Genomic DNA, 44,000 nt, shown 5'->3' with positions numbered 1-44,000 from the left:
TTGCGGCTAGTGACACTTCAGGGGATGACATGCCAACGCTTCACGCTCGAACCACGCTTTCCGGCCTCTGGCGCGCCGGTGGCGCCGGCATCGCCGGCCTGCTGCTGGCCATGACCGCGTTCCAGGCGGCCGCGCAGAACGTGCTGTGGGAGGATTACCGTGGCACCACCAGCATCGCATCCGATGCCAATTACATCGGTCCGCAAGGCGCCCCGCGGTTCGTCAACAACCCCGCCACCATCGCCAACCTCTCCGCGTTGGCCAACAACCCGGCCAATGCGGTCCGCACCGGCACCTCGGCGCTGGTGGACTACGGCAGCAATCCGTTCGCGTTGTGCGACAGCCGCACCGCCGCCAACCTGCAGACCGATCCCTGCCGCTACCAGGCCATGGGCCGGGTGATGTACACGCTGGTGCGGTTCCCGGTTGCCGGCACCTACACGCTTTCCGTGGCGCATGACGACTCGGTGCAGGTCAGCATGTCCTCCAGTTACACCAGCACCGCCTACCGCACCGCCAACTACGACATCCCGGTCGGCGCACTGAGCAGTTACACCAACGGCGAAACCGACTTCCGGGCCATCGGCAGCTTCAACGCCGACGTCGCCAACAGTTGTGCCCTGATGCGCATCTACTGGGTGAACGCCGGCGGCCTGAACTTCAACCGGCTGCGCTGGCAGCATCCCTCGATCAACGGCGGCGCGGCGCAGATCATTCCCGCCACCCAGTTCAGCGACCCCTCGCAGGCGAGCGGTTCCAGCGGCTGCGCCGGCAGCATCGTCTACCCGGTGCCGGCGATCATGGTCAACAAGGTGGTGAACCTGGGCCGCATCGCGCCCAACGACCAGTTCACCGTCTCCATCCGCCAGGGCAACAACACGTTGCGCGCGGCCTCCACCAGCGGCGCCGGGACGGGGCAGCAGGCCAGCACCGGAGCGCTGCAGGTCAGCACCGGCAACCACGTCGTGCGCGATGACATGGCGGCCAACAGCGTCCAGGCCATCGGTGACTACGACAAGAGCATCAGCTGCACGTCCTACCAGCTCAACGGCCAGCAGCAGGCCTACACGCCCAGCGGGACCGGCCCCGACTGGACCATCGCGGTGGCGGCCAACACGCAGTACACCTGCACCATCACCAACACGCCCCGGCCGGTGGTGACCGCGCGCAAGATCAGCGAAGGCGCGGTGGGCGCCTTCACCTTCACCGGCACCAATGGCCTGCCCTCGCAGACGCTGACCACGACCAGCGCCGGCCAGGCCGTGGCCGGCAGCGCGCGTGCGCTGACGGCGGTGAACACGGCCACCACGCTGACCGAGGCACAGACGCCGGGCTTCGCCCTGAGCGCGATCCAGTGCACCGGCCTGCCCGCCGGCGTGAGCGGTACCGTGGACCTGCCCAACCGCAGCGTCACGCTGCCGGCCGCGGCCATCGTCCAGGGCGCGAACATCGTCTGCACCTTCACCAATGCGGCCGGCGTCGACCTCTCCGTGACCAAGACCAATGCCGTGGCCAGCGTGCCGTCCGGGAGCAGCACGACCTATTCGCTGCAGTTCCGCAACGGCGGCCCGGGCGATGCCAGTGGCGCGGTCCTGAAGGACACGCCGACGAGCGGGCTGTCCAACTGCCAGGTGCTCTCCTGCACACCCAGCAACAATGCGACCTGCCCGCAGGCGCCGGCGGACCTGCTGACCGCCAACGGGGCGACGGTGACGGCGTTCCCGGCCAACAGCCAGATCAACGTGCAGGTCCAGTGCAGCGTCAACTGAGCCCGCGCCCGGCGACCATGCCACCGGGCGCGGTCGCTCACTTCACCTGTTGCAGCAGCGAGTGGAGGATGCGGGCATCTTCGGCATCCAGTTCGGCGGGCAACGTGTCGCTGCCACGGAAGCGCCGGTGGAAGGCGCGCGCGGCCGCGGCACGGTCGTCCATCGGGTAACCCAGCGCCTGCAGCGCCAGCCAGCGGTCGAAGCCTTCCGGGGCCGCGCCGTCGCTGGCCTTGGGCCAGATACCGAAGCCGGCCTCGGCCAGCTGCTGCCAGGGGAAGAACCGGCTGGGGTCGGCCTTGCGCGACGGGGCCAGGTCGGCATGGCCGATGATCTGGCTGCGCGGGATGTTGTAGCGGGTGCACAGGTCATCGAGCAGGCGCAGCAGCGTGGCGATCTGCGGTGCGCTGAACGGGCTCTCGCCGTCGTTGTCGATCTCGATGCCGATCGAGGTGGAATTGAGGTCGGTGATCGATCCCCAGCGCCCGCCACCGGCATGCCAGGCACGTTCGCTGTCGGCGACCAGCTGGTACAGGTCACCCTTGCGCCCCACCAGGTAGTGCGAGCTCACCTTGCCGCCGCTGTTGGCGCTGCGCAGCGTGTCCAGGCTCTGCTGCACCGAATCCTGGTCGGTGTGATGCAACACGATGATCACCGGCTGGCGTGCGTTGTGGTTCGCCGAGGGAACCCATTGCGCCAGGGGATTGCGCTGCGGCGTGGTGGTGCAGGCGGCGAGTGCGGCGACCAGCGCCAGCGGCAACAGGAGTTTGTGGTTCATGCCGGGCATTGCACGTTGCCACGGATGGGAAAGCAAGTGACCTACGGCAGGATGCTGGCGCGGCCCTCACTCCAACCCCTCTCCCGCGTGCGGGAGAGGGGCTTTTGAAGCGGCGCTCAGGCCTCGTAGGCGGATTCGCCGTGGGTGGTGACGTCCAGGCCGGTGCGTTCGGCTTCCTCGCTCACGCGCAGGCCGACCAGCGCGCGCACCACCAGCAGGATCACCGCGGTGACCACCGCACTCCACAGCACCGTGAAGCCGACGCTGACCACCTGCACCCAGAGCTGGTGGCCGATGTCCAGGTCGGCCTTGGTGCCGCCGAGCGATTGTGCGCTGAACACGCCGGTGAGGATCGCACCGACGATGCCCCCCACACCGTGCACGCCGAACACGTCGGCGGTGTCATCGGCCTTCAACAGGCGCTTGAGCCCGGTCACGCCCCACACGCAGATCATGCCGGTGACGAAACCAATCACGATCGCACCCAGCGGGCCCACCGTGCCACAGGCCGGGGTCACGCCGACCAGGCCGGCGACCGCACCGGAGGCCGCGCCCAGCGCCGAGGGATGGCCCTTGGTCACCGCCTCCACCAGCGTCCAACCCAGCACCGCGGCGGCGGTGGCCAGCACGGTGTTGATGAAGGCCAGCGAGGCGACCGTGTCGGCGGCCGCGGCCGAGCCGGCATTGAAGCCGAACCAGCCCACCCACAACAGCATCGCGCCGATCCAGGTCAGCGGCAGGTTGTGTGGCTTCAATGCGGTCTGGCCATAGCCCAGGCGCTTGCCGACGAACCACGCCGCCACCAGGCCGGCGACACCGGCGTTGATGTGCACCACCGTGCCGCCGGCAAAGTCGATCGCGCCCATCTCACCGAGATAGCCGCCGCCCCAGACGATGTGCGCCATCGGGATGTAGCTCAGGGTGAACCACAACGCCGAGAACAACAGCACCGCGCGGAACTTGATGCGCTCGGCGAACGCGCCGACGATCAGCGCGGTGGTGATGCCGGCGAAGGTGGACTGGAAGGCCACGAACAGGAAGTCCGGCAACCCGGTGATCGGCGTGTTGCCCACCGATTCGGGGGTGAAGCCCTTGAGGAAGGCGAATTGGGTGAAGGAACCGAAGAACTGGTTGCCCGCACTGAACACCGCGCTGTAGCCATAGGCCACCCACAGCATCAGCACCAGCGAGAACACCACCAGCACCTGGCTCAGCACCGAGAGCACGTTCTTGGCACGCACCAGGCCGCCATAGAACAGCGCCAGGCCCGGCACCACCATCATCAGCACCAGCAAGGTGGCGGTGAGCATCCACGCCACGTCCCCGCGATCGAAGCTGGGCGCCGCCTCGGCGGCGGCTTCGGCCGGGGCCTCGGCGGCAACTGCCGGTGCCGCGCCTTGCGTTGCCTCCGGCGGCAACGTGGCCTGCTGGGCCAACGCGTGTGAGGGAAGCATGCCCACCGCCATGACGGCGAGCATGAACGACAGGCACAGGCCACCGAACCGGGCCTTGAGCCCGGTGAAAAATTCCGTTCGCATTGTCGACTCCGGCTGTGGGGGTTAGAGCGCGTCAGCGCCTGTTTCACCGGTGCGGATACGCACCACCTGCTCGAGCGGGGTGACGAAAATCTTGCCGTCACCGATCTTGCCGGTGCCGGCCGCGCCCTGCAGGGTTTCGATCACCGCATCCACGCGGTCGTCGGTGACGGCGGTCTCGATGCGGATCTTGGGAAGGAAGTCGACGACGTACTCGGCACCGCGATACAGCTCGGTGTGCCCCTTCTGGCGGCCAAAGCCCTTGACCTCGGTGACGGTGATGCCGGCCACGCCGCGTTCGGCCAACGCCTCGCGCACGTCGTCCAGTTTGAACGGCTTGACGATGGCCATGATCATCTTCATTGGTCAGCTCCTTGGGCAATGGCGGAAGCATACCCCGAGACGGCAGCGTGCCACCCACCTGCATCCGGACTATCCTTACCCCCAGTCAAAACGGATACCGATGCCTGCCATGGGCGGCCAGCTTCCACGCTAGGCCCACCCCTGCGGAGAACCCCCCATGATCGACCTCAACCACATCGATGCGCTGGCCCGCCGTCTGAGCGACCTGGTGCCGCCGGGCCTGCGCGAATCGCGCGAAGAACTGCAGGCCACCTTCAAGAGCGCACTACAGGCCGGGCTGGGCAAGCTGGACCTGGTCACCCGCGAGGAATTTGAAGTGCAGCGCGCCGTGCTGCTGCGCACCCGCGAAAAACTCGACGCGCTGGAACAAGCCGTCGTCGCCCTGGAAAACCGGCTCACCGACAAGAACGCCTGAGCGCCGGGCCATGAGCCTGGCACTGGTACACAGCCGCGCCCGCGCCGGCGTGCGCGCACCGCCGGTGCAGGTGGAAGTCCACCTGTCCGGCGGCCTGCCCTCCACCCAGATCGTCGGCCTGCCCGAGGCCGCCGTGCGCGAATCCCGCGACCGGGTGCGCGCCGCCATCCTCTGCGCGCAGTTCGATTACCCGGCCCGCCGCATCACCATCAATCTGGCCCCGGCCGACCTGCCCAAGGAAGGTGGCCGCTTCGACCTGCCGATCGCACTCGGCATCCTTGCCGCCAGCGGTCAGATCGACCGCAAGACCCTGGCCGACCACGAGTTCATCGGCGAACTGGCACTGACCGGTGAGCTGCGCGCAGTCGATGGTGCCCTGCCTGCCGCGATTGCCGCAGCCAACGCCCAACGCAGACTCATCCTCGCCCCCGGCAACGCCGAGGAGGCGGCGCTGGCGCAACATGCCGATGTGCGGGTTGCGCGCACCCTGCTGGAAGTCTGCGCCGCGCTGGCCGGAACCAAACAGCTGCCTGCCGCGCAGATGCCGGAGGCACTGCCCCTGCAACCTGCCGACCTGTCCGATGTACGCGGCCAACTACAGGCCCGACGCGCTCTGGAGATCGCCGCCGCAGGTGCCCACCACCTCCTGCTGCTGGGTTCACCGGGCTGCGGCAAGACCCTGCTGGCCTCCCGCCTGCCCGGCATCCTGCCCGACGCCAGCGAAGCCGAAGCCCTGGAAACCGCCGCCATCACCTCCCTCAGCGGCAGCGGCGTTGACCCACGTCGCTGGCGCCAGCGCCCCTACCGGTCACCGCATCACACCGCAAGTGCGGTTGCGCTGGTTGGCGGTGGCTCGCATCCGCGGCCCGGTGAGATTTCGCTGGCCCACAACGGTGTGCTGTTCCTAGACGAACTGCCGGAATGGAACCGGCATGCGCTGGAAGTTCTGCGCGAGCCGCTGGAGTCCGGCACGGTCACGGTATCGCGCGCCGCCCGCAGTATCGAATTCCCCGCACGTTTCCAACTGGTGGCGGCAATGAACCCCTGCCCGTGCGGCTGGGCCGGTGACAGCAGTGGCCGCTGCCGCTGTTCAGCCGATGCCATCAGCCGCTACCGCGCACGCATCTCTGGGCCGCTGCTGGACCGCATCGACCTGCACCTGCACGTCCCTCGGCTGGCGCCCAGCGAGCTGCGCGGCGATGCCGCCGAGGGCGAAAGCAGCGTGACAGTCCGTGACCGGGTGATGGCGGCACGTACGCGCCAACTGCAACGTGCCGGCCACGCCAATGCGCACCTGGGACAGAAGGAGACACTGCGCGATTGCAGCCTGTCGGCAAGCGATAGCGACCTGCTGGAACAGGCCATGGAACGGCTGCAGCTATCGGCACGGTCGATGCACCGGATCCTGCGGGTGGCCCGGACGATTGCCGATCTTGCCGGGGAGGTGACGATCCAGCGGGCGCATCTGACCGAGGCGATTGGTTACCGGCAGTTGGATCGGGGCGGTGTTGGCGGTGAGGGCTAGGTTGTTGCCGGCTTGCTTGTGGGCTGGAGCAGAAGCAAAGGCTTACCCCTCCCCAGCCCTCCCCTTGGCTACGCCAAAGGGAGGGGGCCGAACACTGCCCCTCGCTGTTGCCGGGGAGGTAGCGATTCAGCGGGCGCATCTGACCGAGGCGATTGGTTACCGGCAGTTGGATCGGGGCGATGTTGTCGGTGAAGGCCAGGGTGTTGCCAGCTTGCTTGTGGGCTGGCGCGGAAGCAAAGGCTTACCCCTCCCCAGCCCTCCCCTTGGCTACGCCAAAGGGAGGGGGCGGTGTTCTGCCCCCTCCCTTGTGCAAAGCGCAGGGGAGGGTTGGGGAGGGGTGAGCTCGTGAAGCACCAGATTCAGGACAAATCCCAAAAATCCCTTCACCATCGTTCGCGAAGCCCCCGCAGAGAACGGCCATGGAACGCATCCAACGCCCCTACTTCCCGATCATCTATGTGCGCGGCTACGCGATGACCCGCGACGAGATCGTCGAAACCACCTCCACGCCGTTCATGGGCTTCGAGGCCGGTTCCACCAAGATGCGCCAGGCGCAGGACGGCAGCATCGTCAAGTTCGTGTTCGAGTCGCCGCTGGTGCGGCTGATGAAGGATTACGACTACCGCGACGTCTACGAATTCGGCGCCGAACGCCGCGACCGCATCTCGCCGCGCTGCATCGTCATCCACCGCTATTACGACCCGGCTGACCCGGCCTTCGGTGATGGCAAGACGCCTTCCATCGTCGATGCCGCCGCTGCGCTGGGCAAGCGCATCGAGCAGCTGCGCGACAGCATCTGCGGCAACAACGCGGCCATGCGCAAGGAGTTCCGCGTCTATCTGGTCGCCCACTCGATGGGCGGACTGATCTGCCGCTGCCTGCTGCAGAACCCGGAGGTGGCCAGTGCCGAGGTGAGGGCGATGGTCGACAAGGCCTTCACTTATGCCACGCCACACAACGGCATCGAGGTCGGCGGCATCAACCTGCCGAACCTGCTGTCGATCAACGACATCAACAATTTCAACCGCAGCAACATGGGCAAATACCTGAAGGTGCCCAAGGACAAGGTCAATACACTGGGCAACTCCGGCTTTCCGCCGGAACGGCTGTTCTGCCTGATCGGCACCAACAGCCGTGATTACGCCGCGGCGCACGGGCTTTCATCGTTTGCGGTGGGTGCGCTCAGTGATGGCCTGGTGCGCATCGCCAATGCCTATGTCGAGGGTTCGCCGCGGGCCTTTGTCAACCGCAGCCACAGCGGCTACTTCGGCATCGTCAATTCCGAGGAGGGTTACCAAAACCTGGTGCGCTTCCTGTTCGGCGATACCTGCGCCACCGCCCAACTGGATATCAGTGCCCTGCCCTTTCCGCCGGAAATAGAGGCAGCGCGCAAGCGCGGCAAGAAGATCGCCTCGTCGTATTACATCGAGGCCACCGTCGCGCCGCGCGGTGCCTATACCTACGAACTCACCTCACGCACCCAGGCCAACCAGTGCGCCATCCGTCGCGAGTACGGTGATATCTTCGACGCGCAGGGCAACCTGCTCAAGGACAAGCGCTCGACCGTGCTGTTCTCGGTATTCCTGGACAGCAGCAAGATCATGGCCGGCAGCGAGATCGCCTTCTCCATCGATCTTGCCGTCAGCAATGCCGGTTACGAAGTGGATGGCGCACTGTTCCTGAAGAACCATATCCCCGGCGAATTCCTGTTCCGCAACACCCTGGTGGTGTTCGCCAAGCCCGATGAAGCTGGCAGCTGGCGGCTGCGCTACGTCTGGAGCGACGACCAATGGGCGGGCGGTCCCAAGAACGAGGCCGAACTGGACGGCGCACGCAACAAGGCCATCGGCATCGCGCAGCAGGCCCCCAATGTGTTCGCCATACCGCTGCAGTCGGCCAAGGGTTTTGCCGCGGAGCTGAAGCTGTCGCTCTCGCAGTGGCGCTGAGGCCTCCCCGGGCCAAGGCGATGCCTTTGCCTACCAATGGCCCGAACGGCCGTTGTTCGCTGTTCGAAAACGCGTTCAGTTGATCGTGCAGGTCATTTTCATTATCCAGGCTTCGCCGTTCGGGAAACTGGGAATGTTCAAGCCATTCTTGAGCCCGCTGGCCGTGACCGTAATCGGGCAATTGCCCCCGCCACTGCGCGTGCAGGTCACCACTTCGCTGCAGGTCAATGTCGAAGGCACCGCATCCTGCAGCACCGCACCATCCGCTGCATCCGGGCCATCGTTGCGCGCAACAATCGTGTACTCGATGCTGCTGCCCTTCACCACCGTAGTGCGGTTGTTGGTCTTGTTGACGACCAGGTTCGCCGTCAGCGGCGTATTGGTGAAGTCACACTCGAACACCTCGCCGGCCGTCACCGATGCCGCCGGCAATGTCAGCACCGTACCGCTGCGGGTACCGACCACGTTGCCGGCCCGATTGCGGCACTCCGCCTTTTCCAGCTTCCAACCCGGCGGCAGCGCGGATTCGGTGATGACGACATTCTGCGAAAGGTTGGAAACCGTGAACGACTGCACGCCCGCCAGGTCCGCATCACCATCCACCTGCACGGCCTGACCGCCCTGCGTGGTAGTGACAGGTGCGTTGGCACGTGACACGTTGCCCAGAGCAAAGCTGAACGGTCCACCCGCCGCGCCGGTGGTGGTCTTGCGCAGCAGCACCGCGGGCGGCAGCTGCGTGAGCGCCGCTGGGCAGCGTGCACCGTCAAGGTTGGTTGAAGTACTGGCATTGTCCGACAGCAGGTCATATGACCAAACACCCGACGCCGTCTTGAAGATGCGATAGACCAACCCGACCGTTGCAGGCTGGCCACCGGCAGGCGCACCTGAGCGGTAGGCGTAGATATTGCCGTTGCCATCCATGAAGATCGCGCCCCAGCCACCGCTACCCGGGCTGGCAGGCAACGTGGTCAGCACCTCAGGCGCCCCCAGAGAGCTGCCGCTCCAGGCTGCACGAAATACTTCCCGGGTTGCATTGTTGACCGAGTAAAGATAGGTGGCAGTGCTGTCGAAGGCGTAGTCGGTGCTGTCACCCATCATGGAAACAGGAATGCCCGATCCAATGACCTTGTTGGTCGCAGGATCCACCCTGTACATCGTGCTTCCGGAAGAGAGCACGAGATAGCCTGTGACCGGGTCGACGTCGGCAGCGTAGAAGCCGGTGCGACCCAGCGTCCCCGGTGCGACGGCGTACGGCAGGTCGGCAACACCATTCTGGCCGATTCGCACCAGTCGGCGGGGCTGGCTGCCATCACCGTTGTACCAGCCCCAGATGTAGCCGTCCTTGCCAAACCCCACCGCGTTGACACTGCTGCTGCGCAACGGCGAACTGGCAGGCAGGCTGGTGCCCAGGTCGGTAATCGCACCGCTCAGCAGGTCCAGCGAGAACAGACTGTTGCCGCGGGTGATGAACGCCTGGCTGGGACAGCCGATAAACGCGGTGGGACAGGTCACAACCGCGTTTGCGGTGGCTTGGTCGTTGCCGGGGTTGATGTCCGAAAAAGCCGATGACGCGGGAAATGCCACCTTTGCGGTATTGAGCAGCGACATGCCGCATTTTGCACCGGCCACGTCGCTTACCATCGCGCTGATGGTGAACGTCAACTCGCCACCGCTTGCCAACGTGTAGCCGCCGCTGACGTTGAGATTGCCGGTGCCCGATAGCGCCGGGCAGGTCGAACCCGTGCTCGCGGTACATGTCCAGCTCGCACTGGCCAACCCCGCAGGCAGGGTATCGGTGATGGTGGCAGCATTTGCCGCACTGATCAGCGGGGACTGATCACCGGGGTCGACGGTATTGATGTCCTGGTTCTTGACCTTGACCAGGTAGACCAGTTGTTCGCCCAGCACAGGCGTCTGATTTGATACGGTCTTGGTCACAGCAAGATCTGCGGGGGCAGCCACTACCAGGTTGCGGATCTCGTGGAAGTTGGTAAGGCCGCCGGTTGAGCCGCCTACGCCGACGCGTAGCCGGCTGGGCGCCGGGTAGGCGAAGTCCTCGTCCTTGAACAACATCTTGCGGGAACCATCGCCCGAGGCAGTGTCGGAAAGATAGTAAGCGGATACACGGTAGCCGGCATTTCCAGTGGCATTCTTCGGAATCATGTCCACATAGATGCGGCGGATCCTGGTAGGGCGCGCTGTCGCTGTGTTGTTGCTGATCGACTCGCCCACCGCCAACCCCTTCACGTAGGGATTGGCACCACCTGCGGCATTGGTAGGGCCGCGGATGGCGACGAAGTTCTGTCCTTCGGCATTGCTTTCATATGGACCGGGAGCGACGCAACGGCCATAGGGGTCGCGTTGCGAGTAGCTGCCGTATTCGTCCACGCCGACGCCGAGATAACCACCGGCACCACTGCAGTAACCCAACCCTGCGCCAACCAGCGCACCGGACATGTTGCTGTTGGCGTCATACAGATACACGCTGATGCCGTCGGCGCCGGTGCCTCCCCAGGCAACGTAGTCAAAGCGCATCTGCACCCCGTAACTTGACGAAAAGGCGCCGGAGGTCGCCGTATACAGCGCGTTGCCGACCTTGTAGTTGCCGCGCGAGGTGACCCGCAACCAGCCATTGCCAGCCGTGTCCTTGGTGCCGCCAGAGCCTACGCCGTCCCCCGACAGATCCCGGCCAGCCGTCAGCACACCGCTGGGATTGTTCGAGCTGGAGTCGGTGCCGGTGAACGTCCAGTTGCTGTCAGTCGCGTTGGTGAAAGGTGCTGTCACCTTCACCTGTGCCTGCGCCACGGCGCAGGGCAGCACCAACGCAGCCATCGCCGCTGCAAACCGAACCTTCCCTGCGAACATGGCCTTTCCCCTGTACCAAAGGACGTTGCCGAGCTGCATCCCGCCCCGGCAACGCCATTCCCATCGCCCCACCACGTGTCATCAAAAATCTGGCTTCTGCACACCGACCGCATGTGCAGAAGCCAGTCCCCAAGTGATGATCCGCGTGCCTGACGCCCCTGGATTCAACCGAACTCAGCCGCCGATAATGTGATGAGGCGCGTGTTTTTCCTGTGAAGTTGATCGCACTTGCACAGCAAGTGTTGCCTGCGTGCGTCAGTAGCTGCCCACCACATTCAAGAACCAACCACGGTGGTCGTAATCGAAGTCGGTGAGCTTGTCGCTGAAGTCGGTGAAGTTGTAGCCGACACCGACGCGGAAATTCCGGCCGATATCACGATCAACACCCACCAGTGCACCCTGCCTGCGACCGCCTTCCTTGACGCTCAAACTGCGGTACTCGGCCAGCGCATGCCAATCGGTGGTGATGCCGTAACGCACCTGCGCGGCCAGCAGGGTAGCCGCCGAATCCGCCCAGGCACCGGTCATGCGGCCCATGCGCACCTCGCCTTCGCGACGCGCCGCCTTCAGTGCGAATTCCCAGTGGTTGAGCGGACGGTAGACACCTTCGAACGACAGCACCTGGCTGCGCTGGTCGTAGTAGGTGCTACTGGTGTCCTGGGCCAGGGTGGAGACGTCGTACAGATAGGTGTAACGGCCCAGCAGGCCCCAACGGGTGCTGTTGAACGGACGGTAGGCAAAGCCGACATTGCCTTCGATGAACCTGGCACCGGCCAGCGGGTCCAGCGCATCGTCGGTGTCGGAGTAGTTGAAACGTGCGGCAATCCGCAAGCTGTCGTTGAACTTGTGGGTCAGGTTGTTGGTAGTCACCCACTGCTCGCGGCGCTCGGCACCGGAGTCACGGCGCCACTCGACCTTGCTGCTCCACTGGGTATCGGCCGAGGTGCGGCCACCGTTGACGCTGACCGCCTTGCGGTTGATGTTGCCGGTACCACGGTCCAGCTCGGCATCCTGCAGCTGGAAGCCCAGGGTCCAACCCACGCCCGGATAGAAATCCATGCCGAAGGTATGGGCCAGGCCGCTTTCATTGCGCGCCTTCAGGTACTGGCTCTCGTTGAACACATTCACCTGGTTGGACAGGCGCCAGCGTTGGCCCAGCGTCCAACCGTCACGCTGCACCGGATTGAACAGCGCGTCGTAATCGCTGCTGGTGGCGTTGGTGAAAGTGTAGTTGCCGTAGATGGAGTGGTCAGAGGTCAGCCGGTACTCAGCGTTGACCTGCGCCGCATCACCGCGATCACCGTGGGTGACCTCGGCGCCAACGCTGGACAGGTTGCCGAACTGGTAATTGCCGCCCACCGTCACCGCGTCGTTGTCGCGGTACTTGCCCCCGTCATCATCCAGGGTGAACTGGGCGGTGCCGTACATGTCGAAGGCCGTACCGAAGCGATGCTTGTACTGCAGCGCACCCAGGGTACCTATCCCCTGGCTGCTGATGTCGCTTTCATCAACGCGGCGCAGTTCCGCGCTCAAGGTGTTGTCATCGTTGATACGCCACTCACCGGTGAGCTGGTTCTGCTCCAGGTACTGCGCGCCACGTTCGGCACGGCTGTAGCGGCCGTAGATATCGAACGCCGGCGAGAGCTGGCCACGGAATTCAAAGCCGCGCTCGCGCACTTCCTCGCCGGTGTCGTAACGGGCAATGGAGTAGCCCGCATCCACACGCCGCATCCAGGCACCGGCAGACCAATCCAGCTGCGTCCAGCCCAGCTCCTTGAAGTTGGCGCGGGCTTCGACCGAACTGGCATCGCCCTTGCGCTGGGCGCCCAGGCCGGAGTTCAGCTGGTCAAAGCTGAGGCCGCCATTTTCCGAATAGAACACCGGGGCGCTGGTGCTTTCAGTACGCGCCTGCTCCACCTTGAGGTAGGTGCCGCGACCGGCCTGCAGGGTGAGGTCGGCCGCCGCCAGGGTGTAATCGTCGCCAGCACGGTTCTCATCGATGTACGTGACGCCAACCCCGACGTGATCGCCAAACCATTGCTTGCCGCGCACACCGGCGGTTATTTCATCCGGATTGAAGCCGGTGGGCAGATATTCGTAGTCGACCAGCAGCACCTGGGTGTAGCCGTCCAGCGGAGTATCGCGCGACAGACGCGGCAGGCCATCGCGGGTGACGATGGACAGCGCATCGGACAGGATCAGCCTGCCCTGGAAATCATCGATCTGGTAGTCGGCACCGGCCTGCAGGTCAATGCGCTTCTCGACACGGCCGGTGGTGGCATCGCGGATCTCGATGGCCACCTTCTCCGAGCCCGGCAGGATGTCGTTGTGGCGCAGGTAGTACAGGCTGCCGCCGGTGCCGAGGAACTCGCTGTGGCCCGGTGCGGTCTGCGCTTCGGAGCCGAATACGCGCACTTCCGAGCGTGCCTCGCCCCACGGATTGGTGCCACGGCTGCGCCAGCTCAGCGCGCCGCCGTACAGGGAGCGCGAGTACTGGCCGTACTCGGTACCGGTGATGCCGGTATTGAAATTGCCCCACAGCGCCTGGCTCTTGTCCCAATCCACCCGCACGTACAGGCGGCCCTGGGTGTCCACGTCACGGTAGGTGGTGGAATCATCGCCATACACCGGGTAGTACTGGTCCGGATCCAGGCGACGGAACACGTCCTGCGGATCGGCGTCCCAGAAGCCCTTGAACATCTCGCTGACTTCGCGCTCCTGGGTATCGGCCTGTGCCGTCACCAGGTACTTGCCCTTGACCTTACCCTTCAGATAGAAGGCCAGGCGGCCGTCGACCACCAGGTCCTTCTCGTAGCGGTCATCGTTGCCCAGCGGCTCCAGCGAGCCGGAGACACTGCCGCCGGACAGGGTGAAGTCGGCCAATGCCACGGCAAACATGTAGCGGCCGGTGACGTCGATATCCAGCTGATCGCGCACCGCCGGTGCATCTGCGCCGGCCGCGATTTCTATGTCGAACTTGTGCTCGCCCACCGGCACCAGGTATTCGGCAACCAGCTTGCTCTCCATGTCCACCGGCTGCATCTGGCCGTTGATCTTGACGCTGGCACGCTCGGGCAGGTTGCGGCCCTGGATGCGGATGCGCGAGCCGTAGATGGCGATGTTCTGCTGGCGCAGGCTGTCGCGACCAAAGCTCTGGTCGACCAGGCTCTGCAGCTGGGCATCGTCGGTGTTGAACGCCGTGCCCTTGCTCTTTTCCACAGCATTGCGCAGCTGCTGCGCGCCGCGCTCGGCTTCCTCGGGCCGCACCAGCTGCAGGCGGCTGGGATAGGTTTCATCGAATGCACCGTCCGCACCATAGGCACGCACGATGTAGACCAGCTCATCACCCACCTTGGGCTTGTAGCCGGACGGCAGGCTGCCGTCCCACTCCAGGGTGGTGGATGCGGCAACCGGCAGGTCAATCGTGGCTACCGGATCGACCAGGTCGGTATCGGTGGCGCGGTATACCAGTACCTCGGCGCGCTGCATGAACGCCGAATAGTTGTTGTAGGCGTAGAACTGCACCGGCTTGGTGACACGGCTGCCGTCGAACGGCACCAGCGACGGCGCCGAGATGCTGAAAGAAGGCTGCCCCAGATTGGGGTCTTCCGTCGCCCAGATCACACCGCCATTGGCCAACTGCAGCGACCACTTGCCGATGGCGATGGCCTGCCCTGGCTGCAGATCCTGCTTCCAGTCACTGTCGGTCTTCTCTGCTTCCACCGACACGCGACGGTCCGGTGCCAGCTGCACCGACGAGGTCGGGTCGGCCTGGGGTACCAGGGTTTCCTTCTTGCCCCGGCTGATCAGCTTGAACAGCATGCCGTCATCGCTGTTGCAGCCCTGGGCATCACAGTCCGCCTGGGCGGCACCGGCATCACTGGTCGGTGCCGTCGCAACCGCTTCCTGCGCCTGCGCAGCAGAGGCCATGCCCGCCAGTGCACACAGCAGCGCGTAATCCAACAATTTCATTTTCATGGCGACACCTCCTTGGCTGCCTGCCCAGATGAGGCGTCGGGCCCGCCAGGGATGAGTTCGACATTGACCTTGCTGCGCTGGTCGGCCGGCAGCTGTGCGCTGATGGCGTCATACACCGCCTTGGCACGACGCATCCCCAGTGCATCGTTGTAGGCGTCGGAAGCACGGCGGTCGGCATGGCCGGTGATCTTGACGATGCGCGTATCCATCTCCACCAGGTAATTGGCAATTCGAGCCAGCAAGGCGGTGTATTCCGGCTTGATGGTGGATTTGTCGGTGTCGAACAACACATTGCCCAACACCGGCCAGGACAGCAGGCCCACCACCATGGATCCGTCGTCGGCGGTGTTGGTGCGCAGGCTCACCTGGGTGCGCGCGGCGATGTCGGCCGGCAATGCCGCCACCAGCGCCTTGCGCACTGCCACCGCGCGGTCGAATGCCAACAGCTCGTCTTCGCCGTGGGCAGCAATCACCACCTCACCGCCGCCGTGGCTACGCACCTGCTCGGCCATCTTCTCCACGGCCGGCAGGTACTGGCTGCGTACTTCGGCGCTGGCCGGGGCAAACATCACCTCGCCCAGTTCCATTTCCACCTTCTCGCGGGGCTCACCCTGCACCAGGCCCGGCGGCAACTTGACGCCGAAGTCGAAGCGCACCGGCAGCCCCGGAGTGATGCGGCGCACCAGCGGGTTCCTGGTGGTGAACACGCTGCCCGGCGGCAAGGTGGCCGGATCCACCTTCAGGATGAAATTGCGGCCGCGGTCATCACGTCCTCCGTCCACCCCAATCAGGTTGTAGCGGCCGAACTGGTCGGTTTCCACCAGCAGGCCTTCCACCGAGGCAATACGCACACCCGGAATGCCACGCTCGTCCACACCGTCGTTGCGGATGATGTAGTCGACGCGGTAGCCGCCCTCGGCCGGGGTGACCTTGCGCTGCACGCTGGGCAGGGCCGCGCTCAGGCCGTTGGCAGCATCGCCACCTTCGGCACTGACCGTAGTCTTGCCCGCGGCATCCATGCGCAGGGTGGCGCCCTGCTTGCTGGTCAGCACGAAGTCACCGTTGAAGTCGAGCGAGCGCAGCAGCTGGCTCACCACGACCTGACGGGCCTGGGCCGGATCGGCATCGGACTGGCGACCACCGATCTTGCCGATGGCAATGCCATGCAGCATCGGCGAGCTGGCATCCGGCTCGGCCTGCGGACCATTGCCACGATCCACCGTGGTGGAGTTGGCAATGTAGGCGCCCGCGGCAAAGCCGCCCTGCACGCGGATGTCGGACAGGTCGGCAGAATCCTGCCAGCCGTCACCATCGCGGTCGTCGAACACCGTACCCAGCAAGGTGGATTCGTCCATCATCGGGTCGGCAACCATCTGCACGGTGGCGGTGCCCACATTGGAGATGCGGCGGCCGTTGTCATGCAGCTCGGCGGCGTTGGTGTGCAGACCACCGCGCACACCGGCACCCACACGCAGCAGATAGGTGACGACGGCACGGTCACCTTTGGCGATGTCGATCTGGTCCACGCGGATCGGGAAGCTGCCTGCCAGGCGGCCAGCGCCATCGCGGTCGGCCACTTCCAGCGAGCCCACCACCAGGGTGAAGCCGACCGGCGGGGTATCGACCAGCGTGCCGTCGACCACATCGGACTCGCCAACGTTTTCCAGAGTGACGGTGTAGCGCACCAGGTCACCCACCTTCACATCACGCGGGCTGGCCTGCTTGGTCACACGCACCTGGGTTTCACCTTCAATCCGGATGGTGGCGGTAGCGGTATCGCAGACCGGCGTGGGCACGGAAACGTCGCACACGCGGTACACGAAGCTGTCGTTGCCCACATAGCCCGGGTTCGGCGTGTACACGCAGCTGCCTGCACTGCACACGACCGTACCGTTGACCGGCGGCGTCAGTACCGTCAGCGAGGCGGGATCCAGCGGCACCTTGGCCGAGGTGTCATTGCCCAGCACCGTCAGCGTCACCGGCGTATCAACCTGCGTGGTCGCCTCATCGTCAATCGCATCGATGCGATTCGGGGTGACGATGATGGTCACCGTTGCCCTGTCACAGACAGGCGCCGGTGCGGATACATCGCAGACCTCATAGACGTAGGTATCCGTGCCCGAGAAGTTCGGGTTCGGCGTGTACGTCACGCTGCCGTCCGCATTGACCATGGTGGTGCCGTGCGACGACGGGGTCACGATGGTCACCGCGCCCGGATTCAGACGCGGACCCGAGGTGGTGTCATTGGCGATCACCTGCGTGATCACCGGCGTGTTCTGCTCGGTGGTGCCACTGTCGTCGATGGCTTCGATGCTGTTCGGCAGAACAATGACGGTCACCGTTGCCGTGGCGCAGTTGGCCGGGTTCAGGTTCTCGCAGATCTGGTAGGTGAACGTATCGGTACCTGCATAGCCAGGATTCGGCGTGTAGGTCACGGTGCCATCCGGGTTCACCACCACCGAGCCATTGGCCGGCGGATTGACCTGGGTGACGGTGACCTTGGCCGGATCGGCCGGCATACCATCAAGCATGTCATTGCCCAGCACCGACACCGTTACCGGCGTGTTCTGCGCCGTGGTGGCCGAGTCGTCGTTGGCAGTGATCGGCGAGACACCCACCACCACCATTGCCACGGCGGTATCGCAGTTGCCGGTGTTGAGCTTGTCGCAGATCTCGTACGTATAGGTGTACGTGCCTGCGGTGGTGCCCGGGGCGATGGTCAGGCTGCCGTCCGGGTTCATGGTGATGCTGCCCGCGGCTGGCGGCGTGGTCAGGCCCAGCGTGGTGCCGGTGCTGCCGGTACCGGTGCTGTGCAGAGTCACGCTGCCGATGGTGACCTGCACGCCATCCAGGGTGTCATTGACCAGCACGGTCGGCGTGTTGCCGCCTGTGCTGCCGCTGACCGGAGCCATGGTGTCGTCGTTGGCCACGATCTGCGTCGGTTGCGCGGTGACCGTTACGGTGTCCGTCGGCGGCGTCAGCGTGCCACCGGTCGGGGTACCGTTGGCGGTAGCCACGTTGGTCACCTTGCCGGCCACCAGATCCGCCTGAGTCACGGTATAGGTTGCGCTGCAGGTGGTGGCTGCCCCGGCGACCAGTGAGGTCACCGGGCAGCTGACACTGGCGATCCTGTCATCACTGACCGACAGGCCATTGATGGTCACGTTACCGGTGTTGGTCACCAGATAGGTGTACGTAATCACCTCACCAACAGATGCATAGGTGGTCTTGTCCGCGCTCTTTTCGATGCTCAACGAGGGCGTCTGGGTGATCGGCGTGGTCACCGTCGGCGCACAGTCGGCGGCCATGGTGCAGGCACCCGGCGTGGTCGTGGTCACCGCGGCGGTGTTGATGACGTTGCCGGCATCCACATCGGCCTGCACGACGGTGTAGTTGCCGGTCAGGGTGCAGACGGCATTCGGGGCCAGGCTCGCACAGGTCGTGCTCGACGGGCTCAGCTTGCTGTCGCTCACCACCACGTCGGCCAGGGTCACGGTGCCGGCGTTGGTCGCGCTCACGCTGTAGGCAATCACGCTGCCCACGGTGTACGGACCGGTCGAGGTCACCACCTTGGTCGAGGTCAGCTTCGGGGTAGCAGTGGAGCTCACCGTCTCCGTATCGGTCGGCGGCGTCAGCGTGCCACCGGCCGGGGTGCCGTTGGCGGTGGCCACGTTGGTCACGCTGCCGGCATCCAGGTCGGCCTGGGTGATGGTGTAACTGGCCGTACAGGTGGTCGAGGCCGTCGGCGCCAGGGTGCTCACCGGGCAGCTGACGCTGGCGATCTTGTCGTCGCTCACCGACAGGCTGTTGATGGTCACATTGCCGGTATTGGTCACCAGGTAGCTGTAGCTCACCACCTCGCCCACGGCGGCATAGGTGGCCTTGTCAGCGGTCTTGGCGATGCTCAGCGACGGGCTCGGCGTCGAGGTCACCGTCTCCGTATCGGTCGGCGGCGTCAGCGTGCCACCGGTCGGGGTGCCGTTGGCGGTGGCCACGTTGGTCACGCTGCCGGCATCCAGGTCGGCCTGGGTGATGGTGTAGCTGGCCGTACAGGTGGTCGAGGCCGTCGGCGCCAGGGTGCTCACCGGGCAGCTGACGCTGGCGATCTTGTCATCGCTCACCGACAGGCTGTTGATGGTCACATTGCCGGTATTGGTCACCAGGTAGCTGTAGCTCACCACGTCGCCCACGGCGGCATAGGTGGCCTTGTCAGCGGTCTTGGCGATGCTCAGCGACGGGCTCGGCGTCGAGCTCACCGTCTCCGTGTCGGTCGGCGGCGTCAGCGTGCCATCGGTCGGGGTGCCGTTGGCGGCGGCCACGTTGGTCACGCTGCCGGCATCCAGGTCGGCCTGGGTGATGGTGTAGCTGGCCGTACAGGTGGTCGAGGCCGTCGGCGCCAGGGTGCTCACCGGGCAGCTGACGGCGGCGATCTTGTCATCGCTCACCGACAGGCTGTTGATGGTCACATTGCCGGTATTGGTCACCAGGTAGCTGTAACTCACCACGTCGCCCACGGCGGCATAGGTGGCCTTGTCAGCGGTCTTGGCGATGCTCAGCAACGGGCTCGGTACCAACGGTGTGGTAACCGTACTGTCATCGGAAACCGATGTCGTGCCGCCTGCAGGCGTTCCCGTGGCGGTCGCCACATTCACTACGGAGCCAGCGTCAAAGTCGGCCGCCACTGTGCTGTAGACGTTGCCAGTACACGCGAACGTCTGCGTGGCATTGATACCAAGAACAGTGATCGAAGTGCAGCTGAGCCCAGGCAGTTTCGGATCGGAGATCGTGACGTTGTTGAGGACCGCCCCCCCGGTATTGCGGACGCTGAATCCGTAGGTGATGGTCGACTGATCAGCTGCCAGAACGGCATTCTTGGTGAGTTCCAATGCCGGCGTTGAAACCGGCGTGGTCACCGTGCTGGTGCAGTCGCTGCCCGAGGGGCATGCCGCATCACCACCGCCACTGACGGTCGCCGTATTGGTCACATTCGCCGCGGCCGCAGCCGTCGGCGTCACCGGGATGGTGAAGCTGGTATTGCCGCCCACCGCCAGGCCCGCAGCAATGGTGCAGGTCACCGTCTGGCCCGAAGCGCTGCAACCGGCCGGCAACGTGCCGATGGTCAGGCCGGCCGGGATCGGGTCGCTTACCGCCGTGGCGGCAGTGGTCGCTGCGGTACCGCCGTTGTTGACGGTCAGCGTGTAGCTGGCCGGCACACCCACGATGAAGCTCGCCGCACTGGCGGTCTTCACCACTTTCAGCTTCGGCGCATTGACCGGCGTGGTCACCGTACTGCTGCAGTCGCTGCCCGACGGGCATGCCGCATCACCACCGCCACTGACGGTCGCCGTATTGGTCACATTCGCCGCGGCCGCAGCCGTTGGCGTCACCGGGATGGTGAAGCTGGTATTGCCGCCCACCGCCAGGCCCGCAGCAATGGTGCAGGTCACCGTCTGGCCCGAGGCGCTGCAACCGGCCGGCAACGTGCCGATGGTCAGGCCGGCCGGGATCGGGTCGCTTACCGCCGTGGCGGCAGTGGTCGCTGCGGTACCGCCGTTGTTGACGGTCAGCATGTAGCTGGCCGGCACACCCACGATGAAGCTCGCCGCACTGGCGGTCTTCACCACTTTCAGCTTCGGCGCATTGACCGGCGTGGTCACCGTACTGCTACAGCCCTCCTCTGCAGGACAGGTGGCGTCGCCGCCACCGGTCACGGACGCCGTATTGGTCACGCTCGCCGCTGCCGCTGCCGTCGGGGTCACCGGAATGACAAAGCTTCTGGTCCCATTGGTGGCGGGCAGGCCCGCAGCAATGGTGCAGGTCACCGTCTGGCCCGAAGCGCTGCAACCGGCCGGCAACGTGCCGATGGTCAGGCCGGTCGGAATGGTGTCGGTAACGGTCGCAACTGCAGTAGTTGCTGCCGTACCAGTGTTATCCACTTTCAAGGTGTAGCTGGCGGCTACGCCAACCACCATCGGCGAAGTGCTTGCAGTCTTGGTGATGTGAAGCTTCGGTGCGGTAACCGGATCCGAATCGCGTGCGGTGCAGACGTTGCCGGCAAAGCTTATGGTCGTGGTTGCGTCACTGTCCGTGTCGGTGCAGCTGGTGCCCGGATTGGTAACACCCGTGGGCGGGGTGAGCGTGACGGTGTTGGTCGCGTTCTGCGCGTGTGCAACCGAGCCAGCGAACAGGCCCGCCATAGCCAACACGCCAACGCACGCGACTCGGTTGAAACCGACGACGAACTTCTCAGCAAACACACGCAGCTCCGATGGGCTTTCCCAGCCCAATGCAAGCGCTCCCCCCTACGCTGGAGCGGCTAATCCCGAACGCAAACAAACCCCCAAGGCGATAGCCTTGGCCTGGTCGGAGTCACAGGTGCTTGCTGGTGCCGAAAACGGGAATTCCCCTTCGCACTGCCGTCCCCCCAGTCCGCGCAGGCCTTCACGCCACAACCACACTTGAATGTACAAAACAAGAGCAGAAGTGACGAGGCATCACACTTTGGGCGGGATCCTAGCCAAGAAGATTTTTTTCACGATGAAGAAAGCTTCACGAATGTACAGGCCACCCCGAACTCTCCAGCACGCCGTATGGACGGCCTGAGAAGGCATGCCAGCACGGCAAAAGCCGCCACACCTTGCGGTTTCAAGAGCGTGCGAATGATTTCGAACCCGGCCGGCGACTGTCCACACGCGTGAACAACGTGAAAATTCCCTTCACGAAAGGGAATGCCATATTAATTTTGTGAATCAACGCACATTTTTCACCCGAGGCAGCTGACCGGGGAATACCCACGCCCAACGCACTCGAAGCGCCGCATTGCACGGCGCTTGCTCCCACAGTCGGCTGCGAGAGCCCGGCGGCGCAGTCGCCACCGGAATGGTTTCAGACCATCACACGCAACGGTGATGCCAATAGCAGCAGATCAACCCAGGCCAGTGGCCCTGTCCAATTCTTCACGCATGCTACGCAGGAACAAGGGGTCGGATAGATAGGCAACATTGAGCCGCGTCCAGGGCGATACCTGGTCCGCGTCCAGATTGAAGAAGGCACCAGGCGCCAACACCACGCCACGCTCAAGCAACCGCGTCGTCAACGCCCGGGTGTCATCGATGCCACCGAACCTGGCCCAAAGATACAGACTCTGTTCGGGCGCATTGAATACCGTGGCACCCAGCCGTTGCAGCACCTCCAGGCCTTCTGCGGTGGCAGCGCGGGTGCGGTCCTGCAGGCGACTGACATGGCGCAGGAAATTGCCTTCGCGCAGGATGGCTTCCAGAACGCGCTCGCCGTACTCACTGCTGCCGATATGCAGCAGCATTTTCAGATCGGCAAGCTCTTCGATGCGCGCGCTCTCGCCGGCGATGAAACCACTGCGCAGGGACGCCGACACGGACTTCGAAAAGCTGCCCACATACAGCGTGTTGCGGAACTGCGCCAACGAGGACAACCGCAACGCGGAGTTCGGTTTGAAATCCGCCATGGCGTCGTTTTCGACGATAAGCACGTCATATGCCGCTGCCAACTCCAGCACCCGTTTTGCCACCACCGGCGCAACATCGGTACCGGTGGGGTTGTGGGCGGTGGTCTGGATGAAGAATACCCGGGCCTTTGTCTGCTGCAGGGCCAACTCCAGCTCAACGAGGTCGGGGCCATCGGCGCGACGATTGATCGCTACTGGCTTGGCACCATGCAACTGCAGCTTGCCATATAGCGGGTAATACCCGGGTTGTTCGACAAGCACGGTATCGCCAGGTGCAACATAACGGCGAATGATCAGATCAAGCGCATGGTTGGCTCCAAAGGTCGTCACCAGCTGGCGGATGCCAAGCTCCATGCCATGTGCGGCAAGTCGCCGAACCAGCTGCTGGCGCAACGGCTGGTAGCCATAGCGGTTGCCATAGCGGAACAGCCCCCCCACCGAACGCACCACCTGCCGATGGAAACGGTCAAGACGCATGTAGGTCAGCCAATCCACCGGCGGGAAGCCTTCGGCCAGATGCGAACGCCCCGGCTCACGGATGGCCTGTTGCCGCATCAGCCAAAGGGTATCGATTACCCGGCTGTAACCCACAGGCTCCTCATCCTCTTCACGTTCCGCAGGCGCTTCCACGCCGCGCACGAAGAAACCCTTGCCGTGCCTGGGCTCGACCAGCGCCCGCTCACCGAGCAGATCAAATGCCGATATGACCGTGTTCTTCGAATAGCCATTCAGGCGCGCGTACTCGCGCAGCGACGGCAGCTTGTCGCCCGGCTTGAGGATCCCCGCCAATATCTGCCGTCCAATATCCATGGCGACCTTTTCGGCCAGTGAGATCTTTCGCGGTTCCGAGAGCATTTCGTTTCCAGGGGGAGTTCGTCCGCAGGGACTGTATCCACCGACCAACAGCCTCGGTAAGAGCATAAATAAGCATTTTCCGTCAGAGAAATCTGACTGTGTTCTCGGCAACTGTTCTATCCAGCTGTATCTGTAAGTCGTGGGATATGGCTCATCGCAGCGCGCCTTGGCTCGGTCATCGTGAACGCTTCGCAGCCTGTCCACGGAAGCCTTGTGAACGCGTACCTCCCCACTCCCCGCATCTGCAGAAGCCACCTGCCTGGAAACCAGCCGGCACCCACCAGGGTGCACATGACGATTCGCGTCGATGCCTATGAGCACTGGCCCGCCTCAAGCGCAAGCGGCTTTCCCGTTCCGGCAGCATCGCGCAAACGGGGGCAGCAATGATGGACGCAAGAAGCACGGAGCTTGACCGTGTTCGCATCATCGAGGTGGGGGCGCGTCGTGGTCTGCAAAGCCAGGTCAAAGCACTCGACCCGATTGTGCGGATGAACCTGGTGGAGCTGCTTGAGATTGCGGGCCTGCGCGAGGTCGAAGTGGGCGCTTTCATCTCGCCACGCTGGGTGCCGCAGCTTGCAGACACCGCCGCAGTGTTCACATTGCTGGGTGGCTCCCAGGCCAACCGCATCCGCTCGGCGATGGTCCCCAACCTGAAAGGCCTGGAAATGGCAGTTACTGCCGGCTGCCGTGACATAACGGTTTCCTCGGCGGCAGCCGAGCCCTACTGTCGTGCCAACTTCAACTGCAGCGTCGCCGAGAGCATGCGTCGTGCCGATGAAATATCAGGCTATGCCCTTGGGTTAGGAATCCAGGTACGTGCCACATTGTCGGCCATTGTCGATTGTCCCTTCAGTGGACCGGTTGCACCGGGTGAAGTGGTGCGCAAGGTAAAGCAGTTCCACGACATGGGCTGTCGGGAGATCTGCCTGATCGACTCCACCGGCACCGGCACACCTGCATCCATCGGCGAGCTGCTGCGTGCCTGTGCGGCCGAAGTTCCCATGGATGTTATCGCCTGCCACTTCCATGACACCTTTGGCCTTGGCATCGCCAACATGGTGGAAGCGCTTGAACACGGCGTGCGTGCCTTCGACACCGCCATCTCAGGTCTGGGCGGTAACGCCTACTATCCGGGGGCGGCCGGCAGCCTGGCAACCGAGGATATTGTCTACCTGCTTGGGGAACTTGGCATCCATACCGGCGTGGACATGGAAGGGCTGCTGCTGGCCGCCGACTACATCGACGTAGTGCTGGAGCGGCGTACCGAATCCCGTGTCGGCCGCGCCCTGCGGGCCCGCCGCAAGCACCGGGCCAGCGCATCCGGCAACCCGCAGGGGTGAATCGCCTGCACTGCGCAGCGCGCACTCCTTTGGGAGCTGCGCAGTGCTCACCCCGTTGTCTGTTGAAGGCGCCGCAAACGCCCAACCACGGCACTTCCAAGCGGCACCGGAGCCCGAGCCACCTGGGCTACCGCAAGCGCCGCGTCACCGTATCCCGGATCATTCACAACAGCATCCTCTTGCCCGCTTTCGAAGGAGCGGGCGCGGCATCAGCGCCTCTCACGCCTGGCGTGCCCCTTGGCCTATCGCGGTGGCCGATCTACGCGCGAGCTCGATGAAAGCGCGCACGTAGTCAATGCCGCTGTCCGCTTCGCGCGAACCCAGAAAGATCTGTTTGGCAACCCCGCGCGCGCCCAGCCGTACCGGCACCACATCCATACGGGCGGCGTACTCCTCCACCAGCCAGCGCGGCAATGCCGCCACACCACGGCCGCTGGCCACCATCTGCAGCATGATGTCGGTGGTCTCGATGGTCTTGTGGCGGCGCGGCGTCACGCCTGCAGGCAGCAGGAACTGGCTGTAGACATCCAGGCGCTCAATGTCCACAGGGTAGCTGATCAGCACCTCGCGGGTCAGTTGCTGCGGCTTGACGTAGGCCTGCGATGCCAGCGAATGGCCCTTGGCCACCACCAGCACCTGCTCGTAGTCGAACACCGGTTCGAAGCTCAGACCCGGCTTGTACAGCGGGTCAGGCGTCACCAACAGATCAATCTCGTAGCCGAAAAGCGCACCGATGCCGCCGAACTGGAACTTCTGCCGGACGTCCACATCCACGTCAGGCCAGGCCGCCAGATAGGGAGAAACCACCTTCAGCAACCACTGGTAGCAGGGGTGGCATTCCATGCCGATCCGCAGCGCGCCGCGCTCGCCCTGGGCGAACTGGTCCAAGCGTTCTTCGGCAAGCGTCAGTTGTGGCAGTACCCGGTTGGCCACCGCCAGCAGGTACTGGCCAGCCTGGGTCAGCCGCAGGCTTCGGCCTTCGCGCAGCCATATCTCGGTGCCCAGCTGCTGCTCCAGTTTGCGGATGCTGTGGCTCAACGCTGACTGGGTCAGGTTCAGTACCCCGGCAGCAGCCGTCAACGACCCCTGCTTCTCGACCTGCTGCACGATGCTCAGATGGATGCGCTCAAGCATATGGATGAGGATTCTTCATGGATTAGTGAAATAAGACCATTTTACGTCATGGAATACCACCGCTAGCATCGCTCCCACTTCGGTAGGTCCGGGAACGAGCAGATCCATTTCCAATGAAACCGCACTTGAATCCTCCACTGCGCGCTGTAGCCGTTGCTGGCGGCATGCAGCGCCCCTCCAGGGCGGTGTCGTTGGCCGAGCACCTGCTCGGTCTGGTCGGCGAACAACTGCACTGCGAGCAACGCCTGATCGAGCTGGGCCAGCTGGCCCCGCAACTGGCCGGTGCGCTGTGGCGCTCGCAGTTGCCCGATGCGGTGGAACAGCAGCTTGCAGCCGTGGAGCAGGCCGACATCCTGATTGTGTCCACGCCGGTGTACCGCGGGTCCTATACCGGGCTGTTCAAGCACTTCTTCGATTTCGTCGACCAGAACGCCTTGATCGACACCCCGGTGTTGTTGGCGGCCACCGGCGGCAGCGAGCGCCACGCCTTGATGATCGACCACCAGCTGCGGCCACTCTTCAGTTTCTTCCAGGCCCGCACCTTGCCGCTCGGCGTCTATGCGACCGACAAGGACTTCCTGGACTACCGCCTGCACGACGAAGCACTGATCCAGCGGTCCCAGCTGGCCGTCCAACGTGCCCTGCCGCTGCTGGAACTCAAACGCCATGCACAAGCAGCGGCCGCCGCCGTTGCCGCCGCCTGAAACACCCGGCCTAACCCCGAGCCAGCGCACTGCAGGCTCTCCCCACCCGCAGAACCTACGGTAGCCGCCCGCGATGAACGACACCTTTGAATTCCACATCAAACGCCTGCGCTTTGATGAGAACTACCAGCCATCGGACAGCACACGCCTGACCACCAACTTTGCCAATCTGGCACGCGGCAGCAGCCGTGAGCAGAACCTGCGCAATACCCTGAAGATGATCGACAACCGCTTCAACAATCTTGCGCACTGGGACAACCCCAGCGCCGATCGCTATTCGGTCGAGCTTGAGATCATCTCCGCCGAGATGTCGGTTGGGCCGCAAGCAGACGCTGTGGCTTTCCCGTTGATCGAAATACTGAAAACCACCATCGTCGACCACGCCAGCAACACCCGCATCGACGGCATCGCCGGCAACAACTTCTCCTCCTATGTGCGTGACTACGACTTCAGCGTGCTGCTGCCGGCTTATAACGATGGCCGCACCAGCTTTGCCGCACCCGAGGACTTTGGTGACCTGCATGGCAAGCTGTTCAAGCACTTCATGAATTCGCCGGCCTACAAGCAACACTTCGGCAAGCCGCCGGTGATCTGCATCAGCGCCTCCAGCAGCAAGACCTACCACCGCACCGGCAACGAACACCCGGTACTGGGCGTGGAGTACCTGCAGAACGCGTTGTCCTCCACCGACCAGTACTTCGCCAAGATGGGCATGCAGGTGCGCTTCTTCATGCCGCCCAATGGTGCGGCGCCGCTGGCCTTCTACTTCTGCGGCGACCTGCTGGGCGACTACAGCGACCTGGAGCTGATCGGCACCATCAGCACGATGGAGACGTTCCAGAAAATCTACCGGCCCGAGATCTACAACGCCAACTCCGCCGCCGGCAGCGTCTATCAGCCCAGCCTCAAGCACCAGGACTACTCGCTGACCAAGATCGTCTACGACCGCGAGGAACGCAGCCAGCTGGCCGTCAAACAAGGCCGCTACACCGAAGCGCACTTCATCACCCCGTACCGCGACGTGCTGACGCACTGGGCCGCGAACTGCGCCGCCTGATCAACCGTACAGAACTGAACCGAACAATCCACCATGAAAAAACTATTGCCAACGTCCACCGCCGGCAGTCTGCCCAAGCCTGCGTGGCTGGCCGAACCGGAAAAGCTCTGGTCCCCCTGGAAATTGCAGGGCGATGAACTGACCGAGGCCAAGCAGGATGCCCTGCGTTTGGCGCTGCACGAGCAGCAGCACGCGGGCATCGACATCGTCAGTGACGGCGAACAGACCCGGCAGCACTTTGTCACCACCTTCATCGAGCACCTGGACGGCGTGGATTTCACCAAGCGCGAGACGGTGAGGATCCGCGACCGCTATGACGCCAGCGTACCTACCGTGGTCGGCGCGGTGAGCCGGCAGAAGCCGGTCTTCGTCGAGGACGCCAAATTCCTGCGCCAGCAGACCCGGCAGCCGATCAAGTGGGCCCTGCCCGGCCCGATGACCATGATCGACACGCTTTACGATGCGCACTATCGCAGCCGCGAGAAGCTGGCCTGGGAATTCGCCACCCTTCTCAACCAGGAGGCCAGGGAGCTGGAGGCAGCGGGGGTGGACATCATCCAGTTCGACGAACCCGCCTTCAACGTGTTCTTCGACGAGGTCAATGACTGGGGCGTAGCCACCCTGGAGCGCGCCATCGAAGGGCTCACGTGCGAAACCGCGGTGCACATCTGCTACGGCTACGGCATCAAGGCCAATACCGACTGGAAAAAGACCTTGGGTTCGGAATGGCGCCAGTATGAGGAGTCCTTCCCCAAGCTCCAGCAGTCCAGCCTCGACATCATCTCGCTGGAATGCCAGAACTCGCACGTACCGATCGACCTGATCGAACTGGTGCGCGGCAAGAAGGTGATGGTGGGTGCCATCGATGTGGCAAGCAATACCATTGAAGCGCCCGAGGACGTGGCTGCCACCCTGCGCAAGGCATTGCAGTTCGTCGATGCGGACAAGCTCTACCCGTCCACCAACTGCGGCATGGCGCCGTTGCCACGGCAGGTCGCCCGCGGCAAGTTGCATGCACTGAGTGCCGGCGCGGAAATCATCCGCCGCGAGCTGTCAGCCTGATCCGAGGTTAGCGCCCATGTGCCGAGCGCGCAGCTATCGGTGACCTGCGCCTTGCCGTGGGCCTGCCCTTCCTCGGTTGGTGGGCAAGCCCAACCCAACTCCAATCCTGAGGAGACGGGGACTGGACGTGGTGAAGTGCCCTTCCGCATAGCGGATCGTCGGCTTCCTGCTGCGGCCTGCACTTTTCCCCGGATCGTCTCTCACATCGGGCTTCTACACGGCTGTGGGCCGCTGATGCGTCGCGCGCCTTTTGTGCATCCGAAGAAAGCCCTGCGCAGCCGGCTTCAGCGCACCGCATCGATCCACTGCAGCCAGCAATCTCTCGACGGGATCGATGCACGGCTGCACCTCTGCAAGGACACCGCTTTTGCGCCAAGCATGAGCGGGCGCTACAGCCGCGCGGACGACGCCATGGCGTGCTTCCTTTCCAGCAGGTTGATAAGTGGGCCCTTCAGAAAGCACCTCGCGCCGTAGGAGCCTCCATGCCACTCCCAACTGCCTCGGTGGCACCGCCTGACGAGCTCGAAGCAGCACCCCAACATCGCAGGCCAGAAATCCCAAGGCCGTTGAAAAGCAACTTCCTCGTAACGATCGCCCCTCATTGTCCTCACTGTAACAACGGATGGCCCACAGCACGGCACGCCACCGACGGGCTAGTGGTTGCCCTCAGCCCCCTCCAGCCAGGCATCAAATACCTTTCGGGCAATAGGCGCAGCAGCGCGCCCGCCGTAGCCGCCACCCTCGACAGCAACTGCAATGGCAATCTGCGGGTCATCCGCCGGGGCAAAGCCCACGAACAGCGCCCTATGCCGAAGATGCAGGGGCAAGCTTCTGGGATCGACGGCAGCGATCCCTTTGCGGCCTACAACCTGCGCGGTTCCCGTTTTCCCCGCCATTGGGTAACTGGCCCCGATGGCTGCCCGCCATGCCCCGCCGCCAGGACGCATTGTTGCTGCCATCCCATCACGAACGGCTTGTACGTTCCCTGCGTTCGGACTGATGGGTTTGCTTGCCCTCTCAGGCACGGCCACCCAGTCGCCATCAAATCCAGCCCGCTGCCGGGTAACCAACTGCGGTTGCCGGAGCCAACCATTGGCTATGCCCGACACTGCCCGTACCAGCTGGAGCGGCGTCACCTTCCAGTCCCCCTGGCCAATGCTGATGTTGACCGTATCCCCCGGGTACCATTTCTGCTTCCTTCTACGCAGCTTGTCGGCAGGCGATGGGAGGATTCCATCAATCTCACCAGGCAGATCTATGCCAGTAACCTGGCCAAATCCGTAGTAGCTCATGTAGCTGTCGAGTCTTTCAATGCCGAGGTCCAGCGCCAACCTGTAGTAGTAGGTGTTGACCGATTCGGCAATCGACTTGCTCAGGTCTGTCCAGCCGTGCCCACCGCGATGCGAATCGCCCCAACCCCTTGAGTAACCGGGCAGATGGAACATACCGGTTGAAAGGACCCGGTCTTGCGGGTGCCTGAGCCCCGCATCCAGGCCGGCCAGTCCTATGAGCGGCTTGATCGTCGAGCCCGGTGCAACGCCACCAAGTACAAGTCGATTGAACTGGGGCCGCGAAGGGTTGGAGTTCAAGACGGCGAACTGTTCGTGTGTGATCCCGCCCACGAACAGACCCGGATCAAACGAGGGGAGACTGACCATTGCCAGGACCTCCCCACTTCTCGGATCCATCGCAATGGCGGCACCTTCCTGATCAGCAAACGCCTCAGCCATGACGCGTTGCAGCTCCACGTCAATCGACAGCTGCAGGTCCTTGCCCGCATGCGCGGGCACGCGGCCCACTGTGCGCATCGGCCGACCGCTTGCGTTTATCTCGACCTGCTCATATCCAAATCTTCCACGCAGCGCCTCCTCGTAGTAGCGCTCGATTCCGGTTTTTCCTACGTAAGGCAGAAATGCCGCCTCATCGCCAATACGCTCCATGTCGGCATCATTGGGTCGGCCTACATAGCCGATGACATGCGCCAGAAGATCGCCATAGGCATATCGGCGAACCAGATGGGACTGTAGTTCAACCCCCGGGAATCGCCAGAGGTCCACTGCAAACCGGGCCATTTCCTCTTCCGTCAGTTGACTCTTCAGCGCAACCGACTCCCCCCGCCTGCGCAGCTGTAGGCCCTGATTGAAGGCTTGAATGTCGGACTCGGCAAGCGGAATGACTGACGAAACCTCGCTGAGCATGGTCTTGATATCGGAAACCTGCTCCGGATTGACGACCAGTTGAAAGGAGGCAACATTGTCTGCAAGCAACCGGCCTTTCCTGTCGTAGATGACGCCTCGAGCCGGGATCACCGGAGCGGGCCGGATCCGATTCCGGTCGGAGCGGGTGGCATATGTTTCGTGATCCATTACCTGCAGCTTGAAGTACCAGCCGCTTAGCCCCGCAAAGCACAAACAGACAGAAATGAAGCCGACCAGTGCACGGGTCCTGAATTGATCTGCACCATGGCGAGACCCACCGTATCCTCGTCGCATCTGAATCCCATACTTCTGGACCCGCACGCCTGGGGCCCCAAGGCCACTACCCCTGCGTGATCGCAGGCGACGCACGAATCATCTCTCACAGCAGATGAGCCCTGGAGCAGCCCGCTGCCCACGCCCCATCCCCACCACTTCCACCGGACTCGCTCACTCAGCCGCTGGCATCGGCATGACGGGCGTATCTCTGCGCCATCACGGCACAGACCATCAGTTGCAGTTGGTGAAAGATCATCAGTGGCAACAATGCAGGCCCCAGCATTGCACCGGCGAACAGCACGCTGGCCATCGGCACACCGTTGGCCAGGCTCTTCTTGGATCCACAGAACACTATGGTGATGCGGTCTTCTCGATTGAACCCGAGGTACCGTCCCAACCAGGAAGTGAGGCCTAGAATGAGCGCCAGAAGGATGCAGCAGATGACGCCGAGTCCGATCAACTGCCTGGCGTCAACGGCAGTCCAGAGCCCCTCCACAACCGACGCGCTCATCGCCGTGTAGACCACAAGCAGAATGGAACTTTGATCCACGGCGCCCAGAACGTCGCGATGCCGATCAATCCACGCGCCAATCAGCGGCCGCGACAGATGCCCTGCGATGAAAGGAACCAGCAGTTCGAGACTGATGGCGAGTATCGCATCAAGCAAGGACGCGCCTGTGCCAATACGAACCCCCAGAAGCAGAGCGACCAGCAGCGGAGTCAGGACAATACCGAGAATGCTGGATGCGGAAGCACTGCATATCGCAGCTGGAACATTCCCCTTCGCAAGCGAAGTAAAAGCGATGGCCGACTGCACGGTTCCTGGCAGGACGCAGAGAAAGACGATCCCGATGGCCAGTGGTTCTCCCACCAAACCCTGAATCACAGGCCTCAACCCGACGCCCAGCAGAGGAAAGACAAGGAAGGTACATGCAAAAACAAGGATGTGAAGTCGCCAATGGGTCAGCCCGGCGACTATCGCGCCCCTTGAGAGCTTGGCGCCATGCATGAAGAAGAGCAGGGTAATTGCGAAGTTCGTCAACCAATGAAACAGGAGCGCTCCCCGATCCGTCGCCGGCAACACAGTTGCAACGACAACTACGGCAATCAGGATGATGGTGAATCTGTCAAAAAATGTTCGTATATGCTGGAACAGCATGACGCTTACCTTGGGAGCAAGGAGGGCGAGACAGTACCTCGCTCCTCGCTTGAGCTTTATCGGTAAACAGAAGTGAACTATCGCCGAAACGACACCAATGCGATTCTGCTGGGCCAGCTCCATGGATTGGACGAGCTGCCGATGCCGCTGTTCGGCGCGCGGGATTCGCTGGCCAATCGGGCAATTTCAGCACTCCACAGCCACCCTTGGGCGCAACTTTCGTATGCGGTGGAAGGCACTCTTACCGTGGAGACACGTCAAAGAAGGCTCATAGCATTGCCCGACAGGGCGGTATGGATCCCCCCCGGGGTTGAGCATGGCGTGAGCGCAAGCGACGGCACCAGGATCGGCAGCATCTACCTGGCAGCCGATCTGCTTCCTGACAGGCGCTGCGGCGTACTGCGGGTAAGTCCTCTGCTTCGCGAGCTCATCATCGAATTCGGCGATATCCAGATCAACTACGATGCCGGCGGCGCCGACGGGCGGCTGGCAAGCGTCTTGATTGACCGACTTGCCGCTGCCCCGTGCTGCCAGCTCGATCTCCCTTGGCCAGGGCATCCCGGCCTGCGCCGGATCTGCGAAGTGCTTTCAGAACATCCGGGTTCGACACAGCGCATGGCCGATTTTGGTGCCCAGCTCGGCATGAGCGAGAAGACGATGGGCAGACATTTTGTTGCCGAGACCGGCCTAACCTTTCGTCAATGGCGTCAACGGAGCCGGCTGCTGGCATCCCTCCCCCTGCTCGAGGCGGGCATGCGAATAACGGATGTGGCTGTGGAATGCGGTTACGACAGCCTCTCCGCTTTCATTGCTTCATTCCGGGAACTGATCGGCTGTACTCCTGGACAGTATGTTCAGACCCGAAGAATGCGTCGCCAGTCCAACTGATGGATTGCCGCGGGAGAATGCTCCCTCCCCTGCGGGACCAGGCGGTCGTCATCAACCGCCCCCTGGGTTTGATACACAGGTCCAACTCCAGATCCCGATAGATGCAATACGTGTTTGGGCTTCAGGCAAAGCCCTTCGCGTAGCGCAGGCACGTGCATGAACCAGTTGCGTCGTCCAGCGCGGTCACCCTTCTTTGCCATGGGCTGCGCCGGTGCCATAGATGCTATCGGTCCATGATCCGAGCATGGGAGCACGTGCATAGGCACCGGCGATGTATCCCGGAGTCAAGCGGGGTGCAGGTCGTGGGGAGTTGCGCTGGGCATGCGATTGCAGGCGGACAGAATAGGGGGTTTGTCGACGCATTGGCATTACATGCGGGCCAAGGCTGCCTCCCGATAGAACCGCCCGCCACGACGGGGAATTGGTAATAAACCGGGTAAAGCTTTTGCCTCCACCAACGCTCCAGCCGAACCAGATGGGGTTAGCCAACCAAATGGCATCCAGACGACGGCCCTCGACCGCTGCGCAGATAAGGCCAAAAATGCACCTGATGCGAAGACGTTCGTCTCGGCTTGGGCAACCCTTACCCGCTCGAACGTGGAAATTCCTGTTGGAGCGGCGTCAGGCCCGACTCGGCTCCAGCAGGTGGTCAGGAAAGCGAACAAAAATCGTTGTCCCAATACCCAGCCGACTTTCTGCATTTACACTACCGCCAGCCCGTTCGACAAGATCACGAACGACGGAAAGGCCAAGTCCACTCCCCTCTCCGCGCGGCTTGGTTGTAAAGAACGGATCGAACGCTTGTGCCAGCACCTCATCCTGCATGCCTTCTCCAGAGTCCGCCAATCCCAGGACCAGCGCATCGTCATCCATGTACGCTCGAAGGAAGAATTCACCACCATCAGGCATCGCATGATCAGCGTTGGCAGCGACATTCAGCACCATGAGATCGAACTGTAATCGATCAAAGAACACTGCGGGCAGCCCATCGTTCACTATGACTTCGATCTTCACCGTCGCTCCCATCAACTGCCGGATCATCGGCAGCATCGACCTCAAAGCTTCACCAGGATCAAACCATTCTTCCGCTCCTTTCTCCTGCCGTACCAGCGACAGCAGCCGACGATTCAGTAAGGTGGCACGCTTAACCGCCAGATCCACCCCCTTCAGAGATTCCTGCATCTTCGCCTCATCCGGAGAGTTCAGCCCGATGTGCACGTAGCCACTCGCCACGGCCAGAACGTTCCCGAAATCATGCGCAATGCCACTGGCAAGCCTTCCGACGGCTTCCATTTTCTGAGCTTGAATCAGCTGCGAGAACGTGCGCTCTCGCTCTGCCATCTCCTCGGACAGTCGCTGATTGGAAACAACCAATGCATCTCCGCGCGCCTTCGCCTCCTGCAGGCTTTCACGCAGAGCGGCTGAGGTCCGATCCAGCACCACCGATATCATCAGGAACATCGCCGCACTGAAGGCCGCATCGCCGGCAAGCTCCACCGCACTGCCCTGCTTCCCGATATCTACCCCTATGCCCAATGCGAACGCGACCGCAATACTGAAGAACATCGCCCATAGCGCCGCACGCCCCACAACCAACGCAGCGATCGCCATCCAGATTGCCAGCACCGGTTGTTCAAAGCGCTGTGCGCCAAAACCTGAGATCAAGTACGCAGGAATGACCGTTGCAACGAAAACACACAGCAATGCATACGAGGCCGCCTTGAACCTTCCCTTGCGGACGAGCACAAAGCTCGTTGCGGAGACGAGGCTCACCGACAAAGACAGCACCATGTTCGCGATCTCGCCCGACCTCCATGGTATATCCACCAGGAAAGCCCGATAGCACCAAGCGCCAGTAGGCAATGCCGCCAGCAGAAATGAGATAAGTTGAAGCATCGCCGCATTTCTGCGATCGACCGCGTCGGCAATCGGCACGCTCCGCAACCACTTAAACATTTGACGCCATGAGCCCAATCCCTTGGCCAACTGACTCGTCAATGCCGTCGTGACCTTGTCATCCACCTTTCCGCCCCCTTTACGCAATCGTGTTCATCATCAGCTCGCACATTCCCACTTCGAAAATGTAACAGCCAGCCGGCGTCTGTGCGCCCGCCGTTCCTCCGGGGCATGCAGTCGGTCTACTCGATAACATGCTCAGCGGGCGACACAGGCGTTGCATCATCCGGCCAGTCCTGGCCCCTACACGACGATAGTGCCCGAGTTCGTGGACGACAACGCGGCATTGCAGGCACGTAGCACAAGGCGATCAATCTCGTATTCAACACGGGCATCACCAGCTTCCCCGACACGCATGGTGAGTCGCAGTATGGCAGTGAGCCGGTCGTGCCGCTGACAGGAAGACAACAGCGGGACGTCCCTCTCGAAACCGTCGATGAGTTCAGCCAAGCGGCGCAGCTTTTCAGATGGCATTCAAGGTTGGCCGATAAATTGATGGAGCCATCCGCGCATGGGTGACTGCAACAGCTCGCTGCCTTCCAGGTGTCCAGATACATGCATGGATGTCCCGGAGGCACCGCTCCCAATCGCACCGTGCCGCTCTCAAGCATGGTTGTGCGCGTTCAACGCTCACGCAGCGCCTCTCCCGCACGATTCAGCGGCTTCACAAGGTACTGCCATATGGTCTTGCTACCGGTACGGATATCGGCCGTGGCTATCATGCCCGGCACGATCGGAAACTCTTTCCCTGCTTTGTTTCGCAGCGCATCGCTGTCCGTCCGGATGAACACCCGGTAGTAGACGACCTCGGGCTTGACCTCATCGCGGATGGTATCTGGCGAAATGGTGACGACCTTGCCGGAGAGCCCGCCGTAGATGGCATAGTCGTAGGCGGTGATCTTCACCAAGGCCTCCTGACCGGGATGAATGAAAGCAATGTCGCGCGGCGAGACCTTGGTTTCAACCAACAATTGATCACCCAACGGCACGATCACCATCGCCTGTCCATTTGGCGGCACCACGCCACCAATGGTAGTTACCTCGACATCCTTCACCACGCCGCGTACCGGAGAACGCAGCGTCAGCCGCGTCAACGAATCCGCGCGTCCGCGGACGACGGAGGACAACGACTCAACCTCTGCATTCGCCTTCGCCAGCTCCTCGCGGCTGCGCACCATGTACTCCGAGCGCACCTCGGCAATCTTCAAGCGCAGCTCTGAACTCTGCCGCTGCAGGCGCAGCAGCTCCACACTGCTGGCTGCACCCGTTGCCAGCAACGACTCGGTGATGTGCAGCTCGCGGCTTACCAGATCCAGCGAACGTTGCAGCCCGCCAAGCGACTCGGCCAGGCTGGCACGCCTTGACCTGAACAGTGCGCCTTCGCTGGCAATCAGCTCCGAGTGTGCGGAGACCAGCTCTTCAGGAAAGTGCAGTACCGTCGCTCCCTCCACTTCCGCCTGCAAACGGACCGAACTCGCCAATGCAGCACGATACTTCGCCGCTGTTTCCTCGACACTGGATTCGCCGCGGGTGGGATCCAGCTGCGCCAGCACCTGGTCTTTCTCGACGATGTCACCCTCGGCCACGTTCAACTCAGCCAAGATGCCGCCTTCCAGCGACTGAATCATCTGTTCGCGCGAAATCGGGATCACCTTGCCCGTACCGCTTGAGACTTCGTCGATCTCAAACCGCCACGCCCAGACCAGAAACAGCAACAGGAGACCGCTGATCCATAGCACCACCCTGGAGGAACCCGTAGCGTGGACCTCGTCGCTACCTGACACCTCATCGGCCTTCCATGCGCTCATGGCTTCCCCTCCACCGGTGCGTCGCTGCCATCCGCGCTTTCGCCACCTTGGCCAACCTGGTCATTCTGGGTCCTCATCCTCACGTTCCCCACCGAGAGCTTGTACGCCGGTCTGGCTCGCGGGGATCTGGAGGTTCCCACAGCCTTGCCGCGCAGCTTCTCGATGACCTCATCGCGAGGTCCATCCAGCAGCACCTGACCGTTGTCGACCACCAACACGCGTTCCACCAGTTGCAGCATCGCCATGCGATGCGTGGCAATGACCATCGTCGTGGTTTCAGGCAATCCAGCCAGTGTCTGGATGACCCCCTGTTCGGCCGCCTCATCCAGCGACGCGCTTGGCTCATCCAGCAACAGCACGTTCGGATTTCGCACCAGCAACCGTGCCAGCATCAGGCTCTGGCGCTGGCCACCTGACAGACCCAGGCCCCCTTCCAGCACCATGTGGTCCAGGCCATCGGCCAGGGTGCGGACGTACGACCACGCGCCGCCAGCGCGCAGCGCCCTCATCAGTTCCTCATCGGTCGCTGTTGGCGCCCCCATCATCAGGTTCTCGCGCAACGTTCCATGGAACAGACGGGACTCCTGTGAGAGGAAGCCAACATCCCTTCGGACATCCGCAGGATCAATGTGTGAGAGCGGCGTATCGTCCAGCAGTACGTGACCGGACTGGGGCTCCATCATTCCGGAAAGCGCCCGCAGCAACGTCGATTTGCCAGCACCATTGCGACCAAGAATCGCGATCCGTTCGCCGGGCTGGACGTTGAGCCCCCCAATCTTCAGTGCCGGCTGCTGGCCGTCATGACTGAATACCGCATTGGTGAAAACGTAGCTGCCAGCCAGCGACGCACGATGGATGCGCTTGCCGTGGTCCGGGGTATCCACCGGCATCCGCAGCAGGTTGTCCAACGCGTCCTTCGCAATGCGCGCCTGCTGCCAGCGGCTGAGGATCTGGGTCAGGCTGGCAAGCGGTCCCAACATGCGGCTGGACAGCATCGAGGCGGCCACCAGCACACCCGTAGTGATGTCGCCCTCCATCACCATCGGCGCTCCGACGAACACCACGACGGTGAACACACCGGTCTGAACGATCTGGGACCAGTTGCTCAGTGTGCTTGTCAGATCGCGCAGCTTCATGCCGGTATCGGCATTGATCTCATTGTAGTGGTTCCAGTGCGTCTGGAATCGGGACTCTGCCTGCAGCAGCTTGATGTCTTCTATCCCCTGCACGGCCTCGACCAACATCGCATTGCGCAGCGCCGACTCGCGCATGCCCTCCTGCGCCAATGCGCGCAGGCGCTTCTGCAACAGGATTCCAGGCAACACCATGAACACAGCTGCCAGCACCGGAATCCACACCAGGCTACCGGCGATGTACCAGAACATCACGCAGAAAAGCAGGAAAAATGGTACGTCGGCCACGGCAGCGATGGTCGTGGAGGTCAGCATGTCGCGCACGGACTCCAGCTCGCGCAGCTGGGATATGAACGTACCCGTCGATTTTGGCCGTGCGGCGTTACGCACGCGAAGTGCGTGACCAAACACCTTGTCCGATACACGCAGATCAGCGCGCTTGCCCAATACATCGGTGATCCGCGTACGTGCCTGCCGCAACACGTAAGCGAATACCATGGAAAGCAGCACTCCGCCGAACAGCACATACAGCGTGGGCATCGACTGGGCCGGTACAACCCGGTCATACACCTGCATCGAGAACAGGATGCTGGCGATACCGAGAACGTTGGTGACCAGCGATGCCAGAAGGATGTGCCAGTATGGCCGCATGTCGGCCAATACCAGTTGGCGCAACCAGCCCGGCTCGAATGGCTTGATGTACTCATCGACGCGACTGTCCGGCACCGAGCGCATCGGGCGTGCCACTGCCATGCGGACCACCGCCGCATCCAGCGCCGCGGCATCCAATGTGGTGGGCAGGCCGCTATCGCCACCGAGCTCCAGGGTGAACCCCGCCGCCGTCATGGCCGTCACGACACCGACCTGTCCGTCGTTCAGCTGCACCATCAAAGGCAGGCGCCATGGGGTCAGACAGCTGGGTTCCGGCGCCACCCAGCGCAACGCCAGCCCAACCTGGCGTGCCAGCTGCGGCACACGCTGCTCCAGCGGCCGCTGCTCACCAGCTTTTCCATCCCATGCCGCTGCAATACGAATCGCTTCAGGCGAACAGTCGATGCGGTAGTGATTCGCCACGCACAGGATCGCATCGACCCAGCCGTTCATGTCCTGCGGGGCATTCGCCCCGGTCCCTGCGGAGCCGCTCATGGGGTCAGCTCCACGCCAGCCAGTGTGTGGCCATCCAGACGGAAAGCACGACGCAGACCTCCACCTGCAGCCAGGCAATCCACCTGCATGCGCTGCAGATCGAGCATGTTGTTCACGCTTTCCACTCTCGCACCATGGAACTCCTGCTCGGCATTGAGCAGGTCCAGCAAGGAACGTGTTCCCAGATCCAGGTACTGTTGCCGGTACAGGTCGCGCGTATGTTCGATGCTGCCGGTACGCTCGTCCAACACGCTTCTGCGGCCGGCATAACCTTTCGCGCGTGACCGCGCGTCTGTCAGCTCCTGACTGGCCTGCAACCGTACATGCTCCAATGCTGCCTCTGCCGCTGACAGCGAATGACCAGATGCCCGCCGCCGCGCGGCGTTACCGCCACCTTGGTAAAGAGGTGCCGTCACGTTCAGCGAAATCGACGCGTCGTAGGGCCTGTTGATGCGTGAATCGGCATTCAGGCCGCGGCTTACGGCGCCATCCACGGACAACGTAGGCCGGCTCTGTGCGCGAGCATTCTCCACATCCGCCTGCGCCGCGCGAAGTTGCGCCTGAGCGATCAGCACCGCCGGCACTGACTGCGACCCGGCATCGCCTCCAACGATGTCGCAGGCACCAGCAAGTTGCGTGTCCGCCAGGCCTTCCGTCACGGGCAATCGTGGCGCACCGGTGAGCTGCCGCAGTTGCAGGCGCCAACGTTCCAGTTGAGCGGTGACCTCCAGAAGATTGGCGAATGCAGCTTCTTCACGTGCCTGTGCCTGCAGTTCATCAGACAACGGACTGGCTCCCTTCGCGCGACGCTCGCGTGCCAGGTCAGCGATGGACCCCACCCCCGAGCGCTGTGCCTTGGCGAGTTCCAACAACGCTTCGTAACGACTGACTTCGATCCACGCATGCGCGGTTTCCTGCACAAGCTGGTCAATCGCCAGCAGGACTCTCGCCTGGGAACCCTCGCGGTCGGCTTGCGCACGATCAACATCACTGGAGACCTTGCCGAAGTCGTAGAGCATCTGGGAGGCGGATACGGTCAGCTGATGAACGCTGCGACTGTCGTATCCCGACAGAGCGCGGTTGCGCCAGTCCGAGCCAAGCCCTGCACGCAGTTGCGGGTAGTAGCCGGCACGCGCTACCTGGATCGCTTCGTCCGACTCCATCAGGTAGCCCGCAGCATTGCGTATGCTCGGATGCCACTTCACGGCCATTTCCACTGCCTGGCCCAGTTCCAGCGCCATCGGTAGCGATGGGCCCGCCATGTCCTGCTGCCCCGGCGTGACAGAACGCGCAAGATCCGCTGCCGGTGCGGTGTTGGTCAGGACGACAAGCAGGGCTGCCGCCCATCGAGCCAACGCATGTCGATCCATCAAGAGATTCTTCATTTCAGATACGTGTTTTTACAATCGAGGATTGGCTGAGGAACACACCGAACGCCGACGTCCACCCGGCAACGTCCCGAGTCCAGCGTCACCATCAACAGCCGTCGGATTCCACATCCAACACAAAAAGAGCGGGCCGCTGTGGCGGCCCGCAACAAGGAAGGATCTACGTGCTTCCATCCCCCGTTCCAACCTTGGTCAATCGACCGGCGTAATGGTGATGGCGACGCGGCGGTTGGGCTTGAGGCAGGCGCGCAGCTCGGGGGTGGAACGCTCCCCTTCACAATGTTTGACCTGCTCAGCCAAACCACGTCCTGACGTGGTGATCCTGTCGACGGCGATGCCACGATCCACCAGGTAAGCAGCTACCGCCTGCGCACGCTGCTCGGACAATCGTTGATTGTAGGCAGCGCTGCCAAGCCGGTCGGTATGGCCAACGATGTCGGCCTTGCTGTTGTTCCCAACCAGCTTGGCGGCTACGCCGTCGAGAACCTGCATGCCATCGACACTGAGCAGGTCCTTATCGAAGTCGAACAGGAAATCGCCCGACAGATCGATCCGTTCAGGCGTCGCTGGCGTCGCTGGCGTCGTCTGCGGGGTCAATGCCGCCATGGCCAGTCGGCACTGGTAACGCCGCCAGGAGGTCTCGCGCACGGTTGTTCCGTCAGCTTCGAACACCACCTTGTACTGGCACACGATGAAATCTTCATCGGCCACGTCAAGCTTGAGGTTGTAGTTCCACTCAGCCCCCCGCTCACCGTTCTCGGTGGACAGCGGTGCACCCAGCAGCTCGCGTACCTGCCCTTCGTTGATCCCCGGCTTCACGCTCAGGATCTGAGCAGTTGGGATGCGCCGTCCGTCGCGCTGGAATGGTTCGTCGTAGTCGGGGATTTCCATCGTCACGTCACTGTATTCCAGCCCGTGTGGATTGATGTCCGCCGCGCTGCTACGACTTTGGGCATGGCTCGCAAACGGAGCCAACAGTGCAACCGCCAGCATGCTTGTCAGGAGTTTCTTGTTCATTTCTTGACCTCGATTCTTCAGGAAAGCGGGAACGTCCAGCCCTTGCGGGGCGGGTACCACGCCATCGATTCCGATGGAACCGGATGGACCGCTGGCCAACCCGGCTCCAGATGCGTCACACCATCGCTTGATGATGCTGGTCCAATTCATCCAGCGGATGCACCAGGGGCAATGGCATCGCGACCGGCGTAAGCGGACCGGAGAAGGTCTGCATGTCGCCGCCAGGCAGTGATGCATCCAGGCTTCCACTCCCGTACGACACGACCAGATCGCTCAACGCCGGCAAGGCATGCGCTTGTTCGCCCGGCATGCCGGTGATGCTGTCGTCAGCATGGAAGGCGAATGACGTTCCGCCATCTGCACTATCCGGCAGGACGGTGCCCACCGGATGGACCGTGATGGTCAAGGTCGACGACGCCGTGTCGCCATCGTTGTCGATCAGTGTGAAGCCGATGTCCTCTACGCGGGTGCCCGAATCGATGATCGGCGGGGTGTAGCTGTACTCCCCGGTCTCCATGTTGACGATCAGCCGGCCTCCGGTATTGACGGAGCCATTTGGACCTTCGGTAAGGATGTTCCAGGTGTTGGTCGCCGCATCGAACAAACCGTTGGCAACACCACCCGTCACGCTTCCGTCGTCATGGTAGGTCCGGCCGTTGACAGTGATATCGAGCAGACCGCCGCCATCGGCACCGAGACCAGAGTTGCCTCCGAGGGTGCCGTCCATATCCACGACCGCACCTTGCGCAGCATCGATGGCCGAGTCTCGCAGGATCGGCGGCAGGTCATCGATATCGTTCACGAAGACGGAATCGGTGTCCTCGTTGTTGATACCGTCATAGGCGATGCGGTCCATGTTGCCGCGTGCGTTGGCCTGCTGCCCCGTCGGAACCTCCATGCCAAATACCTGGGAGAGGATCTTGTTGGCTTCCAGGAAGTCGATCCAGGCATCCTCTTCCGCATCATTGATGCCGGTTCCAGCTGAACCAGGAATGCCCCAGTTGCTGCTCTGATTGGGCTCGCCATCCGTCAGGAAGTAGGAAACATTCTTGCCTCCAACGATCTTGCCTGGATCATCGAATGCGTCCATCGCCTTGAGCAGGGCAGCGTCATAGTTGGTTCCATTGCTGTTCGCGTTGATGCCATTGACATATGCCTTGGCCGCGTCGATGTCACCCCATGAGGTCCCCCAGGCCTGGGTCCCTGTGGCTGTGCCGAACACCACGATCTGTACTGCGACATTCCCGAGCCCGGCATAGGTATCGAGCAGCTCGGTTACTGCAGCCTTCATGCCGGCAACCCTGCTCGCGGTCATGCTGCTTGAGATATCCAGGATCAACATGACGTTGGTGTCCTGCTCAGGCAGCACCACGTCTACCGAACCCGGGTTGGCAACAGGTGCATCGTCGTGCACCGTCACAGTCAGAGTGCCAGTAGCTGGCGGATTGACGCCATCGTCAGCGGTTACCGTCAGGCCGATATCCAGGGCCTGATCCTCGCTACCCGAGTGATCAAGCGGTTTCAGCAAGGTGACCGTGTAGTTGCCCTCGTCGTCGATGGTCGCATTGATAACCTCCTCGCCACCTGCCGTGCCGATCAACGGATCGCCCACGGAACCGGTACCACTCCAAGTCACCACCTCGCCACCGGAGGTCAGGCCAGCCGGGCCAGCCAAAGTCACCGTCAGCGGACCGCCCACGGTATCGGGATCGTTGATGTCGACCTGACCGGTCGCGGTGGTCGGACTGTCGTTTCCGTCCGGGAAGCCACCCGGCAGTCCCTCCTCGTACACCTCCGCTTGAGCAGCACTGATGACCGGCGAGCTGTCATCCACGTCCAGCTCGTTGAGCGTGACGGTGATGGTGGTCGTGCCGCCATTGCCGTCGCTGGCCACCACGGTGATCGTGTGGCTGTTGCCCGTGGTCTCGTAGTCGTTCGCCAGCGAGGCAGCACCGGCCGGAGTCAGGGTGATCACACCCGTGCTCGGATCGATCGCGTACCAGCCGTTGTCGTTGCCTGCGCTGATGGCGAAGGTCACGTCATCGCCGTCCACGTCACCGGCCTGGACCTGGCCCAGCTCGACGCCCGCTGCGGTGTTCTCGTTGTAGCTGACCGTGTAGCTGGCCGGCGTCGGGTTGCCCGCACCATCGGTGCCCGGCGGGGTGAAGATCGTGCCCGGTTCGTTCGGGCCGGGCGGCGTGCCGCCCTGGTTCGGGTCTTCAAAC

24 protein-coding genes and 1 pseudogene are annotated in these 44,000 nt (G+C 63.0%); 9 read left to right on the top strand and 16 right to left on the bottom strand.

Going from position 1 to position 44,000, the window contains the following annotated elements; genetic code table 11:
- The first annotated feature begins 29 nt into the window (after positions 1–29).
- A complete protein-coding gene (locus B2527_RS06135; RefSeq protein WP_293706649.1) occupies positions 30–1,769 on the top strand; it encodes a prealbumin-like fold domain-containing protein in 1,740 nt (579 codons plus the stop codon).
- Positions 1,770–1,806: 37 nt separating this feature from the next.
- On the opposite strand, the gene B2527_RS06130 is transcribed toward B2527_RS06135, so the two are convergent.
- From B2527_RS06130 to B2527_RS06120, 3 genes are all read right to left on the bottom strand, one after another.
- Entirely contained in the window at positions 1,807–2,544 is a 738-nt protein-coding gene (locus tag B2527_RS06130; protein WP_414717012.1) for an N-acetylmuramoyl-L-alanine amidase, read from the bottom strand.
- A 116-nt stretch (positions 2,545–2,660) separates the two neighbouring features.
- Positions 2,661–4,082, bottom strand: coding sequence for an ammonium transporter (locus B2527_RS06125; RefSeq protein WP_293706648.1), 1,422 nt, complete (start codon positions 4,080–4,082; stop codon positions 2,661–2,663).
- A gap of 21 nt (positions 4,083–4,103) precedes the next feature.
- Positions 4,104–4,442: a P-II family nitrogen regulator gene (locus tag B2527_RS06120; protein WP_293706647.1), complete on the bottom strand. Its 339-nt coding sequence runs from the start codon at positions 4,440–4,442 to the stop codon at positions 4,104–4,106.
- 157 nt (positions 4,443–4,599) lie between these two features.
- On the opposite strand from B2527_RS06120, the gene ubiK reads away from it, so the two are divergent.
- The 3 genes from ubiK to B2527_RS06105 all read left to right on the top strand — a co-directional run bounded on the left by ubiK (position 4,600) and on the right by B2527_RS06105 (position 8,328).
- The gene (gene ubiK, locus B2527_RS06115; RefSeq protein ID WP_293706646.1) at positions 4,600–4,857 is read left to right on the top strand and encodes a ubiquinone biosynthesis accessory factor UbiK; all 258 of its coding nucleotides are present in this window, start codon (positions 4,600–4,602) and stop codon (positions 4,855–4,857) included.
- A 10-nt stretch (positions 4,858–4,867) separates the two neighbouring features.
- Positions 4,868–6,382, top strand: a complete 1,515-nt coding sequence (locus tag B2527_RS06110; RefSeq protein ID WP_293706645.1) for a YifB family Mg chelatase-like AAA ATPase — start codon at positions 4,868–4,870, stop codon at positions 6,380–6,382.
- A gap of 419 nt (positions 6,383–6,801) precedes the next feature.
- Positions 6,802–8,328 carry an esterase/lipase family protein gene (locus tag B2527_RS06105; RefSeq protein ID WP_293706644.1) on the top strand — a complete coding sequence of 509 codons (1,527 nt, stop codon included), beginning with the start codon at positions 6,802–6,804 and terminating at the stop codon, positions 8,326–8,328.
- A gap of 75 nt (positions 8,329–8,403) precedes the next feature.
- On the opposite strand, the gene B2527_RS06100 is transcribed toward B2527_RS06105, so the two are convergent.
- The 4 genes from B2527_RS06100 to B2527_RS06085 form a co-directional block, all read right to left on the bottom strand.
- Positions 8,404–11,193: a prealbumin-like fold domain-containing protein gene (locus B2527_RS06100; protein ID WP_293706643.1), complete on the bottom strand. Its 2,790-nt coding sequence runs from the start codon at positions 11,191–11,193 to the stop codon at positions 8,404–8,406.
- Between the two features lie 255 nt (positions 11,194–11,448).
- On the bottom strand, positions 11,449–15,171 hold the full coding sequence (locus B2527_RS06095; protein WP_293706642.1) for a hypothetical protein: 3,723 nt from the start codon (positions 15,169–15,171) through the stop codon (positions 11,449–11,451).
- A complete protein-coding gene (locus tag B2527_RS06090; protein ID WP_293706641.1) occupies positions 15,168–21,428 on the bottom strand; it encodes a DUF7507 domain-containing protein in 6,261 nt (2,086 codons plus the stop codon). Before B2527_RS06090 ends, B2527_RS06095 begins: the two co-directional genes overlap by 4 nt.
- A gap of 668 nt (positions 21,429–22,096) precedes the next feature.
- Entirely contained in the window at positions 22,097–23,509 is a 1,413-nt protein-coding gene (locus tag B2527_RS06085; protein WP_293706640.1) for a PLP-dependent aminotransferase family protein, read from the bottom strand.
- Positions 23,510–23,895: 386 nt separating this feature from the next.
- Here B2527_RS06085 and B2527_RS06080 point away from each other — a divergent pair, with 386 nt between their 5' ends.
- Entirely contained in the window at positions 23,896–24,849 is a 954-nt protein-coding gene (locus tag B2527_RS06080) for a hydroxymethylglutaryl-CoA lyase (RefSeq protein WP_293706639.1), read from the top strand.
- A gap of 219 nt (positions 24,850–25,068) precedes the next feature.
- Here the strand turns inward: B2527_RS06080 and B2527_RS06075 are convergent, their stop codons facing one another.
- Positions 25,069–25,983, bottom strand: coding sequence for a LysR family transcriptional regulator (locus tag B2527_RS06075; RefSeq protein WP_293706638.1), 915 nt, complete (start codon positions 25,981–25,983; stop codon positions 25,069–25,071).
- Between the two features lie 113 nt (positions 25,984–26,096).
- Between B2527_RS06075 and msuE the strand changes: the two genes are divergently transcribed.
- The 3 genes from msuE (at position 26,097) to B2527_RS06060 (ending at position 28,806) form a co-directional block, all read left to right on the top strand.
- On the top strand, positions 26,097–26,687 hold the full coding sequence (msuE, locus tag B2527_RS06070) for an FMN reductase (protein WP_293706637.1): 591 nt from the start codon (positions 26,097–26,099) through the stop codon (positions 26,685–26,687).
- A 73-nt stretch (positions 26,688–26,760) separates the two neighbouring features.
- Positions 26,761–27,744 carry a DUF1852 domain-containing protein gene (locus B2527_RS06065; protein ID WP_293706636.1) on the top strand — a complete coding sequence of 328 codons (984 nt, stop codon included), beginning with the start codon at positions 26,761–26,763 and terminating at the stop codon, positions 27,742–27,744.
- Between the two features lie 33 nt (positions 27,745–27,777).
- Positions 27,778–28,806, top strand: coding sequence for a methionine synthase (locus B2527_RS06060; RefSeq protein WP_293706635.1), 1,029 nt, complete (start codon positions 27,778–27,780; stop codon positions 28,804–28,806).
- Positions 28,807–29,477: 671 nt separating this feature from the next.
- Here the strand turns inward: B2527_RS06060 and mrdA are convergent.
- Together mrdA and B2527_RS06050 are read right to left on the bottom strand one after the other, a co-directional pair.
- Positions 29,478–31,298: pseudogene (gene mrdA, locus B2527_RS06055) on the bottom strand (penicillin-binding protein 2); the annotation flags it as partial.
- A gap of 157 nt (positions 31,299–31,455) precedes the next feature.
- A complete protein-coding gene (locus B2527_RS06050) occupies positions 31,456–32,439 on the bottom strand; it encodes a bile acid:sodium symporter family protein (protein ID WP_293706634.1) in 984 nt (327 codons plus the stop codon).
- 72 nt (positions 32,440–32,511) lie between these two features.
- On the opposite strand from B2527_RS06050, the gene B2527_RS06045 reads away from it, so the two are divergent.
- Positions 32,512–33,327 (top strand): AraC family transcriptional regulator, encoded by an 816-nt coding sequence (locus B2527_RS06045; protein ID WP_293706633.1) that lies wholly within the window; start codon positions 32,512–32,514, stop codon positions 33,325–33,327.
- 621 nt (positions 33,328–33,948) lie between these two features.
- Here B2527_RS06045 and B2527_RS06040 read toward each other — a convergent pair.
- The 6 genes from B2527_RS06040 to B2527_RS06015 form a co-directional block, all read right to left on the bottom strand.
- A complete protein-coding gene (locus B2527_RS06040) occupies positions 33,949–35,349 on the bottom strand; it encodes a sensor histidine kinase (protein WP_293706632.1) in 1,401 nt (466 codons plus the stop codon).
- A 557-nt stretch (positions 35,350–35,906) separates the two neighbouring features.
- Positions 35,907–37,091 carry an HlyD family efflux transporter periplasmic adaptor subunit gene (locus tag B2527_RS06035; protein WP_293706631.1) on the bottom strand — a complete coding sequence of 395 codons (1,185 nt, stop codon included), beginning with the start codon at positions 37,089–37,091 and terminating at the stop codon, positions 35,907–35,909.
- On the bottom strand, positions 37,088–39,370 hold the full coding sequence (locus B2527_RS06030; RefSeq protein WP_293706630.1) for a type I secretion system permease/ATPase: 2,283 nt from the start codon (positions 39,368–39,370) through the stop codon (positions 37,088–37,090). The genes B2527_RS06035 and B2527_RS06030 overlap by 4 nt, the downstream gene beginning before the upstream one ends.
- Positions 39,367–40,755, bottom strand: a complete 1,389-nt coding sequence (locus B2527_RS06025; protein WP_293706629.1) for a TolC family outer membrane protein — start codon at positions 40,753–40,755, stop codon at positions 39,367–39,369. The genes B2527_RS06030 and B2527_RS06025 overlap by 4 nt, the downstream gene beginning before the upstream one ends.
- A 195-nt stretch (positions 40,756–40,950) precedes the next feature.
- A complete protein-coding gene (locus B2527_RS06020; RefSeq protein ID WP_293706628.1) occupies positions 40,951–41,775 on the bottom strand; it encodes an OmpA family protein in 825 nt (274 codons plus the stop codon).
- Between the two features lie 115 nt (positions 41,776–41,890).
- Positions 41,891–44,000 (bottom strand): cadherin domain-containing protein (locus B2527_RS06015; protein WP_293706627.1); only part of this gene is annotated, 2,110 nt, incomplete at its 5' end.

Source organism: Stenotrophomonas sp. UBA7606 (assembly GCF_002477705.1).
Lineage (GTDB): Bacteria > Pseudomonadota > Gammaproteobacteria > Xanthomonadales > Xanthomonadaceae > Stenotrophomonas.
The sequence above is the reverse complement of the archived record's forward strand: the minus strand, read 5'-3'. Positions and strand labels throughout refer to the sequence as shown.

Excerpts from the sequence above, each read along its gene's own strand:
- B2527_RS06135 (WP_293706649.1), top strand. The coding sequence starts at position 30 with ATGCCAACGCTTCACGCTCGAACCACGCTTTCCGGCCTCTGGCGCGCC.
- B2527_RS06130 (WP_414717012.1), bottom strand. The coding sequence starts at position 2,544 with ATGAACCACAAACTCCTGTTGCCGCTGGCGCTGGTCGCCGCACTCGCC.
- B2527_RS06125 (WP_293706648.1), bottom strand. The coding sequence starts at position 4,082 with ATGCGAACGGAATTTTTCACCGGGCTCAAGGCCCGGTTCGGTGGCCTG.
- B2527_RS06120 (WP_293706647.1), bottom strand. The coding sequence starts at position 4,442 with ATGAAGATGATCATGGCCATCGTCAAGCCGTTCAAACTGGACGACGTG.
- ubiK (WP_293706646.1), top strand. The coding sequence starts at position 4,600 with ATGATCGACCTCAACCACATCGATGCGCTGGCCCGCCGTCTGAGCGAC.
- B2527_RS06110 (WP_293706645.1), top strand. The coding sequence starts at position 4,868 with ATGAGCCTGGCACTGGTACACAGCCGCGCCCGCGCCGGCGTGCGCGCA.
- B2527_RS06105 (WP_293706644.1), top strand. The coding sequence starts at position 6,802 with ATGGAACGCATCCAACGCCCCTACTTCCCGATCATCTATGTGCGCGGC.
- B2527_RS06100 (WP_293706643.1), bottom strand. The coding sequence starts at position 11,193 with ATGTTCGCAGGGAAGGTTCGGTTTGCAGCGGCGATGGCTGCGTTGGTG.
- B2527_RS06095 (WP_293706642.1), bottom strand. The coding sequence starts at position 15,171 with ATGAAAATGAAATTGTTGGATTACGCGCTGCTGTGTGCACTGGCGGGC.
- B2527_RS06085 (WP_293706640.1), bottom strand. The coding sequence starts at position 23,509 with ATGCTCTCGGAACCGCGAAAGATCTCACTGGCCGAAAAGGTCGCCATG.
- B2527_RS06080 (WP_293706639.1), top strand. The coding sequence starts at position 23,896 with ATGGACGCAAGAAGCACGGAGCTTGACCGTGTTCGCATCATCGAGGTG.
- B2527_RS06075 (WP_293706638.1), bottom strand. The coding sequence starts at position 25,983 with ATGCTTGAGCGCATCCATCTGAGCATCGTGCAGCAGGTCGAGAAGCAG.
- msuE (WP_293706637.1), top strand. The coding sequence starts at position 26,097 with ATGAAACCGCACTTGAATCCTCCACTGCGCGCTGTAGCCGTTGCTGGC.
- B2527_RS06065 (WP_293706636.1), top strand. The coding sequence starts at position 26,761 with ATGAACGACACCTTTGAATTCCACATCAAACGCCTGCGCTTTGATGAG.
- B2527_RS06060 (WP_293706635.1), top strand. The coding sequence starts at position 27,778 with ATGAAAAAACTATTGCCAACGTCCACCGCCGGCAGTCTGCCCAAGCCT.
- B2527_RS06050 (WP_293706634.1), bottom strand. The coding sequence starts at position 32,439 with ATGCTGTTCCAGCATATACGAACATTTTTTGACAGATTCACCATCATC.
- B2527_RS06035 (WP_293706631.1), bottom strand. The coding sequence starts at position 37,091 with ATGAGCGCATGGAAGGCCGATGAGGTGTCAGGTAGCGACGAGGTCCAC.
- B2527_RS06030 (WP_293706630.1), bottom strand. The coding sequence starts at position 39,370 with ATGAGCGGCTCCGCAGGGACCGGGGCGAATGCCCCGCAGGACATGAAC.
- B2527_RS06025 (WP_293706629.1), bottom strand. The coding sequence starts at position 40,755 with ATGAAGAATCTCTTGATGGATCGACATGCGTTGGCTCGATGGGCGGCA.
- B2527_RS06020 (WP_293706628.1), bottom strand. The coding sequence starts at position 41,775 with ATGAACAAGAAACTCCTGACAAGCATGCTGGCGGTTGCACTGTTGGCT.